Genomic DNA, 54905 nt, shown 5'->3' on the forward strand with positions numbered 1-54905 from the left:
TACGGGACGCCGAGCGGCGCGCCCTCGAACCGCGGCCCCGCCATCGTCCAGATGCTCTCGTGACAGATGCCGAACACCTTCACCACGTGCGCCCCGGGCGCCGCCGAGGCCAGCCGCCGGGCGAGCGAGTCGGCGCCCCCGGCCGTGGTCAACGCCGGACCGCCCCCGCCCGGGGCCATCGGCACGGTGCAGTCCAGCAGCGCCCGCCCCTCCAGCTCCCCGGCGAGCGCGGCCACCGCCTCCCCGGCCACCTCGGCCGGCAGCGCGACCAGCACGGCCTCCCCGAAGCCCGCCGCCTCCGCCAGGGTGCCGGAGCCCCGCGCCCCGATCGCCTCCGCGAGGCCGCGCGCCCTCTGCGCGCCGCGCCCGCCCACCAGCACCTCGTGCCCGGCCCGCACGAAGGCCCCGCCGAGGGCCGCCGCCATCGCCCCCGTCCCGAGCACGCCGATCCTCGACGACCGCTTGGTCCCCATGCCAACTCCCCGACTCGACAACCGCCGCCCGCACCTCGCGGACCCCGTGCCCCGGACGCTAGAGGGGCCGATGCGCACCACCGGGTGCGCAACGGATCGGGCAGACTGGGCCCATGGAACGCCCCGCCCCCACCGCCGCCGACCTGGGCGGCGACGTGTACGCGGCCGACTGCCGCGCCCGGCTGGCCGTCGAGGTGATCGCCAACCGCTGGGACTCCGTGGTGGTGTACGTCCTCGGCGAGCAGGGCCCGATGCGCCCCCGGGCGCTGCTGGCCAGGATCGGCGGGATCAGCCCGAAGGTGCTCAACGAGTCGCTGCGCCGCCTGGAGCACAACGGCCTGGTCCACCACCGCCGTTACGCCGAGGCGCCGCCCCGGGTCGACTACGGGCTCACCGCCGCGGGCACGGCGCTGCTCGTCCCGATCCGGGCGCTCGGCGCCTGGGCCGAGGAGTACGGGGACGCGGTGGTCGCCGCCCAGGAGCGCGACGCGCTTCGCGGCACGGCGAACTGACGTGTCGTCAGTCCCGTCGGCGCCCCGTGCGACCCTCGTCGGGACCACTCGCGCACCACCCGACACTCCGGAGGCACCGTGCCCACCGATCTGGACGAACTCGAGGTCCTCACGCTCTTCGTGGCGGACGTCCCCGCCGCGAAGGCCTTCTACCGGGAGGTCCTCGGCCTCCCGGTCGTGTACGAGGACGACGCCTCGGCGGCGCTGCGCCTGCGCAACCTGCTGCTGAACCTGCTGGCCGCCGGGCAGGCGCCCGAGCTGGTCGAGCCCGCCCCGGTGGCCCCCGAGGCGGCGGGCGTACGGGCGCTGCTGACCGTCCGGGTGCCGGACGTGGACGCCGTCTGCGCCCAACTCGCCGAGCGGGGCGTGGCGTTGCTCAACGGCCCGGTGGACCGCCCCTGGGGTCGCCGGACGGCGGCCTTCGCCGACCCGTCCGGGCACGTGTGGGAGGTCGCCCAGGACCTCGGGTAGCGGGGCCGGAACGCGGGCCGACACGCGCGCCCGGACTCAGGCCGGAACGCGAAACGGAACGCGGGCCGGAACGCGGAGAAGCCCCGTCGGACCGCACCCAGTGGTCCGACGGGGCCCCGCTACGGTCGTGCGCCGACCGGGGAACGCCCAACTCGTCCCTGGCCGGCCTCACGCCCGGCTCAGTTGACGTTCACGGCCGTCCAGGTGGCCGCGACCGCGTTGTACTCGGTGCTGTTCGCGCCGTACAGATCCGACGCCGCGCTGAGGGTGGCCGCCCGGGCGCCCGCGTAGTCGGTGGTGGAGGTGAAGTAGACGGTCAGCGCGCGGTACCAGATCTGCGCGGCCTTGTCCCGTCCGATGCCGGCGAGCGAGGAGCCGTCCGCCGTCGGGCTGTTGTAGTTGAACCCGTTGATCGTCTTCGCGCCGCTGCCCTCGGACAGCAGGTAGAAGAAGTGGTTCGCGACGCCGGACGAGTAGTGCACGTCCAGGTTGCCGACGTTCGCGTCCCAGTTGTCGGCGGAGGCGCCGTCCTTGCTCGGCTGGTCCATGTAGCGCAGCGGGCTGCCGTCGCCGCGCAGGTTGATCAGCTCGCCGATCCAGTAGTTCGGCGGGTTCGAGGGCAGGTTGGCGTACCACTCGACCATGGTGCCCATGATGTCGGAGGTGGCCTCGTTGAGGCCGCCGGACTCGCCCGCGTAGTTCAGGTTGGCGGTCGCGGCGGTGACGCCGTGCGTCATCTCGTGGCCGGCCACGTCGATCTCGGTGAGCGGGGCGGAGTTGTTGGCGCCGTCACCGTACGACATGCAGAAGCAGTCGTCGCTCCAGAACGCGTTCACGTAGTTGGAGCCGTAGTGGACGCGGCTCAGCGCGCCGACGCCGTCGTTGCGGATGCCGTTGCGGCTGAAGGTGTTCTTGTAGAAGTCCCAGGTGGTCGCGGCGCCGAACTGGGCGTCCACGGCGGCGGATTCGCGGTTGCTCGCGGTGCCGTCGCCGAAGGTGTTGGTGGTGTTGGCGAACAGGGAGCCGTTGCCGGACTCGCCGTTGTTCAGGTCGCTGGTGGACTGGCCGCCGCGGCTGGTGTCCTTCAGCTCGTACTGCGAGCCGTTCTGGTTGGTGTTCAGCGGGACCTGGCCGACGAAGACGCCGGTGCCGGTGCCGGCCGCCGTCTCGATCTTCTCGTGGGTCGAGAGGACCTGGCCGCCGGCCGCGTCGGTGACCAGGATCTGGGCGCTGGGGGTGCCGTCCTGGCGGACGCCCTCGACGGTGGTGCGGTACGCCAGGCGCGGGTTGTTGTCGTTCGCCCACACGACCAGCTCGGCCTTGCCGACCTGGTGCACGCCGACCAGCGGGGACTCGTCCGCGTCGATGGTCTGGCCCACGGTGGCCTTGACGGCGCCGGCGGCGCCCTCGGCCGCCCGGTCGGCCGGGATGGACGGGGTCAGGCTCGGCAGCTCGATCTTCGCGGAGACGGCCTTGTTCACGGCCTTCACGCCGCCGTCGGCCTTCTGGTGGACGACGAGGTCGCCGCCGAGCACCGGCAGGCCGGCGTAGGTGCGCTCGAAGCGCAGGTGCCGGGTGCCGTCCTGGTCGACCACGGCGTCCTTGGCGACGAGCTTCTCCTGCGCGCCGAGGCCGAGGGCCTTGGCCAGCGGGGCGGACTGGCCGTTGGCGAGCGCGACGACCGCCGCGTGCTGGTGGGCGGCCTGGGCCTTGGAGGAGGAGGTGGCGGGAGCGGCCTGGGCGGCGCTCACCTGGACGACACCGGTCAGGAGGGCGGTGGCCGAGACGACGGCGACAGCCGCGAGCTTTCGCTTCACGTACGAGTCCTTCCGGGAAACCGCGTGTGGGCGCGGTCGCGCCGCGTCCCGAGGGCCGGGGTCGGCACCAGTGGGGCGGAACGGGCGCTGACGTGCAGTGACCCCGTGCAGTCGGACGGCTCGCCACCAAGGGGTGGGGGTGGGGGCTGCCGCCGGGGGATGCCGAGAAGCATGGCAATCCGCCCGCCTGATTGACAGGTCTGCATCAGGAATTGGCCAGGTCCCGCCAGAAGGTAAAGAGGGTCAAGTCCCGGGCATAAGGGGACGATTCACCCCTCGCCCGGATTGGCCCCCGGCCAGGCCACGGCCGACCGCCTGGGGCGACGCTCGAACGCCCGTCACATCCGTGCGCGCCCCCGGCGCGGGCCGGGCGCCCGGCCGGGTTTTACATTCCTGTAGAACTTCCCATACGCGCCCTTGACACGCGGTTGGCGAGGTCCCGCCACAGGGGCCCCTTGTCCACCGCCCCGGCGGTCTGCTAACCGCCGGCTACCCGTCCGTACGGCGGCGCTCCCGCACCCCGGCGATCCTGCGCTCCAACTCCGCGCGGCGGGCGGGCCATTCCTCCCGGATGATCGAGAAGACCGCCGCGTCCCGCAGCCGGCCCTCCTCCCCCGGCGCCCAGGACTGCGCCGACCTGCGCAGCACCCCCTCGAACACCGCGCCCGCCCTGGCGATCGCCGCCCGCGAACGCGCGTTGCGCGCATCGGTCTTCAGGTCCACCCGCTCGACGCCCCAGTCCTCGAAGGCGTGGCGGAACAGCAGGTACTTGGCCTCCGCGTTCAGCCCCGTCCCCTGCGCGGAGGCGGCCAGCCAGGTGAAGCCGACCTCGATCGCGAACAGCGAGCCGTCGCCCGGCCGGCGGCGCGGCTCCCAGTACGCCGTCGCCCCGATCACCCGGCCCGAGGCCCGCTCCACCTGCGCGTACGGGGCCAGCAACCCGGCGTCCCTGCGGGCGTGCTGGGCCCGGACGTACGCGTGGGCCGACTCCTCCGAGGAGGGCACCCACGTGAAGCCGTACGAATCCCTGTCCTCCCCGGCGGCGCGGGCCAGCCCGTCCGCGTGCCGCTCCTCCAGCGGCTCCAGGCGGACGAACCCGCCCTCCAGCAGAGGACCTTCCAGCAGACGCGGCTGCTCACCCATGGTTTCCCCGTTCGATCGTCACGGCTCGGACGACCCGCAGCCTGCCAGGCGCCTCCCGCGCCCGCCACGGGGTTTCAGCCGCCCCCGGCCGCCCGCGCGTCGGCGTCGCTCTCCCGTACGGCGGCGAGGAGTTCGCCGAGCGAGGGGTTGACCATGGCGCGGCCGGCGACGGTCACCGTGGGGACGGTCTCGTTGCCGTCCGCCACCGAGCGGACGAAGGCGGCGGCCTCGGAGTCCTTCCAGATGTTCACCCGGGTGAAGCGGCGGCTGTGGCGCAGGCCGGTGAAGAGCAGGCCGAGGCGCAGCTTCATGCAGTACGTGCACAGGGGGCGCCAGTAGAGGACCACCTGGCTGGTGCCGCTCACGACTGGATCCTCCACTGCTGCGTCTTGAGGTCCTTGGTGCAGGCCTCCATGGTGAGCGGGCTCCCCACGCCGTGGGCGGTGAGGCAGCGCGCGCCGCCGTTCTCGGCCAGGGTGTAGGCGCCCGAGCCGGCCGGGGTCTTGACCCAGCGGTAGAGGAAGCTCATGTAGTCGGCGAGGGAGACGGTGCCGTCCATGTTCTGGGCGAGCTTGGCGCCGTTGTTGTTGCAGGCGTTGTACTCGGTGTACACGCCGTCGTTGGCGATCCAGCCGTACTGCGAGGCGCCGCCCAGCACGGCCACGTTGCCGGCCGTGTTCGGGTCGTTGTTGGTGAGCCCGATCGGCGCGCCCCACTGAACGTTGACGATCTTGACCCAGGTGGCGCCGCCGCACCCCGGAGGCGGGGAGTCTTGCGGCGGCGGGTTGCCGCCACCGCCGCCGGAGTTGGACCCGCCGCCCCCGGAGGAGGCGGGCTGTGCCGGGGGCGGCTGCGGGGCGGGGTTGTTGTTCGCCGGCGGACGGGCCTGGGTGCCGCTGTTCTGCCCGGTGCCCGTCCCTCCGCCGTTGTTGCCGCCGCCGCTGCCGCCCCCGTTCCCGCCCTGCGCGGCGGGCGGCGCGGGCTGCTGGGGCTGCGGCTGCGCCGCGTCCGGCGTCGCCCCCGGCGCGGTGGTGGCGGCGGTGGTCGCGGGCGCGGCGGGTTCGGTGGTGGACGCCGTGGTGGTGCCCGTGGCAGCGCCTCCCGCCACCTGCGGCGCGCTCGCCGCGGTGCTCGGCCCGGCGGGCGCCGCCTCCGAGCTGAACGGGTTGCGGTCGACGAGCACGGCGGTCGCGGTGCCCACCGATATGACGACGGGAATGATGACGGGCACCAGCAGGTGGCGCCGCGAGCGCCGCCCGCCCGGCTCGGTGGGCCCGGCCGGGGCGACCTTCACCACCGGCTCGACGGCGGCCGCGGGAGCGGAGTCGTCCTGCGTGCGGGCGCCCCGGGTGGGGGCGTCGGCGAGCGCCCTCGGACTCTTCCACAGCCTGACGGTCCGTCGGCCCGCCTCCCCCACCGGCAGCCCGACGGCCGTCCGGGCCGCCGCCGCCATCTCGGCGGCGCTGGCGTGCCGGTCCTGCGGCGCCTTGGACAGCGCCTTGGCGACGAACTCCCGCACCGGGGCGGGGAAGGTCACGGGCAGGTCGGGCGCGGGCTCGTGGACGTGCTTGACCGCCATCTGCACCGTGCCGCCGTCGAAGGGCAGCCGCCCGGTGAGCAGTTCGTAGCAGACGACCCCCATCGAGTAGAGGTCGGAGGCGGGGGTGACGGGGGCGTCGCTGCTGTAGGCGGCCTGCTCGGGCGACATGTAGGCGGCCGTGCCGATGAACCCGCCCGACCTGGTGATCTTGGTGTCGACGATCGCCAGCGCGATGCCGAAGTCCGCGACGAACACGGCGCCGTCGCCGCGCACCAGCAGGTTGGAGGGCTTGATGTCGCGGTGGACGATCGCCCGCTGGTGGACGGCGTGGAGGGCGTCCAGCGCGTCGGCCACCAGGGCGAGGGCGCGCTCGGGCGGCATCCGGCCCTCGTCCCTGAGCACCGCGCTGAGCGCCCGGCCCTCGATGAGGTCCATCACGATGAAGGCGCAGCGCTCCCCGCCCTCGGCCCCACTCCCGTCGTCCTCCCCGTAGTCGTGGACGCCGACGATGCCCGGGTGGCCGATCGCGGCGACGACCCGCGCCTCGCGGCGGAACCGCTCGACGGAGGTCGTCTCCTCCATCAGGCCCGCGTTGAGGATCTTGAGAGCGACGTCGCGCTCCAGCCTGGTGTCGCGGGCGCGCCAGACCGTCCCCATCCCCCCGCGGCCGAGCGACTCCGTCAACCGGTACCGGTCGTCGAGTACGGTGCCCGCACCGATCATGCCCCTACCCCCGTATGTCATGACCTGCTCGGGCAGGTCGTCGGCACACAGTGTGCCAGAGGGTTCCGCGGCCTCAGCGGCCGCTGCGGGGACGGGGATTGAGTGTTGCCGGGCTGTCACACAAGGCCCGGTGAAATGTCCGGTCAGGCGCCCCAGGCACGGGAGCAGAGCACCAGCCGGTAGCCGTCCGGGTCGGATATCGTCACGCCGAACTCGTCCCAGTACGGGTTGTGGGAGGCCACCCGCTCGCCGCCGGCCTCCTCCAGCCGGGCGACCAGGGCCTCGTCGACCGGCGCGCCGAGGTAGACGACGAAGAGGTCGTCGACCGTCGGGGTCGGCTCCAGCGGCCGTTCCGGATCGTGCGTCAGCTCGAAGTGCCAGGCGCCGCCGGGCGGACCGACCATCAGCAGGTCGTGGTGGCCGGGGACGTGCTCGGTGGTGCGCCACAGCACGTCGAGGCCCAGGCCGCCGACGTAGAAGCGCTCGGCGGCCACGAGGTCACGGGAGGGGCGGGCGATCCGGACCCGCGTCGTCGCATCGATGATCATGCGCGCGACGCTAGCGCATGCCACTGACAACCGAGAGGGGCGTCTACCCGACGAGGCACCGTTTGACGAGGTTAGGAAAGGCTGACCTAAGATGTCGCCTCGTGCTGAGAACCGACCCGCCGGGCCCCGCGGCCCCGGCGACCTCCCGTTCCCCGGCGCTGCGGCGGCCCCTGCTGCTCGCCGCCGGGCTGTGCGCCCTCATCGTGTGCGCGGCGCTGAGCCTCGCGCTCGGCTCCCGCTCCATCCCCCTGGCCACCGTCGTCGACGCCCTCACCGGCACCGCCCACGGCGGCGACGCCGACGTGGTGACGGGCCTTCGCGTCCCGCGCACCCTCATCGCCCTGGCCGTCGGCTCGGCGCTCGGCGTCGCCGGGGTGCTCGCCCAGGGCGTGACCCGCAATCCGCTGGCCTCCCCCGTCACCCTCGGGATCAACGCCGGCGCGAGCCTCGCCGTGGTCGCCGCCATCTACACCCTCGACCTCACCCGCCCCGTGCAGTACGTCTGGTTCGCCTTCGCCGGCGCGGCCCTGGCCGCCGTGGCCGCGTACGCGATCTCGCGGCGCGGCGGGCAGCTGGACCCGGTGCGGCTGGCGCTCGGCGGCACCGTGCTCACCGTGGTCCTCTCCTCCTGGACCTCCTCGCTGATGCTGGCCAGCAACCGCACCCTGGACGAGGCCCGGTTCTGGCTGGCCGGCTCCGTCGCCGGGCGCCACCTGGACACCCTCGCCCCCGTCCTGCCGTTCCTGGCCCTCGGCCTGCTGGGCGCGTTCGCCGTCGCGCCCTCGCTCAACGCGCTGGCCCTGGGCGACGAGACGGCGCTGTCGCTGGGCGTGCCGGTGACCCGCATCCGCCTGGTCGGCGCCCTCGCGGTGGTGCTGCTCGCCGGCGGCGCGGTGGCCGTCGCCGGGCCGGTGGCGTTCATCGGACTGGCCGCGCCGCACCTCGTCCGTCCGCTGCTCGGCAACGACCACCGCTGGCTCGTCCCCGGCTGCCTGATCGCGGGGCCCGTGCTGCTGCTCGCCGCCGACGTGCTCGGCCGGCTCGTCGTGCGGCCCTCCGAGATCGAGGTCGGCATCGTCACCGCCTTCCTCGGCGCTCCGCTGCTCGCGCTGCTGGCCCGGAAGGTGGCCCGATGAGCGGCCCCGTGAGGAGCACCCTCGCCCGCCGCCGGGCCCGCACCGCCGCCTGGTCCCTGGTGGCCGCCGCCCTCCTGGTGCTGCTGACCGGCCTCGCGCTCGGCACCGGCCAGGTCGACATCCCGTTCTGGGACGCGCTGCGCGCCCTGGTCGGCCAGGGCTCCGGCGGCGACGTCCTGGTGGTCCAGCAGTTCCGGGCGCCGCGCGTGGTGTCGGCGCTGATCGCGGGCGCCGCCCTGGCCGTGGCCGGCTCGATGCTGCAGCGCCTGTTCCGCAACCCGCTGGCCGCGCCGGACACCATCGGCATCACCGGCGGCGCCTCCTTCGGCGCGGTGCTGATGCTCGCCACCGGCGCCTCCCAGCAGCTGATCCCGCTGGCCGCCGTCGGCGGCGGACTGCTGGCGGCGCTGCTGCTCGGCGGCTTCGCCTGGCGCTCGAAGATGGCCGTCACCCGGCTGGTGCTGGTCGGCCTGGCGGTGCAGCAGGGCCTGGCCGCCGCCGTGAACCTGATGATCGTACGGTTCCCGGCCGAGCTGGCCTCCTCCGCGATGCAGTGGACCACCGGCTCCCTCTACGGCCGCACCTGGACGGAGGTGTGGATCGGCGGCGGCGCCATCGCGGCCTGCGCGGCCGTCGCCCTGCTGTGCCAGCGGCGCATCGCCGTCCTCGACCTCGGCGACGACTCCGCCGGCGGCCTCGGCCTGAACCCCGCACGGGACCGGCTGCGCCTGCTGCTGCTCACCATCGCCCTCGCATCGCTGGCCGCCGCGCTCACCGGGCCCGTCGCCTTCGTCGCGCTCGCCGTCCCGCACCTCGTCCGGCTGCTCGCCGGGCCGCCCACCCCGGGCACGCTCGGCCTCACCGCGCTCACCGGCGCCGTGCTGCTGCTGGGCGCCGACCTCCTCGTCCTGCACGTGATCCCCGTCCACGGGCTGCCGGTCGGTGCCGTCACCGCCACCCTCGGCGCGCCCTGGCTCCTGGTGCTGATGATCCGCCAGGGCCGACTCCCCCAGGAGGGCAGCCGATGACCGCTCCCGCACCCGGCAACCGGCTCGCCGCCCACGGCCTGAGCCTGCGCTACGGCGACCGGACGGTCGTCGACGCCCTGGACCTCGAACTGCCCGGCGGCGCCGTCACCGCGATCGTCGGCCCCAACGCCTGCGGCAAGTCCACCCTGCTGCGCGGCCTGGTGCGCCTGCTCGGCCCGGCGGCCGGCACCGTCACCCTGGACGGGGCGGACATCCACCGCCTGCCGGCGCGCGAACTCGCCAAGCGGATGGGCCTGTTGCCGCAGCAGCCCGTCACGCCCGAGGCGGTGACCGTCGAGGCGCTGGTGCGCCTGGGGCGCTACCCGCACCAGCGGATGCTCACCCCCTGGTCCAAGGCCGACCAGGCCGCCGTCGAGGAGGCGCTGGAGCGCACCGGCACCGCCGCGCTGCGCGACCGGCAGGTCGACCACCTCTCCGGCGGGCAGCGCCAGCGGGTGTGGATCGCGCTCGCCCTCGCCCAGCGGACCGACCTGCTGCTGCTCGACGAGCCGACCACCTTCCTCGACCTGCGCCACCAGCTGGACGTCCTCGACCTGGTCGCCGACCTGCACGCCGAGGCCGGGCGCACCGTGGTCATGGTGCTGCACGACCTCGGGCAGGCCGCCCGGTACGCCGACCACCTGGTGGTCCTCGACGAGGGGCGCCTCGCCGCCGCCGGACCGCCCTCCGAGGTGCTGACGGCCGAGCTGGTCGAGGCCGTGTTCGGCGTGCCCTGCCGGGTGGTGCCGGACCCGGAGACCGGGACGCCGCTGGTGGTGCCCCGGGCGCGGGTGCGCTCCCGTCAGGCCTGAACCCCCCTCGTACTCCTCCCTGTTCACCCCGACGCTAGGAACCCGATGAACCGCCGACTGCCCGTCGCCGTCCTCGCCCTCGCCCTCTCGACCACCCTGCTCACCGCCTGCGGAAGCGGCGGCGGCACCGCCTCCGGCGAGGGCTCCTCCGCCTCCGCCGGCTCCGCCTCCGCGGGCTTCCCGCGCAGCGTCACGCACGCCGCCGGGACGGCCTCGATCAAGGCGCAGCCCAAGCGGGTCGTGGTGCTGGACAGCGGGGAGCTGGACGACGTCACGCTGCTGGGCATCACGCCGGTGGGCGCGGTGTCCCCGCACATGAAGACCAACGGCGGGTTCCCGGCGTACCTCAAGGACAAGGTGGACGGGACGAAGGACGTCGGCCCGATGAACGAGCCGAACCTGGAGCTGATCGCCTCCCTCAAGCCCGACCTGATCCTGTCCTCCAAGGTCCGCCACGCCAAGGTGTACGACCAGCTGAACGCGATCGCGCCGACCGTCCTGGCGGAGACCACCGGGTTCCCGTGGAAGGAGAACCTCGCGCTGTACGCCCAGGCGCTCGGCAAGGAGGACGAGGCGAAGAAGGCGATGGCCGACTACGAGGCGCGGGCGAAGAAGCTGGGCGAGGAGATCAAGGCGAAGAACGGCGGGACGATGCCGACCGCCTCGGTGGTCCGCTTCGTGGCCGGGCCGACCCGGGTGTACGGCAAGGCCTCGTACAGCGGTGTGGTGCTCAAGGACGTCGGCCTGGCCCGCCCGGCCTCGCAGGACGTGGACAAGAACATCATCGAGATCTCCGCCGAGCAGATCGGCCAGGCCGACGCCGACCTGCTGTTCGTCACCTCCGCCGACGACCCGTCCAAGACCAAGGAGAGCGAGGTCCAGCAGACCCCGGTCTGGCAGGGCCTGAACGCCGTCAAGGGCGGCAAGGTGTTCACCGTGCCGGACGAGACCTGGATGTCGGGCATCGGCGTGCAGGCGGCGGACGCGATGCTCGTGGACATCGCCAAGGCGGCGGGCGTGGACGCGCCGAAGTAGCGGGTCGCGGGCGGCGGGCGGCCGGGCGGCCGGGCGCTGACAGGTGACAGGTGACGGAAAACAGATGACGACTGACGGATAACAGATGACAGCGAACAGATGATGAAATCTGTTCGCTGTCATCTGTTTCCCCTCCGCCCACTCCCCCTCCGCCCACTCGTGGGACAGTGGTACCCGGCGAAGGGAGCACGAGCGTGCTGATGGACAAGGTGGCGGAGATACTCGCCGAGGCGTCGGCCGAGGTCGTGGAGCCGCGTTTCCGCGCGCTGGCGGCGGGCGAGGTGATGGAGAAGGCGCCCGGCGAGCTGGTGACGGTCGCCGACCGCGAGGCCGAGGTGATCATCGCCCGGCGGCTGCGCGAGCTGCTGCCCGTCCCGGTCGTCGGCGAGGAGGCCGTGGCCGCCGACCCCTCCCTCAGCGAGGCCCTGCACTCCGAGCCCGCCGTCTGGCTGGTCGACCCGGTGGACGGCACCGCGAACTTCGTCGCCGGCCGCCCCGAGTACGCCGTGATGTGCTCGCTGGTGCGCACCGGGACGACCGTCGCCTCCTGGATCTGGCAGCCGGCCACCGCGACCTCGTACACCGCCGAACTCGGCTCCGGCGCCTGGCGCGACGGCGAGCGCCTCGTCCGCCCGCCCGCGCCCACCGACGCCCGCAAGCTCACCGGCATCGTCAAGAGCCGCTACGTCACCCCCGAGCACCGCAGCCGCCTGGAGGCCAACAGCGCCGCCTTCGGCGAGGTGGGCGTCGGCCGCCACGCCTGCGGCATCGAGTACCCCGACATCGCGGACGGCCACGGCGACTTCGCCCTCTACTGGCGCACCCTCCCCTGGGACCACGCCCCCGGCTCCCTGCTGATCACCGAGGCCGGCGGCGTCTCCGCCCGCCTGGACGGCGCCCCCTACCGGCCCGAGGCCCCCGGCTGCGAGGACGGCCTGCTGGTCGCCGCCGACCCGGCCGCCTGGGAGCTCGTCCGCTCCCACCTCATGGCGCGGTGAACCTCATGGCGCGGTGAACGTCACGGCGCGGTGAACGTCACCGCGCGGTGCCCCCCGCGGGCGGCGCGGGCCCTCACCCCGCCCGCTCCCCCGCGACCGTCCGCCCCGCCCCCACCACCTCCCGCAGCAGCGCCCCCACCTCGCCCGCCGTGGTGTGCGGGTTGAGCAGCGTCAGCTTGAGGCGCACCCGCCCCGGCCCCTCCCCCGGGAGCTCGGTGCGCCCGACCACCGCCCGCCCCGAGCGCAGCAGCAACCGCCGCAGCCGCCCGTTGAGTTCGTCGATCTCCTCCTCCCCGAGCCCCGGCGGCCGGTAGCGGAAGAGCAGGGCCGTGAGCACCGGCTCGGCGTGCAGTTCGAGCAGCGGCTCGGCGCGTACGGCCGCGGCGGCGGCGAGCGCGAGGTCGTGGCAGGCGTCGACCAGCCGCCCGAGCCCCTCGCGCCCCAACGTCCGCAGGGTGACGGCGAGTTTGAAGGCGTCGGCCCGACGGGTGGTGCGCAGCGAGCGTCCGAGCAGGCTGGGGTAGCCGGCCTGCTCGTCGTCGACGGGGTTGAGGTACTCGGCCCGCCGGGCGAGGGAGACGTACGTCTCGGTGCGCCGGACGAGGAAGACCCCGGCGGCGGCGGGCTGCCAGCCGAGCTTGTGCCAGTCGAGGGAGACGGAGTCGGCGCGGGCGATTCCGTCCAGCAGCGGGGCGAGCCGGTCGGAGAGCAGCGCCCCGCCCCCGTACGCGGCGTCGACGTGCAGCCAGGCGCCGTAGCGCCCGGCGAGGTCGGCGGCGGCGTGCAGCGGGTCGACGGCGCCGGTGTCGGTGGTGCCGGCGGTGGCGACGACGGCGATCGGGGTGCGCCCGGCCCAGCCGGCCTCGGCCAGGCAGCGCTCCAACTCGCCTTCGATCATGCGTAGTTGCGCGTCCACGGGGACGGGGACGACGGCGCGCTCGCCCAGTCCGAGCAGGGCCGCGGAGCGCTGGACGGAGAAGTGGGCGGCCTCGGAGGCGAGGATGCAGGGCCGCACGCCCGCCGGGACGCCGTCCAACTCGACGACGCCGTCCAGCTTCTGGTCCCTCGCCAGCATCAGCCCCATCAGGTTGGACTCGGTGCCGCCGGAGGTGAGGACCCCGGCGGCGCGCTGCGGGTCGTAGCCGACGAGTCCGGCGAGTTCGGCCAGGAGCGAGGTCTCCAGGGCGGTGGCGGCGGGCGCCTGGTCCCAGGAGTCCTGGGAGGGGTTGAGGGCGCTCACAGCGAGGTCGGCGGCGGTGGCGACGGCCAGCGGCGGGCAGTGCAGGTGGGCGGCGCAGGCCGGGTCGGCGGGGTCGGCGGCGCCGTAGGCGAGGAGTTCGACGAGCCGGGCGAGCGCGCCGCGTCCGCCCGCGCCGGCGAGGGCGTCGGCGACGAGCGCGGCGATCTCGGCGGGGCTGCCGGCGGGCAGCGGCCCGGCGCGCAGGGCGGTGCCGGCCTCCATCGCGTCGAGCACGGAGGCGAGCAGCGGGGCGAGCGCGCCGGGCCCGGCCGCGCCGCCGGCGAGGGCGTCCAACGGGGCGCCCTCGCCGGGCGGTCGGGGGAGGGAGCCGGTCACCGGGAGGCCGTGGCGGAGGAAGCGGCCGAGGCGGCTGCGAGGGCGTCGGCGAGCCGGTCGAGGACGGCCTGCGCCTGCTCGTCGGTGATGGTGAGCGGGGGCAGCAGCCGCAGCACCGCGTCGTGCCGCCCGCCGAGTTCGACGATCAGCCCGCGCTCCAGGCAGGCCTCGCGCACCCGTACGGCCAGCGCCGGGTCGGCGGGCCGGGCGCCGCAGGCGTCGGGTTCGGCCGCGGGGTCGACGAGTTCGACGCCGATCATCAGCCCGCGCCCGCGGACGTCCCCGATGACGGGCAACTCCCCGGCGAGGGAGCGCAGTTGGTCCATCATGCGCGCGCCGACGACGGCGGCCCGCCCGGCGAGCCCGTGCGCGGCGACATGGCGCAGGGTGGCAGCCCCGGCGGCCATGGCGAGGGTGTTGCCGCGGAAGGTGCCGGTGTGGGCACCGGGCCGCCAGACGTCGTAGTCCTCGCGGTAGACGACCACGGCGAGCGGCAGGCTGCCGCCGATGGCCTTGGAGAGCACCATCGCGTCGGGCATCACCCCGCTGTGCTCGACGGCCCACATCGCCCCGGTGCGCCCGACGCCGGTCTGGACCTCGTCGACGATCAGCGGGATGCCGCGCTCGGCGGTGATGCGCCGCATGGCGCGCAGCCAGTCGTCGGGCGCGGGCACGACGCCGCCCTCACCCTGGACGGCCTCCAGCACCATCGCGGCCGGGGTGACCACCCCGCCGGAGGGGTCGTCGAGCAGCCGCTCGACGTACGTCGCGGACAGCTCCGCCCCGGCCTCGCCGCCGACGCCGAACGGGCAGCGGTAGCCGTACGGGTAGGGCAGGCGCACGACGTCGCGGCCGCCGGGCAGCGGCTCCTTGACGGCGACGTTGCCGGTGAGCGCGAGGGCCCCGGCGGTCATGCCGTGGTAGGCGCCGGTGAAGGCGAGGGCGCCGGAGCGGCCGGTGGCGGTCTGCATGAGCTTGAGCGCGGCCTCGACGGCGTCCGTCCCGGCGGGGCCGCAGAAGTGGACCTTGGCGCGGGCGGCGAAGGCGGCGGGCAGGCTCTCGAACAGGGCGCCGGTGAAGTCGTCCTTCTCGGCGGTGGCGAGGTCGAGGAGGTGGAGCGGGGCGCCGCTGTCGAGGGTGCGGCGGATGGCCTCCAGCACCACGGGGTGGTTGTGGCCGAGCGCCAGGGTCCCGGCGCCGGAGAGGCAGTCGAGGTAGCGGCGCCCGTCCGCGCCCTCGACGGTCATGCCGTGGGCGCGGACGGGGACGATCGGGAAGGACCGCGCGTAGGTGCGGGCGGCGGACTCGCGCACGCGCTGGCGGCGCAGGACGGCCTCTCCGGGGCCGGAGCCCGAGGCTGCCCGGGCGGCGGGTACGGCGGCGAGCGACATGACGAACCCCCAGAAGAAGTTAGGTAAGCCTAACTTTACTGGCCCTGACCTGGCCGGATGCCCCGGGGTCCGGGAGAACCACCCGTGCGGGTGAACAGGGCCCGACGCCGCTCCCCGGATCTGCTAACGAGCCCCGGCCCGAAGGGACACGGCCGGGCCCGCCCCCGTCCCGCCCAGCGGTCAGGCCCGCCCAGTCCACCGGTAGCACAGCTCCGGCCGCCCGACGCTGCCGTACTGCGGCTCGCGCACCGCCCGCCCGGTGTCCACCAGGTGCTCCAGGTAGCGCCGCGCGGTGATCCGGGACACCCCGGCCGCCGCCCCCGCCGCCGCGGCCGACAGCCCGGCGGCCGCCTCGCGCAGCACCGCGGCCACGGTCTCCAGGGTCGGCGCGCTCAGCCCCTTCGGCAGGGTGCTGCGCTCGGGGGTGCGCAGCAGCGCGAGCGCCTGGTCGACCTCGTCCTGGCCGACGGCCTCCCCGGTGCGCCCGAGGCTGGCGCGGTAGCGGGCGTAGCGCTCCAGCCGGTCGTGCAGGGCGGCGGCGCTGAACGGCTTCAGCAGGTACTGCACCACCCCGGCGGAGACGGCCTGGCGGACCATGGCGAGGTCGCGCGCCGAGGTCACGGCGATGACGTCGCCGGTGTGCCCGGCGGTGCGCAGGGTGCGGCACAGCTGCAGCCCGTGGCCGTCCGGGAGGTAGAGATCGAGGAGGACCAGGTCGACGGGCCGGCCGTCGGCGCGGGCGCGCTCCAGGAAGCGCAGCGCGTCGGCGCAGCTGTGCACGGTGGCGGCGGCGTGGAAGCCGGGTTCGCGCTCCACGTAGAGGGTGTGGGCGGCGGCGGCCACCGGGTCGTCCTCGACGACCAGGACGGAGATGCCGGCCGCGCTCACGCCGGCGCCCCCGCCCGCTCGCGGGCCCGGCCGGCCAGCGGCAGCCGTACGGTGAGCACCGCGCCGCGCTCGCGGCCGACCTCGACGGTGCCGCCGTTGCGCCGGGCCGCCTGGGCGACGAGGGCGAGGCCGAGGCCGTGCCCGTGGCCGTCCTGCTTGGTGCTCCAGCCGCGGCGGAAGACGTCGCGCACGGCCTGCGGGTCGATGCCGGCACCGGTGTCGGCGACGCGCAGGAACAGGGAGCCCCCCGAGGCGTCCGGCTCGACGCGGGCGGTGACGGTGACCTCGGGCGGCTGCGGGCTGTGGGCGGTGCCGGCGACGGCGGCGTCCACGGCGTTGTCGATCAGGTTGCCGAGCACGGTGATGAGGTCGCGCGGGCTGAGCCCGGGCGGGAGGACCCCGTCGTCGATGCGGCTGTCCTCGGTGAGGGTCAACTCCACGCCGCGCTCCGCCGCTTGGGCCGCCTTGCCGAGCAGCAGGGCGGCGAGCACGGGTTCGGCGACGGCCGCGACGACGCGGTCGGTGAGCTGCTGGGCGAGTTCGAGTTCGGCGGTGGCGAACTCCACCGCCTGTTCGTGGCGGCCGAGTTCGATCAGGGAGACGACGGCGTGAAGCCGGTTGGCGGCCTCGTGGGCCTGGGCGCCGAGCGCCTCGGTGAAGCCGCGCACGGAGTCCAGTTCGCCGCTGAGGGACTGGAGTTCGGTGTGGTCGCGCAGGGTGACGACGCGGCCGAGGCCGGTGCCGATGGTGGAGGTGTTGAGCACGACGACCCGCTCGGCGGTCAGGTGCACCTCGTCGCGGACGGCCCCGGCGCCCAGGACGGCCGCCGTCAGGGCCTCGGGCAGGCCGAGGGAGCCGAGCGGGCGCCCGTTCAACTCACCTTCGAGGCCGAGCAGTTCGCGGGCGGCGTCGTTGCAGAGCACCACGGCGTGGTCACGGTCGAGCAGGACGAGGCCCTCGCGCACCGAGTGCAGGGTGGCCTGGTGGTACTCGTAGAGGTGGCTGAGCTCGTCCGGCCCCATGCCGTGGGTGTGGCGCCGCAGGCGGGAGTTGGCGAGGTAGGTGCCGAGGCCGCCGAGCGCGAGCGCGGCCACCGCGACGGCGACCAGGGCGAGCAGCGGGCCGCTGAGCTGCTCGGAGATGGAGTCGAGCGTGATGCCGACGCTGACGAGGGCGACCACCCGCCCCTGCCCGTCCAGCACCGGGGTGACCACCCGCACGGACGGGCCGAGCGTGCCGGTGTACGTCTCGCTGGCGGTCTGCCCGGCGAGCGCCCGGTCGATGTGGCCGAGGTAGCGGCGGCCGATCTCCTCGGGCCTCGGGTGGGTCCAGCGCAGCCCGGTGGTGTCCATGACGGTGATGAAGGAGACGCCGCTGCCGGCACGCACCCGCTCGGCGTACGGCTGGAGGACGGCCGTCGGGTCCGGCCCGGCGACGGCCTCGCGCACGGTCGGCGCGTCGGCGACGGCGTGCGCGACGGCCGTCACCTCGCGGCGGGCGGCGCCCTCGGTGCGGTCGGCGGTGAACAGGTACGCGAGCACGGCGCCGCCCGCGACCACGGCGGCGACGATCACCACCTGCACCACGAACAGCTGCCCGGCCAGGCTGCGGACCAGCCGGCGCGGCAGGCGCCGGCGGCGCGGGGGTGCTGGGGCGGGGCGCTCGGACATGCCTGCCAGTGTGCACCACGGTGCGCGCGCCCCGCCCCGGCCGGTCGCGCCCCTTCGCTCGCGATCCCGGCCCCGTCGGGCGGCGCCGGGCCGCACCGGGCTGAAGAACTTTATGAACGCAAACGTGACCTGCGTCACCCAGGCCCGCATAGTCGGAGCGGCCCTCCCCCACGGGCCGCCAGGACTGCACGGCAAGGGAGCCGCAGATGACGAACACCGCAGCCGCCCCGGCGGGCGCGCCGAGACGCAAGGACCGCACCCACTACCTCTACCTCGCGGTGATCGCCGCCGTGGTCGCGGGCGTGGTGGTCGGGCTCGCCGCCCCCGGCTTCGCGGTGGACCTGAAGCCGGTCGGCACGGGCTTCGTCAACCTGATCAAGATGATGATCAGCCCGGTCATCTTCTGCACCATCGTGCTGGGCATCGGCTCCGTCACCAAGGCCGCCAAGGTCGGCCGGGTCGGCGGCCTCGCCCTCGGCTACTTCCTGGTGATGTCCACGGTCGCCCTCGCCATCGGCCTGCTCGTCGGCAACCTGCTGGAGCCCGGCGGCGGACTGCACCTGACCGCCGCCCTCGCCAAGTCCGGCCACGCCCAGGCGGCGGCCGGCGGCGCGCAGTCCACCGCCGACTTCCTGCTCGGGATGATCCCCACCACCCTGCTGTCCTCCCTCACCGAGGGCAAGGTGCTCCAGACCCTGCTCGTCGCCCTGCTGGTCGGCTTCGGCCTCCAGGCGATGGGCCCGGCGGGCGCGCCCGTGCTGCGCGGCGTCGAGCACGTGCAGAAGCTGGTCTTCCGGGTCATGTCGATGATCATGTGGGTCGCCCCGGTCGGCGCCTTCGGCGCGATGGCCGCCGTGGTCGGGGCCACCGGCACCGCCGCGCTCAAGAGCCTCGCCGTGATCATGGTCGGCTTCTACCTGACCTGCGCGCTGTTCGTCGTGGTGGTGCTGGGCGCGCTGCTGCGCCTGGTCGCCGGGATCAACGTGTTCGCCCTGCTGAAGTACCTCGGCCGGGAGTTCCTGCTCATCCTGTCCACCTCCTCCTCCGAGAGCGCGCTGCCCCGGCTCATCGCCAAGATGGAGCACCTGGGCGTCAGCCGCCCGGTCGTCGGCATCACCGTGCCGACCGGCTACAGCTTCAACCTCGACGGCACCGCGATCTACCTGACGATGTCCTCGATCTTCATCTCCGAGGCGATGGACAAGCCGATGGGCCTCGGCGAGCAGCTGTCGCTGCTGGTCTTCATGGTGATCGCCAGCAAGGGCGCGGCCGGCGTCACCGGCGCCGGGCTCGCCACCCTCGCGGGCGGCCTCCAGTCGCACAAGCCGGCCCTGGTGGACGGCGTCGGGCTGATCGTCGGCATCGACCGCTTCATGTCCGAGGCCCGGGCGCTCACCAACTTCGCGGGCAACGCCGTCGCCACCGTGCTGATCGGGCGCTGGACGGGCGAACTGGACGCGGAGCGCGCCGCCCGGGTGCTGGCCGGCGAGCTCCCGTTCGACGAGCAGACGCTCGTCGACGCGGCGAGCGGTACGGGTACGGGCGAGGAGCAGCCGTCCGCCGCCCCGGTCGGCGCCGCCCCCGTGGCCGCCTGACCCTCCCCCCTGCTCCCCCGGTCCGGCCCGCCGCCGGACCGGGGGTTCCCGTGCTGCCTACAGTTCCTCGGACCCGCTGAGGCCCCAGGCCACCCCGCTCGCCGGATCCTCCAGTGCGACGTGCAGGTGGCGCAGCCCCTCCGCCGGCTCCAGCCAGGTGAAGCAGCGCATCCGGGCCACCAGCGCGGCCGCCTCCGGCCCGCCCGGCCGCGCCGCCCCCGCCATCGCGGCCAGCGCCCGCCACACCGCGAGGCGCCCGTGCGCCGAACCCCGCGCCCTGCCGCCCGCGGCGGCCTGCACCAGCGCCGGGTAGACCAGCGCGAACGGCAGGTAGCCGCCGGTGACCCTGCGGCACCCTGCCAGCCGCGCCGCCGCCAGCGGGGCCGGGCCCCGGACGCACACCGCCTCCGCCCACGGCGCGAGAGCGGCCAGCGCCGCCGTCGCAGCCGTCGCCCGGTGCGCCCGCTGCCCGCCCAGCCGCTCGACGGGCTCCGGCAGCTCGACGGCCACCAGGCCCTCCCGGTCGGCGGGCAGCGTCAGCAGCGCACTGCGCGCCCCGCCGCGCGGCAGGTACTCCCGCACCCGCGCCCCCTCCTCCCACCCGGCCGCCTCCCAGGGCTCCAGCCGCAGCGGGACGCCGTCGGCGGCGGGTGGTCGGTCTCCGGGCGATCGTTCGCCGGACGAACGGTCCTCGGGCGCGGAGCCGCCGGACGGACGGCCGGCGCAGGAGAGGCCGCCGTGGGAGAGGTCCTCGCCGAGCAGCACCCGGGTGTGCGCGACCAGGTGCCGCACCGGCGCCGGGCCCAGCAGCGGGGACAGCCGCAGCCAGGAGTGCCGCGTCGCCAGCACCTCCCACAGCGGCCCGGCGTCGTGGTCCCCGACGGTGGCGGCGGACCCCGGCCCGCCGTCCGCGTCGAACAGCCGCGCCGCCACCTCCGGCGGCGCCGAGTACGCGATCAGGTGCCCGAGCGGCGCCGCCAGCCCCGCCGCCGTCGCCTCCCCCGCCCGCTCCACGGCGGCCGCCCGCCCCTGCCGGTAGGCGGCCAGCAGCTCGGGCCAACGGCCGTCGTCGGCCAGGGCACGCAGGCGGTGGTCCTCGTCCGTGATCACGATTCGCAAATGTACGGGCCGTGACGACCCATCAGCCGACTCCCCGCCGAATCGGTGCGTCGAGGCCCCTGCCCCACCCGACGCCGGGCAACCCGGAAGTAAGGCGGCTCCCGGCCCCACCACCCGGGAGCCGCCCCGTGACCGCACCCCTCCCGCGCCGCACCCCTCCCGCACCGCCCCTCACCCCCCGCCGCGTTCGCGCTCGCGGGCGAGGAGCGCCCGGAGGCGGCCGTGGGCGCGGCGGCGGGTGACGGCGAGGGTGCTGCGGTGGAGGCCGAGGATGTCGGCGGCCTCGTCGACGCTGTAGCCGTCGAGGTCGACCAGGGCCACCGCCCGGGCCTGCTTGTCCGTCAGGCAGCCCAGCAGCCGCACCACCTCCCAGCGCGCCTGCAGTTCGGCCACCGGGCCGGGCGGCGCCTCGCGGCCCGCGGCCTCGCGCTCCGCCGTCTCCGGCAGCGGCGCCCGGCGGCGTTCGCGGCGCCACTGGTCGCGCAGGATGTTGGCCATGGTGGTGAACGCGTAGGCGTACGGCTGCGGGTGGTCGAGGAAGCGCTCGGGCCTGCGGGCGATCCTCAGGTACGCGTCGTGGACGACGTCGCCGGCGGCGAGCGGGCTGCCGGTGAGCGTGGCCGCGGCCCGGTGGAGCCTCGGCAGCAGTTCGACGAACACCCGGTCGAAGTCCTTCCCGTGTCCGCCGCCGCAATCGGCCATGCCGCCCTCCCTGGAATTCGGCGCCCCGAACGCCCGGTTGGGCCCGCGCACGGTGATGTGACGCAGCTCACATGATAGTTCGTCGTCTCACTTTCCGCAGTCATTCGTGTGCAATACGTCACCGGCCGCTCGGGGAGCGGGAGTTCGGGGGCCGGGGCGTCCGCTGAGTGAGAGTGAAGAGGAGAACCGCCATGCGAGGCTGCATCACCAGGAAGCTCGCCACCCTCGGGATGGCCGCCACGGCCGCGCTCGGTGTGCTGGGGACGACCACCCTGCCCGCCACCGCCGCGCCCGCCGTCGAGCGGACCACCGCCGACCAGACCGTCACCCCCGGCACGATCGGGGCCTCGCCCGAGGTCGCCGCCGCCTCCTACCACTGCGTCATCACGGCCGACTACGGCTGGCGCTGGGAGGGCTACTGCAACGTCTACTCGGGCGAGCTGCGCACCATCACCTACTGTGCCGACGGCACCAACACCGTGGGCCTGTGGATCGGCGCGCGGCCCGAGGCCTGGGACGTGTGGGGCAACTGCCCGGGCTCCAGCTGGACGAGGATCGTCTTCCAGACCCGCGGCTGACCGGCCCGGGTGCGGGGAACGGCCCCTACGCGTCGGCGAGCAGCCGGGCCGCGTGCACCCGCCCGGCGTGCTCGACCAGGTTGATCAGCACCTCCTTGCCCGAGGCGCGCCGCCGCGCGTCGCAGAGCAGGACGGGCGTGGCGGCGTCCAGGTCCAGGGCGCGGGCGACGTCCTCGGGGCCGTACTCGCGCGTCCCGGCGAAACGGTTCACCGCGACGACGAACGGGATGCCCCGGTGCTCGAAGAAGTCGACGGCGGGGAAGCAGTCCGTCAGCCGCCGGGTGTCGGCGAGCACGACGGCGCCGAGCGCGCCCTGCGCCAACTCGTCCCAGAGGAACCAGAAGCGGTCCTGGCCGGGAGTGCCGAAGAGGTAGACGGACAGGCCCTCGCGGATGGTGATCCGGCCGAAGTCCATGGCCACCGTGGTGGTGGTCTTGCGCTCCACGCCGTCCAGGTCGTCCACGTCGCGCCCGGCCTCGGTGAGCCGCTCCTCGGTGCGCAGCGGGCGGATCTCGCTGACGGCGCCGACCAGCGTCGTCTTGCCGACCCCGAAGCCGCCCGCGACGAGGATCTTGAGGGCGAGCACGGCGGTGTCCGGACCGTCCTCGCCGTCCTCGTCGGGGTCGAAGAGGTCGTCGGGGTCGAGGGGCCGGGGGTCAGAGTGCGCGGAGTCCATGGACGACCTCCTGGAGGATGCGCTCGTCGGGGAGCAGGGCGGGCGGGACGGGGCGGTTGACCCGGATCAGCCCGGCCGCCAGCAGGTCGCCGAGGAGCACCCGCACCACGCCGACCGGCAGGTCGAGGTCGGCGGCGAGTTCGGCCACGGACAGCGGCGCGCCCCGGCACAGGTCGAGGATGCGGGCCTGCTCCGGGCCGCTCGGCTGCTCGGCGCCGGCCGGGGCGAGCAGCGGGTCGGGCTGCTCGGTGACCACCAGGGCGATCAGGTCGAAGCGCCGCCCCTCGCCGGTGCGCCCTCCGGTGACGGCGTACGGGCGCACCAGGGGCCCGGCCTCCTCGTCGTACCAGCGGGCGCGGTGGGCGGCGGCGAGGGGGTTGCGCGGCTCGGCGCCCGGCGCGCCGGGGGGCGTGCCCGGGCCCCGCGCGCCGCCCGGGTCGGCGCGCGGGTCCTCGGGGCGGCGCTGGTACGGGCGGTGCACCGGGCTCACGCTCCGTGCACCGCGCGCGGTGCGGTGCCCAGGTGCTCGCCGACGCGGCGCACCATCCTGGCCATCTCGTAGGCGATCAGGCCGAGGTCGGCGCGGGCGGTGGTGAACACCGCCAGGCAGGTGCCCTCCCCGGCGGCGGCGACCAGCAGGTAGCCGCCCTCCAGCTCGACCATGGTCTGGCGCACCTCGCCCGCGCCGAAGTGGCGGCCGGCGCCCTTGGCGAGGCTGTGGAAGCCGGAGGCGACGGCGGCCAGGTGGTCGCCGTCCTCGCGCTGGAGGCCGGCGGAGGTGCCGATGGCCAGGCCGTCCGCGGAGAGCATCACGGCGAAGCGGACCTCCGGGGCGCGCTGGACCAGCTCGTCGAGGAGCCAGTTCAGCTCGCCCGCACGGTGGGTGGTACCGATCACGTTGTCTCTCCTTCGGGTCGGTGCGGTGGCAGGTGGCGCTCGCCGCCCGGCCGGTCGCCCGGGTGTCCGGCCGCCGTCCGGCGAGGCGGCCGGATGCCGCCGAGGGGTTGTGAGCCGCGCGCCCACCCGGCCTGGAAGGCGGCCATCGCGGCCCGCGCCTCCTCCGGGCTGCGCTCGCCCGCGCCGACCGGGGCGGCTTCGGCGGCGCCGCGCGCTCTCGGCGGCTGCGGCGGTTCGGGGGCGGCCCGCAGCTGCGGCGCGAGGCTGGCCTGGCGGACGCGGCGCGGCAGTTCCTCCCCGTCGGGGTCGGGACCGGGGCCGGCCCCGACCGGCGGACGCGCGGCGCTGCCCGGGCCGCCCTCCCCCGGGGAGCGGTGGGGCGCGGCCGTCCGCCCCTCGAAGGGCAGCAGTGCCGCCCGCGCCTCCTGGGGCGGAGGCCCGCCCGCCACCGGCGGGCCCGCGGGCGGCGGGTACGCCAGGACTGCCGGGGGCTCCGGGACTGCCGGGGCTTCCAGGACTGCCGGGGCTTCCGGGACCGCCGGGATCCGCGCGGCCCGTCCGGGCGCCACCGCCCCGATGCCCCACTCCTCGATCTCCAACTCCTCGACGGGATCCTCCCGTCGGGGCGCGGGCGCGCCCTCACCGGCCAGCAGGCCGACGGGCAGCAGGACGACGGCCGTGGTGCCGCCGTACGCGGAGGGCACCAGCGAGACCCTGACGTCGTGCCGCCGGGCGAGGCGGCTGACCACGAACAGGCCCAGCCGGTCGCTGTCGAACAGGTCGGACTGCTCGGCGGCGGCGATGCGGTGGTTGGCGTCGGCCAGGGCGGCGGCGCCCATGCCCAGGCCCCGGTCCTCGATCTCCAGCGCGTAGCCGTTGCCGACCCGCTCGCCGCGCACGTGGACGCGGGTGTGCGGCGGGGAGAACCCGGTGGCGTTCTCGACGAGTTCGGCGACCAGGTGGGTGAGGTCGGCGACGGCGTGGCCCGCGACGGCGGCGCGCGGCATCGGGTGCACCTCGACCCGCGCGTACTCCTCGACCTCGGAGACGGCCGCGCGCACCACGTCCACCAGCGGGACGGGCCGGCGCCAGGCCCGGCCGGGGGCGGCGCCGGAGAGGATGATCAGGCCCTCGGCGTGGCGGCGCATCCGGGTGGTGAGGTGGTCGAGCCGGAACAGGTCGGCGAGTTCGGACGGGTCCTCGGTGCGGCGCTCCATCGAGTCCAGCAGGGTGAGCTGGCGGTGCACCAGCACCTGGCTGCGGCGGGCGAGGTTGACGAACACCCCGGAGACGCCGGACAGCACCTCGGCCCGCTCGACGGCGGCGGTGACGGCGGCGCGCTGCACGGTGCCCAGCGCCCGGTGCACCTGGCCGATCTCGTCGCCTCCCCCGGCGGGGACGGCCGCCGGCCGGGGCGCCTCCGCCTCGACGTCCACCTCCTCCCCGGCCCTCAACCTCCGTATGGTGGCTGGGAGTTTGCGCCCGGCGAGGTCGAGGGCGGAGTTGCGCAGGCCGATCAGCTCGGTGACGAGGCCGCGCCCGATCCACACCGAGATCACCAGCGAGGCGACGACGGCGAGCAGGCCCAGCAGCACGGCGATCCCGGCCGGGGTGAACAGGCCCAGGGCGTACGGGTCGCGGCTCTCGGCGGCGAGGCGGCCGGCCCGGTCCTGGGCGGCGCGCAGCGTCCGGGCGGTGCTCCGGGCCGCCTGCGCCCAGCGGTCGGCGGGCACGGCGGCGAGCGCGGCGCGGGCGTCGGGCGCGGTGCGCACCCTGTCCTCGTAGGCGGCGAGGTCGCGGCGGTCCTGGTCCTGCGCGGCGGACTCCTGCGTGACGGACTCCTGCGTGACGGACTCCGGTGCGGCCAACTCGTGCGCGGCGGACTCCGGTGCGGCGTCGGGCACTTGGAGCTCCCGCCGGGCGAAGGCGGCGCCGGCGAACTCCCGCCACTGGTCGTCGCCGAGCGTGCCGGAGAGCTGGGCGGCGCGCAGCAGCGCGTCCTCGCGGGCGAGCAGTTCGCCGGAGCGGGCGAGGTCGAGCGGCGCCCTCAGGTCGAGGCCGCCGCCCCCGGCGCCGCCGCCGAGGCCCGTGGCGACGGCGGAGGAGGCGGCGAGCGCCCGGTCCACCGCCTGCCCGTACGCGGCGTACGCCTCGGGCCAGCCGACGCCCCGGGCCAGGACGCGGGCGCGCAGTTCGGGCAGGGCGGCCAGCGGGCCGGCGAGGGCGTCCAGCCGGGAGGCGGCTTCGGCGCCGAGGTCCTGGGCGTCGGCGCGGTTGTAGCCCCGGGCGGGGTGGCCGGGGTCGGGGAAGAGCGGGGCCCAGGCGCGGTCGGTGGCGGCTGCGGCGGTGCGCAGGTCTCCCTCGCGGGCGGCGGTGGGGGTGCCCGGGGCGGCGGCCAGGAGCTGCCCGGCGGCGGCGCGTTCGGCCTGGAGCCCGGCGACGGTGTCGGCGAGCGGCGTGAGGACGGCGCGCTGGGCGTCGCGCTGGCGCAGCAGGTCCCAGACGCCCTGGGCGGTGGTGACGGTGGCGAACCCCCACAGGCCGATCACGGAGACCACCGGCACCATCAGCAGGGCGATGATCCGGGCGCGCACCGACCGGGGGCGCAGGCGGCGAAGCCAGGGGCCCGGGCGGGGCGGGCGCGCCGGCGGCCCGGCGTGGGCACCCCGGCGCGCGCCGGGGGCGTGACCACGGTCTTCTCGCATGGGTGAGCAGCCTTTCGGGCGGATTCGGGCTGATTCAGGCGGGTTCGGGCCAGTTCTGAGCCGCACTCGGGCCGGCTTCGGGCGGGTTTTCGGGCGGGGCCGGGTCAGGCCGCGCGGTGCTGCCGTACGGGCTCGTGGTCCCCCTCCGCGCCGGGCGCGCGGACGGGCGCGTGCCCGGGTACGGGGCGCGCCCCGTGGCGTACGGGCCCCTCGGGGAACTCCTCGATGGCCAGTTCGCCGACCTCCCGGTAGCCGGCCCGCTCCTGGGCGGTCGGGGAGAGCGCGACGAAGGCGGAGGCGAGGAAGAGGAAGGAGCCGAGGCCGACGGCGAGCGGGAAGACGAACTCCATCGGGCTGGCCCCGCCGAGGCCGGTGCGCCGGGGGTCGAGCCGGACGTGGACGGCGGCCATGCCGGTGTAGTGCATGCAGGTGACGGCGATGCCCATGGCCAGCGAGGCGGCGGCCGCCGCGTACACGTTGCGGATGGTGACGGCGGCCCAGAGCGCGGCGGTGGCGGCGCCAACGGCGACGAGGACGGAGAGCGCGACGGTCCCGGCGTCGTAGTGCAGCCCGCCGTGCATCCGCACGGCCGCCATGCCGAGGTAGTGCATCGCGGCGACGCCCAGGCCCGTGGTGACGCCCCCGGCGAGCAGGGACAGCCCGCGGTGGCTCCCGTAGCAGACCACGGTCAGGCCCAGGCCGGTGACCAGTACGGCGACGACCAGGCTCAGGACGGTCAGCGGCACGTTGTAGCGCAGTTCGGTGCCGTCGACGCTGAAGCCGAACATCGCGACGAAGTGCATCGTCCAGATGCCGGAGCCGATCGCGGCGGCGGCCGTGAGCAGCCAGTTGCGGCGGGCGGCGCCGCCCGCGGCGAGGCCGCGCAGGGTGCAGCGCAGGCCCAGGGCGGCGCCGGCGCAGGCCATGACGTACGAGAGCGCGGGCGTCAGCCAGCCGAGGCTGACGTGGTTGAGGGTGCCCATCGGACCTCCGGTCGACCGGTCGGGCCCGGGGCGGTACGCGGTGCGCCCGGGCTCCCCGGGCCGGGCGGACGGCTGGCGGGCCGTCATATGCCAGGTGCATGTGCACGCCTGGCCCGGGGTGCGTGGGACGCTATCGAGGGGCCGGAATTGATCGCCCGAAGATCTGAAAAGCTACCCGCGGGTCGGGTCCGGTGTGTTCGAATGGACCGGTCCTGTGCCCGCCTCGGCGCCCGCGGCCCCGCGCGGCCTGACCCGCAGCCGCATCGGGCTCGTCACCTGCAGCGTGATGCCCTGGCCGAGCGCCACCCGCTCGTCCACCGCCTCCAGTTCGAAGTCCCGCAGCAGCACGGCGAGGGTGAGCACCGCCTCCAGCATCGAGAAGTGCTGGCCGATGCACGCCCGGGGGCCGCCGCCGAAGGGGAACCAGGCGTAGCGGTGCCGGGCCTTCTCCCGCTCGGGCAGGAAGCGGTCCGGGTCGAAGCGCTCGGGCTCCTCCCAGTGGTCCGGGTGCCGGTGGGTCACCAGCGGCGCGACGAGGACCTGGGCGCCCGCCGGGATCGCGTACCCGTCGATGACCGTCCCCGCCACGGCCCGGCGCCCGATCAGCGTCGCCGCCGGGTAGAGCCGCATCGCCTCCTTGAGCACCCGGGTCAGGTACGGCAGGCGGTCCAGGTCGGCCGCCGTCGGCACCCGTCCGGCGAGCACCGATTCCGCCTCCTCCCGGGCGAGCTTGCGGTGGTGCGGGTGCAGGGCCAGCAGGTGCAGGGCGAAGGCCAGCGAGGTCGCGGTGGTCTCGTGCCCGGCGAGCAGGAACACCAGCGCCTGCTCGCGCAGTTCGGCCCGGTCCAACTGCTCGCCGTCCTCGCCCCGGGCCAGCTCCAGCAGGGACAGCAGGTCGCCCGCGTCCTCGCCGGCGCCGCCGCGCGCGGCCCGCTGGGCGACCACCCGGTCGCAGACCTCGTACAGCGCCCGCTGCGCCGCGAGGCCCCGGCGGTTGGAGGGCGTCGGCCAGGAGCGCGGCACCCGGACGGGCGCGAAGCCGCGCTCCTGCATGTACCGCCCGAGCGCCGGGAAGTTGTCGCGCACCACGGGCACGGCCGCCTCCACGTCGGCGCCGAACAGGATGCGCGCCACCGCCCGCAGGGCGAAGCGCGACATCTCCTCCGCCGCGTCCACCACCCCGCCGGGCGCGGCCCGCCACCGCTCGCCGAGCGCCCCCGCCTCCTGCGCGACGGCCTCGGCGTAGCCGTCCACCCGGCGGCGGGTGAACAGCGGCTGGATCAGCCGGCGCTGGCGCTGGTAGTCCTCGTCCTGGCTGGTCAGCAGGCCGTTGCCGAGGGAGAGCCGCAGCTCCTCGTAGAAGGCGTTCTCCTTGCGGAAGTTGGCGGCCTCGGAGCCGAGCACCTGCTGCGCCCCCTCGGGGGAGAACACGGCGTAGAACTCCACGCCCAGGCCGGGCGGGCCGACGCGGAAGCGCACCACGTCCCCGTGGTCGCGACGGGCGGCGAGGTAGGTGCGCAGCGGTCGGTTGACGAGGTCGGTCAGCGAGCCGAGCAGCAGGTTTCCGGCCGGTCCGGGCACGGCGGCGGCGGTGGTCATCGGCACTCCTTGAACGCGGGCGGTCCGACCATCACCGTACTGACGGGTAGTCACGACCGGAAGGGGTGCGGGAACGCCCGCCGCACCCCTCCCGACGCCTCCCGACGCCTTCCGCCCGCTGCCGCCCTACTCGTACTCGGTGCCGCCCTTGCGCGTCAGGTACGCGTCGCTGACCACCTTGGCGATGGCCCGCGTGCCCAGCAGCGGGCTCCAGCGCTCCGTCACCGGGCGGACCACGACGCCCTCGCGCAGGTGGAGTTCGCGGCCGGAGTGGGCCTCCCTGCCGTCGGCCAGGGCCATCACCGCCTCCCGGTCGAACGGGCCGCGCCACAGCTCGGGCACCAACGGCACGTGCCCGTCCAGCAGTTCGGCGGCGTCCAGCCAGGTCAGCCGCCCGTCGACGACGACCGAGACGTCGAAGGCCGCGTACCCGGGCACGTCCCCGCGCCCGGTGGCGCCGTAGGTGAGGTCCTGCACGCCGTCGCCGAAGACCTCGCCGAAGATCCCGACCCGCTCGGCGCCCAGGCGCTCGGCCAGCCGGGCCGCGACCTCGGGTATGCCGTGGGCGCGGACGGCGCGCCAGTAGAGGTTGCGCTCCGACTCGACCAGCGCCAGCCCCTGCGCGCCGATCCCCTTGGAGGAGACCTGCACCTCACCGGTGGCGGCGGTGTACGTGACGAGGCAGCAGCTGCCGTGCAGCTTCTCGGTGACCACGACCGGCTCGCCCGGCTCGAAGACGTCCGGGTAGCGCTTGAGGTTCTCGATGTCGACCCAGGGCAGCAGGTCGGGGGCGCTGACGGCCTCCCCGCTCATCGACACCGGCACCGGCGGCTGCCACTTGACCACGCCGAGCCGCTCGGCGAAGTCCTCGCCGCTCTCGGCGGCGGCCTCCAGGTCCGCACCGGCCAGGGCGGCGGGCCGGCAGACGATGCCCTGGGAGAGCTCGCCGCGCAGCCGTACCGCCTTGACGCGGTTGGCCCCGGAGCCGGCCAGCCTGCCCGTTAGCCCCAGCTCCTCGATCAACCCGTCCGGGAGGACGGACTGTTCGGGGATGTAGACGGCGTAGTCGCCCGTGCGGTACGCGCCCTTGGCCACCACGGCCCGGTACAGCCCGACCTGCGCGAGCTCCAGGGCATCGGCGTTCGGGTGCTCCAGGACGATCAGCTTCTCGGCGGTGACGCGAAGCGTGGACATGGGACGGACTCCTCCCCTAGGGCTCGGCCGTGACGGATCGTCCGTGCACGGCACGACCGTTCGTGCGTACGGGCGCCGGTACGGATGTACGGGCTGCGCACACTCTCGCTGGCCGGGGCGCCCGGCGCGAGGCAATTTCCCGTGGAGGAGCGGTGGCGGGCGGGCCGGTTTGAGCCTTCCGACAGGCGGGAATGCGGCGGCCTCCACCCTCGCCTGTGCGATGTGACAGGGGACTATTCGCTCGCAGGTGCGGCACTATGATCGCCGACAAGGCCGCAGCCGCGGCGTCGCCGTCCGCGCCCCTTCCGGCGCGCGCCCTGGAGGGGAAGCCCCGATGAGCACCCGCACGCCCGCCCGTACGCCTGCCCGTACGCCCGCCCGTACGCCTGCCCGTACGCCCGCCCGCCGGCTCGTCGTGGCCTGCTCCGCCGTCCTCGCCCTCGGCCTCGGGGCGGCCGCCTGCGGCTCGTCGTCCTCGTCGTCGTCCTCCTCTTCGGCCTCCTCGTCGTCGACGCCGGCCGCGAGCGGGCCCGCGAAGGCCAGCGGCACGGTCACGGTGTTCGCCGCCGCCTCGCTCAAGGAGACCTTCACCGACCTCGGCAAGAAGTTCGAGGCGGCCAACCCCGGCAGCAAGGTCACCTTCAACTTCGGCGGCAGCTCCAGCCTCGCCACCAGCATCAACTCCGGCGCCCCGGCGGACGTGTTCGCCGCCGCCAGCCCCGCCACCATGAAGACCGTCACCGACGCGGGCGGCGCCGGCGGCCAGGCCACCACCTTCGTCAAGAACACGCTCACCATCGCCGTGCCCAAGGGCAACCCCAAGCACGTGGCCGGGCTCAAGGACCTCACCGCCCCCGGCGTGAAGGTCGCCCTCTGCGCGAAGGAGGTGCCCTGCGGCGCCGCCGCCCTCACCGCGCTCAAGGCCGCCGACCTCCAGCTCACCCCCGTCACCCTGGAGCAGGACGTCAAGGGCGCCCTCACCAAGGTCGAACTCGGCGAGGTCGACGCCTCGCTGGTGTACAAGACCGACGTGAAGGCCGATGCTGCGAAGATCGACGGCGTGGACTTCCCCGAGGCCGCCAAGGCCGTCAACGACTACCCGATCGCGGCGCTCGCCAAGGCCCCCAACAAGAACGGCGCCGCCGCCTTCGTCGCGTACATCACCTCGCCCGAGGCCCAGCAGGTGCTGACCGCGGCGGGCTTCCAGGCGCCGTGAAGCCCCGTACGGACGGCGGCCCCGGGAACGGCACCGGGAGCGGCACCGCGGACGACGTCGCGGGGCGCCCGCGGGGGCTGCCGGGGCGGCGTCCGCGCCGGTCCCGTGCCCCGGTGGCGCTGCTGCTCCCGGCGCTGCTCGGGCTCGCGTTCCTGATCCTGCCGCTGGCCGGACTGCTGGTCCGGGCGCCGTGGAGCGGATTGTCCGAGCAGCTCACCAGCGCCGCCGTCTGGGAGGCCCTGCGGCTGTCGCTGGTCAGCGCCACGGCCGCCACGGCGGTCTCGCTCGTCCTCGGCGTGCCGCTGGCCTGGCTGCTCGCCCGCACCGAACTGCCGGGCCGGCGGCTCGTACGGGCGCTCGTCACCCTGCCGCTGGTGCTGCCGCCGGTGGTCGGCGGCGTCGCGCTGCTGCTCGTCCTCGGGCGGCGCGGGATCGTCGGCTCCTGGCTGGACTCGGCGTTCGGCATCACCCTGCCCTTCACCACCGCCGGGGTCGTGATCGCCGAGGCGTTCGTGGCGATGCCGTTCCTGGTGATCAGCGTCGAGGGCGCGCTGCGGGCCGCCGACCCGCGCTACGAGGAGGCCGCCGCGACCCTGGGCGCCTCGCGGCTGACCGCCTTCCGGCGCGTCACCCTGCCGCTGATCGCCCCCGGGATCGCCGCCGGCGCCGTCCTCGCCTGGGCCCGGGCGCTCGGCGAGTTCGGGGCGACGATCACCTTCGCCGGGAACTTCCCCGGCCGCACCCAGACCATGCCGCTGGCGGTGTACCTCGCCATGGAGTCCGACCCGCAGGCCGCGATCGCGCTGTCGCTGGTGCTGCTGGTGGTCTCCGTCGCCGTGCTGGTCGGGCTGCGCGACCGCTGGCTGTCCACGCCGTGACGCCCCGGACACACACCAGACACACCAGACACGCCAGACACGCCAGACACGCCAGACGCCCCCGACGTCCCCGAGGAGCAACCGGATGAGCGCCTCGTCCCCCGCCGTGTCGGACCTGCCGGCCCCGGCCGCGCTGGACGCCCGGCTGGTGGTGGAGCGGCCCGCCTTCACCCTGGACCTCGCGCTCACCGCCTCGCCCGGGGAGGTGGTGGCGCTGCTCGGGCCCAACGGGGCGGGCAAGTCCACCGCGCTGCGCGCCCTCGCCGGGCTGCTCCCCCTCACCGGGGGGAACCTCAGCCTGGACGGGCGGCTGCTGGAGGCCCCCGCACGGCGACTGCGCGTGCCCGCGGAAGAACGGCCGGTCGGGGTCGTGTTCCAGGACTACCTGCTGTTCCCGCACCTCAGCGCCCTCGACAACGTCGCCTTCGGGCCGCGCTGCCAGGGGCGGCCCAAGCGCGAGGCCCGGGCGGAGGCGGCGGCCTGGCTGGAGCGCCTCGGCCTCTCCGGGCACGCCTCCGTCCGGCCCGGGCGGCTCTCCGGCGGGCAGGCGCAGCGGGTCGCGCTCGCCCGGGCGCTGGCGGTGCGGCCCCGACTGCTGCTGCTCGACGAGCCGCTGGCCGCCCTGGACGCCCGCACCCGCCTGGACGTACGGGCCGAACTGCGGCGCCACCTCGCCGAGTTCGAGGCGGTGGCGGTGCTGGTGACGCACGACCCGCTGGACGCGATGGTGCTGGCCGACCGGCTGGTGGTGATCGAGGGCGGGCGCGAGGTGCAGTCCGGCAGCCCGTCGGAGATCGCGCGGCGGCCGCGCACCGACTACATCGCCCGACTGGTGGGCCTCAACCTGTACCAGGGCGTCGCCGAGGGGGCGCAGGTCACGTTGCAGGACGGCACGGTGCTCGCCACCACGGAGGACCTGACCGGCCCCGCGTTCGTCGCCTTCCCGCCCTCCGCCGTCACCCTCTACCGGGAACGGCCGCAGACCAGCGCCCGCAACCTGTGGCGGGCCGAGGTCACCGGCCTCGACCTCCACGGCGACCAGGTGCGCGCCGACCTCACCGGCCCGCTGCCGATGGCCGCCGACCTCACGGCGGCGTCGGTCGCGGACCTGCGGCTGGCGCCGGGGGTGGAGGTCTGGGCCTCGGTGAAGGCGACGCAGACGCACGCGTACCCGGCGTGACGGGTGGCGCGGCGGCGAACAGATCACAGAAAACAGCGAACGGATCACAGCTGACGAAATCTGTCATCTGTTCGCTGTCGATTGAAATCTGTTCGCTGTTCGCTGACATCTGTTCCCTGTCAGCTGTTACCCGTCCGCCGTCCGCAGGCAGGCGGCAGGCGGCACCTCAGTCCACCGAGGGCCCGACGAAGCCCGACTCGTACGCGGCGATCACCGCCTGCGTGCGGTCCCGGGCGCCGAGCTTGCCCAGCACGCTGCTCACGTGCGTCTTCACCGTCTGCACGCCGAGGAACAGCCGCTCGGCGATCTCTCCGTTGCTCAGGCCGCCCGCGACCAGCCGCAGCACCTCCGCCTCGCGCTCGGTCAGGGCCGCCCGGGCCATCGCGGCCCGAGCCTGCGGATTGCCGTGCCCGGCCGACAGCCGCCGGATCGCGGCCGGGAACAGCAGCGACTCGCCCGACGCCACCAGCCGTACGGCGTGGGCGATTTCGGCGGGCCGGGAGCGCTTGAGCAGGAAGCCGTCCGCCCCGGCGCGCAGCGCCTCGTAGACGTAGTCGTCGTTCTCGAAGGTGGTGACGACGAGGATCTTGGGCGGCCGCTCCCCCGGCGGCCCCGGGCGCAGCAGTTCGCGGGTGGCCGCCAGGCCGTCCAGCACCGGCATCCGGACGTCCATGAGCACCACGTCCGGGCGCAGCGACCGGGCGAGCGCGAGGGCCTCGGCGCCGTCCGCTGCCTCGCCGACCACCGTCAGGTCGGGCTGCGCCTCCAGGACGGCCCTGATGCCGAGGCGGACCAGTTCCTCGTCGTCGGCGAGCAGGATCGTGGTCATGGCGGTGTGGTCTCCCCTCCGGTCGGTCCGGTCGTGGTCGGCGGTCATGAGCCCAGGCGCAGCGGCAGGCTCACGTCGAGCACCCACCGCCCGCCGTCCTCGGCGCGGGGCCCGGCCGCGGCGCGCCCGCCGAGCAGGGTGGCGCGCTCGCGGATGCCGCGCAGCCCCTTGCCGCCCTTGCCCGCACCGGAGTTGCCGTGCGCTCTCGCCGAACTTCCACCGCCCGGAAGCCGGTTGGAGCAGAGCAGCTCCAACCACCCTTCCCTGACGGCGATCCGGACCTCGACGGGCTCCCCCGGCGCGTACTTGAGCGCGTTGGTGACACCCTCCTGCACGATCCGGTAGGACTCGCGGGAGAGCAGCCCTGGCAGCGCGCCCTCGGCGACCTCGATCCGCGCGTCGACGGGGCTCCCGGCGGCGCGGGCAGTGTCGAAGAGCGCGGGCAGCTGCCCGAGGCCGGGCCGCTCGGTGGCCGCGCCGCCCGCGTCGGGCGGGGTCTCGCGCAGCAGGACGAGGGTGCGTTCGAGGTCCTCCATGGCCCGGCGCCCGGTCTCCTCGATGACTTCGAGCGCCCGGGCGGCGAACGCCGGATCGCCGACCTCGCGCGCCGCCCCGGCCTGGACGACCGTGACCGTCAGGGCGTGGCCGATGGAGTCGTGCAGCTCGCGGGCCAGCCGGTTGCGCTCCAGCAGCCGTTCGGCGCGCAGCTCCGCCTCCGCCAGCCGCTCGGCCGGGGACGGGCCCAACAGGGTGACGGCCATGGCGAGTTGGAGGTGCCCGGCCGCGATGACCAGCCAGCCGCAGCCGAGCAGCACCAGCGGGGCGAACGGCAGCCGCCACCACCCGCCGGCCCCGGTCAGCAGCTCGTACCCGGCGGGCAGGCCGAAGGCCAGCCCGAAGCCGACCGCCGAGCCGAGCACCACCCGCCCGATCAGCCAGCCCGCCGTGCGCCGCCGGTCCGCCCAACTCCGGGACGGCTCCGTCGCGATGTCCTCCTCGCGCTCGGGGACGAGCAGCAGCCGCGCCTGCACCCCCTCCGCCCGCCGCGCCGCCGGCACCAGCGCGACCAGGGCGAGCAGCAGGACGTCCACCGCGATGCTCGCCGTGAGGATCTCCCCGATCCCCTTGCGGTACGTGCCGGGGTAGACCATCAGCACCACGCCCGCGAAGATCCAGCCGACCAGCAGGTGCAGCAGTCGCGCGTACGTGGCGCCGGCCAGCAGCGGCGCGATGATCCTGGGCATGCGACCCATCCTGCCAGCTCAGCGGCCCCTCGCGGCTCCCTCCCGAGAGGGAGGCCGGTCCCCGCCCCGGCGGGATCCGCGTGCCCGGCCGGCTCCGGTGGACTGTCACCGACGGACGACGGGGCGAGTGCGAAGGAGTGCGAGTGTGATCGAGATCCGGGGTCTGACCAAGGCGTACGACGGGCGGCGCGTCGTCGACGACCTGTCCTTCGACGTCCGGCCGGGCCTGGTGACCGGCTTCCTCGGCCCGAACGGCGCCGGCAAGAGCACCACCCTGCGCCTGCTCCTCGGCCTCGACCGGCCCACCGCCGGGCACGCCCTGGTCGACGGCCGCCCGTACGCCGAACTCGACCACCCGCTACGGCGGGTGGGATCCCTGCTGGACGCCCACGCCCTGCACGGCGGGCGGACGGCGCGCGGCCACCTGCGCTGGCTGGCCGCGAGCAACGGCCTGCCGGAGCGCCGGGTCGGCGAGGTGCTCGACCAGGTCGGCCTGACGGACGCCGCCGGGCGTCGCGTACGCGGCTTCTCCCTCGGCATGCGCCAGCGCCTCGGGGTGGCCGCGGCCCTGCTCGGCGACCCGCCGGCGCTGCTGCTGGACGAGCCGGTCAACGGCCTGGACCCGGAGGGCATCCGCTGGATCCGCACCCTGCTGCGCCAACTCGCCGCCGAGGGAAGGTCGGTGCTCGTCTCCTCCCACCTGATGACCGAAATGGCGCTCACCGCCGACCACTTGGTGGTCATCGGACGCGGCCGGCTGCTCGCGGACGCGGGCACCTCGGAGTTCCTCGACCGTCACGGCCGCACCCGCGTGCGCGTACGCGCCGTCGACCGGGGCAAGTTGGCGGCTCTGTTCGGCAGCGCCGGCCGCGCCGGCCACGGCCTGGAGGCCGCCCCTGCCGAGGACGGCGCCTGGGAGGTGACGGGCGCGCCGCCCGAGCGGATCGCGGCGCTCGCCGCCGAGCACGGCGTGGTGCTGTACGAAATCGCCGTCCAGCAGGACTCGTTGGAGGAGGCCTTCATGCGGATGACCGCCGACAGCGTCGAGTACCGGGCCGCCGACGCGGCCGTCCGAGCCTAGAACCGGGAGCACCGACATGCGTCCGACCGCCGACGCCCTGCGCGCCGAACGGATCAAGTTCACCACCCTGCCCTCGCAGTGGGCGGCGCCGCTGGTCGCGCTGACCCTGACCGTGGGCATCACCACCGCCGTGAACGCCTCGTACAGGGGCGACGGCCGCTCCTTCGACGCGGACCCGGGGCTGGCGGTCTACTACGGCCTGCTGTTCGGCCACGTCGCGGTGGCCTGCCTCGGAATCCTGCTGATCGGCCAGGAGTTCAACACCCGGATGATCGGCACCTCGCTGACCGCCGTCCCCCGCCGCGCCCGGCTGTACGGCGCCAAGCTCGCCCTCGGCGCCGGCGTGGGCCTGCTGCTCGGCCTGGCCACCGCCACCGGCTGCTTCCTCGCCGTCGCCTCCACCGCCGGCCTGGACCTGTCCACTCCGGGCCTGGCGCGCAGCTTCGTCGCGGGCGCGCTCTACCACCCGCTGCTGGTCCTGCTCTGCCTCGGACTGACCGCCGTGCTGGGCAACTTCAGCGCCGCCCTCGGCATGATCGCCCCCATGGTCTTCCTCGGCACCACCTGGCTGGCCGCGATCCCCGGCGTGCGCGAAGTGGGACAGTTCCTCCCCGACCGCGCGGGCCTGTACGCGACCCACCTCCAGGCGGACCCGGACATCCACTACGGCCACTGGACCGGCCTGCTGATCATGGCCCTGTGGACGGCCGCAGCGGTGTACGGCGGCCTGCGCGCGATCCGCCGCCGCGAGATCGCCTGACGACGAACGGCGAACAACGAACGGCGATGTCCTGTCTCAGTGAAGGTGAATCACGGTAAGGCTGTGACCAGCGATGGTTCAGATTGAGTGAGACGCGGCATCGGTCGTCGTCTCACTCAACGTGATACCTGAGGGCCCTGGGCCTCACGTTCGGTGGTGCGATTCAATGCCCGGATGGCCAACTGGGCAGATGTGTACGACTGTCACTTCGACACCGATCGCGTTCCCGTGCTCCTGGAGCGCGTGGAGGGGGGTGAGGACGATGCCGATGCGTGGGAGGAACTGGGATACCGGCTGATCCTCGAACATGACTTGGTGTCGGCTGCCAGCTTCGTTGCGCTGCCGCGCCTTGTACGCCTCGCGTCGGGCAATGCGTCGGCGCGTCGGCTGGCCGGCGAGATCCTCGAACGTGCGGCGGGACAACACGGCTACGACGACCTGTTCGTGGACTGCGCGGACGCGGCCTCAGAGTTTCGGGAGCTGCTGGACAGGCACCTCCGATCGCGGCCGGCCGACTACCTCGCAACCTTCCGTGCGCTGCTCGCAACCGAGGAGCAGTTCCATTGGGCGGCTGTCTTGGGGGACTTCACCGACGACTTCTACCTTGTGGACTGCCCCCACTGTGCTGTGGAGGTGACGATCGCCATCGGTGGATACGGGCGTTACTCGGCGGTCCGGGACTGGAATCTGGGAGACGTGAACCGGCGTGACCTGCGACCGGGGTCCCCGGATGATCTTTCCGGCATTGGCCGGTGGATGCATGGGATCGCCGTCCGCGACGGGAAAGACCTGCTCTCTGATGGGATCGCCCATCTTTTCGGCGATGCGGAGTGCCCGACCTGCGCCTGCGTGTTCAACGTTGCGAACGAATACACCTTCGCCAACCGCCCGGTTCTGAGGTGAGGGGCGCTTCTGGCTCGACGTCGGCTGCTTCGGCGGTTCGCGAGAGGTGAGCGTCCATCCGTTTGACCAGGTTGACGAGGGCGTAACGCAGCCAGCGGCCGGCCACATCACCTCAAGCGGCCCGCGACGCATCTTCCCGCGCGGATCGGCGTACTCCAGGCAGAAGTCTCCCGCCTCCACCAGCCACCCTCTGCTCGGCGCTGACCTGGCAGAGGGACCGTGGAGGACAGGCTAGAGCTCCAGGTCAGGAAGACTGAGACAGATCAAAACTTGGCCGAGGTTGACTGAGACACGTGGCCACTTGGTGCAGATCGGCTGAGACTGGCCCAGCTTCACTGAGACGGGGCAGATGAACAGCAGACAGAAAACAGATAACAGATAACGGCGAACGGATGACAGATGATGAAATCTGTCATCCGTTCGCCGTCTCTCACTTCCAGTCGAACCGGTAGGCCCGGTAGCTGTTCACGCCGTCGGGGAAGCGGGCGTTGAACAGCAGGTCACCGGAGCGGCTGAACTCGGAGACGTAGGGCTGCGATCCCCAGCCGACGACGAGGTCGCCGTTGCGCAGCGTCTGCGCGTTGCCCTGCGAGGAGGCGCTGAGCTCGTCGGGCTGGTCGACGGAGTCCACCAGGGTCGCCTCGTGCGTCCTGAAGTCCAGGCGCACGGTGACCACCCGGCTGTACGGCAGCTGCGAGACCACTCCGGTCCCGGTGTTCGCCCTGCCCGCGGCCTCGTTGTCGAAGACGGTGTACAGGCCGTTCCCGAGCGGCTGCGGGTCGTGCTGCCAGGCGAAGATCTTCCCGGCGTCGTTCAGCACCTGGCCCGGCCCGGCGGTCAGCTTGAACGAGCTCGCCTTGCCGCCGAGTTGCCACAGGATCTCGCCGGTGCGCTGCGACACCTCGTACGTGGTCCACGTGTTGCGCGCGTCGACGAGCAGCCTCCCCCTGCCGTCCGGCTTGACGGCGTTGATGTGGAACCAGTCCCACGGCGTGCCCGCCGAGGCGGGCAGCGGCTGCTCGCTCTGCCCGTACGGCACGTGGTCGGCGCTGTTCCACTCGAACAGGACCCTGCCCGTACGGATGTCGATCTCCTGCACGATTCCGTTGATCACCTTCTGGTTCGCCGGACCGCCGATGGAGGTGAGGTCGGCGGTGGCCTCGGCATAGGCGAGGACGAGCGCGGTGTCGCGGGGCGTGATCAGGAACTCGTGGCCGTCGGCGGAGTAGCCGTTCCCGGCCTTGACCTCGGCGATCTTCCGGTACTGGTCGTCGTAGACGTAGTTGACGCCGCTGGCGAGCCCGCCGAGGCCGGTGCCCTCCCACCAGGTCAGCACCGGCTTTCCCCGGTAGGTCTGCTTCCGGAAGTCGGCGGCCTCCTGGCCCGCCGGAACGGCGTGCGACCAGACGACCTCCCCGCCGTCGGGGCTGAGGATCTCGACGCCGCTGGCGTACTGGCCGGTGGTGGAGTTCGGCGAGACGAAGATGTCCCCGTCGCCGGCCCCCGGCTCGTCGGCGAGGACGGTCAGCGGCGGTAGCGGCGGCAGTGCCGGGCCGCCCGGCTCCGCCGCCGCGGCGCCCGCCGGCAGCGTGCCGGCGAGGGCGGCGACGACCGTGACGGCCAGCATCCGAAGGGTCAGGAAGCTCTTTCGCATGGCGATCCTCACGTGGGATCCGAAGCGGATCAGGAGTGGTGGCGGACGGGCCGGGCGCAGGGAAGGGCGCAGCGAGAGGGACGTCAACCACGGCCGCACGAGGGCGGGTTGACGCCGCGCAGGAATGCCCCAGCCCGGCGGAGCGGGCGCGGTCGGACGGGGCGGGACTCGCGGAAGGCGGAGGCGCTCAGCGGGCGCGACAGGCAGCGGAACAGACCCGCAGGAGGTCGATGTGACCGCGGGTCGTCAGGGCGATGGGGCGCTGCTGCATGCCGTGGAAGCTAGCCGCGCGGGACCGCGACCGTCAACGCGCCCCCGCCCCGCGGACACGGCGGTGCACACGATTGAGATCCGGTGAGATCCGGCGAGACCCCGACGACACGACGGGCAACGTTCTCCGCCCTTCCGAACAGGCCGACACCCCATCTCTGCCACCTGCCACCTGCCACCTGCCACCGAAGAGCCGAGGTGCCGAAGTGCCGAAGTGCCGAAGTGCCGAAACGCCGAAGGGCGGCTCGCGGTACGCGAGGATGCCCCTGCGTACCGCGAACCGCCCTCGTCTCACGACGGGTAGTACACCTGCCAGGCGGAGCCCTCCTGGACCAGCTTCACCACGAAGGCCGGGTCGGGAGCGGAGTCCGCCTTGCGGGTCCTGCAGTGCGCGCTGTCAGGCGACGCGCCGGCGGTCCTGGACGGGCTCCGGTCGACGCAGAGCGTGCCGGAGAGGGTCACCGTCGCGCGCTTGCCGTTCGCCACGACCGCGGCGACCCGCAGGTCCCGGGCCTGGGTGGCCCCCGCCGACATCTCTGCCGCGATCACCCGGAAGGCGCCGAGCGCGGTCGGGTCGACCAGGGGCTCGGCCTCCTTGCTCCGGCCGTTGAACAGGCGGTCGGTGTACGCGACGGCCACCGAGCCGGCGTCGCCGTGGCGGACGGACGAGCCGGCGTCGGAGCCGGAGCAGCCGGTGAGCGCGCCGAGCAGGCTCAGTGCCACGGTGGGCCCCAGCAGGGCTCGGCGCAGGGCGGACCGTACGGCGTTAGTTGCTGTGGCCGTAGTCGTGCCAGTTGTGGAAGTGGACAAGGTTGCTGCAGCCTCCCTTGACACTGTTGTTGTGCCCCCAGGTGTAAGTGCCGTCGGCGTTGCCGGTGACGCGCGGGTTGAGGTAGAAGACGGCGGTGGAGGTGTCGAAGCCACAGGCCGCGACGGCCGCGACGCCGAAGATGCGGATCAGAATCTCCTCGAAGTCGTCATTGCGGAACGTCTCGTTGACGCTGTAGTTGACCCAGGTCGAGCTGACCCCGAGGTTGTTGTTCTGCAGCCCGCTCTTCGACCAGCCGTCGTACTTGAACGCGTAGTCGTAGGCGTAGCCGGAGTAGCCGGAACCGAGGATGAAGCCCTGCCCGCGGGCGTAGGTGAGGTTGACGGACAGTGAGGTGATCGTGATGAAGAGCGGGTCGATGTAGGCCGACTTGTCGTACGCCTGGATGTAGGCCGTGTTGGGCACGCCCCCCGCCGGCGAGGGGGCAGCCAGCGAGGGGGCAGCCGCCGCGGCAACTGCCGGGGCGGGCCCGGGCGGCAGCTGCTGGACGGTTGCCGGGACCGGGGTCGGGGTGGTGCCGCCGGTCACGGCCGGGGTCAGGGTGGCGATGGCGTCCGCCGACAGCGAGCCGTGGACGAGCGTGCGCTGGCAGGTCGTCGGGTTGTAGGTGGCGACCTCGTTGTAGACGTCGCCGGAGTTCTCCACGGCGGCCGAGGAGCTGGAGAAGAGGCAGGTGCCGTCGGACTGCATGGCGCCGGACTCCGCGACCGTGGTGAGGTCCGGCATGTTCAGCCCGTAGGCGAAGACGTTGTTGTAGCGGATCGTGCCGTCCGGATCGACCGAGATCGGCAGCCGGGTCCCGGTGTACCAGCCTTCGAGGTCCACCAGGAGGTTGATCGGCGAGGTGCCGTTGTTCTTGACGTTGATGCTGCCGTCACCGCTGATCGGCACGTTCGACAGCGTGGAGTAGGCCTGGTCCCCGCCGCTGAAGCTGGCGGCGGCGCCCAGCGGCAGCGGCCGGTCGGAGGCGCCGACGGCCAGGCTGCCGGAGGCCGCCGAGCTCACCCGGAAGTTCAGCGCCGCGGCCAGCAGGCTGTTGCCGACCGCCGGGGCGCCGCCGATGCCCGCGACCGGCACCTTGACGGTGGCCCCGGCCGCGATGGTGGCGCCCTTGCTGTCGTAGATCGAACCGGCGGCGGGCGTGAACGCGCCGAGGGTCGCCGTCGGGGTGAAGTAGCCCAGCACCTGGATCATCACGTTGATCTGGACGGCGCCCGTGCCGCCGCCGTAGTACAGGTCGAACTTCCCGGTCTGGTTGTTGACGCTGATGATCGTGCCCATGGAGACCGGGCGGGACTCGCTGAAGGCGATCTGGTTGTCGGGCTTGGTGCCACCGTCCGGGTAGGGCGTGAACCATCCGCTCCCGCCGGGGCGGGTCGGGTTGACGTAGATGTTCGCGAAGATCGCCGACACCGGGGTGGGGAGCTTCGGGACGTTCACCACACTGGTCTGGTTGGGATTGAGCGGGATCGGCGGCAGGCCGGTTCCGCCGGTCATGGTGTTGGCCGCGATGTACGGGGTGACCGGCACGTAGCCGCCCGGGGCCGTGGTGGTGCCGCTGGTGTAGTAGCCCTGGAGGTCGACGAAGACGACGACGTTCGGTGCCACGGTCTCCAGCGAGATGCTCCCGTTGGCCCCGACCGCGACCACCGCGCTGTTCGACGTGGTGCCGAAGCCCTGGTAGTGCACGGCCAGGAACGAGGGATGGGCCGGGTCGTCCGGTGCCGCGTAGATGTCGGTCTCCGGGCCGGCCGCCACGTTCAGGGTCACGCTGACCGCCGAGACACCCGAGGTCGGTATGCCGAGTTGGCCGAGCACGGGGAAGGAGCGCCAGGAGGCCGGCGGCAGGACGGTCGAGCCGAGGCGGCCGTTGGCGGGCACGAAGAGGCCCGCCGTGCCGGTCGCGCCGGTGCCGGTCCCCGTGTCGGCGAAGGACGGGGCCGTCATGCCGACCAGGCTGACGAAGGTGACGAGGGCCGCCAACAGGGCGAGTAGGCGGCTGCGCCGTCGGCGTGGCCGAGGCGGCAGAAGCTGGGACACGGAGGCTCCAGGGGTCGGTGGGTACGTGAAGTCCCCGCAGACCGCCGACGGAACCGTCCACGCCGATGGGCCCGTTCACCCCGGCGCACCCCTGCGCGCAGCGACACCGCGCAGAACTCGCCGGACGGGCTTCCAGAGCGCGCCGCAGTCCTCGACGGCTGTCTGCTGGGGGTGGGACACGAGCACAGGTGGTCCGACTCGTCCGCCTGGCGGCGGACCTACGGTTGCGGGTCAGTGCCGGAGTTCGACCGGCTTTCCCCGTGCTCGGGCGTGGAACTGGAGCATCAGACCACGAACCAACTTGGAGCGTCAACGGCAATTCCCGTTTGCTGGGAGCTCGTTGACGTGAGGTCAGTTGCTGTGGTCAGATCAAAGAAATAATGAGGACACCTTCCGCAGTCCAGGGGAAGCCGGTCAGACTCCGGCACTGACCCGCAACCGTAGGTCCGCCCACCGGCGGACGAGTCGGACCACCTGCGCCGAAGTCGCTTCACCACCGGCGCCGTCGAGGTCTGCGGCGCGGATCGGACGGGACGCCCGGCACCGCGCACGGGTGGGCCCGCCGTCCGAGCGGCCCTTCATCGGCCGACAGGGAGTCACCGATGAACCCACGCCCGGACCTCACCGGCCGATACGGCCGGTACGGCCGCAGAACGCGCGGCCTCGGGCGGCCCGGACCTGGTCAGGGGCACGGCCTACCTCCTCGCCCCGGCGAACCTGGTCGGCGGCCACTCCTACGAGCAGTTCCCCACCTACGCGGACTTCGGGATGACCGTCGACGGCGCCTTCGCGCTCGCGGCCACCGGGGGCGACGGCACGGCACCGCGCGGCATCGCCGACTTCTTCGACCGGCACCAGGCGGACGCCTCGGGCTCGACCGCCGACGACTGCACCGGGATCGGGACCGTCTACGCCGGCGGTGGCGCGATGGCCAATGAGGCCCTGCTCGCCCAGGTGGTCGGCCGCGACCCTCGCGCGTTCGGGGGCCACGACCTGATCGCCGGGCTCGACGGGACGGTCTGCACCGCGGTCAGCAAGGCGCCGGACACCAACTGCCCGGCCGTGGGCGCCTCCATGAACTCACCGTCGGTCTTCTCGCGGGCGCTCGGCATCATGGCCGAAATGCGGGCCGGGAACGCCAGGAGCGCGGCAGCGCCCGTCAGTTACCTGGAAAGCCAGGAGACCGCCGCCGCGGGTGGCCGAGCCTGATCCCCGCGAGCGGCGGCACGGACGTGGACAGCACCGCGATGGCCGTGATGGCACCGGCCCTCGTGCCGAACGACCCGACGGCCACCGCCGCGGTGCACCCCGGGGTGGCCTGGATCACCGCGCAGCAGAAGGCCGACGGGGGCTTCCCCGGCGGCGCCTGGTCCTACAGCGAACTCGGCGCCGCCGGCTACCACCCGGCCCCCGGCGACGTGGAGGGCTGGGCCTTCGGTGCGGGCGGCCGGCCGAGCGTCACCGCGCCGTAGCACCGCGCCGTAGCACCGACCCGGTGCGCGCGCCGCTGCGGACGACCCGCGGCGGCGCGCCCTCGGTGGGCAGCGCCGTCAGCGTCATCGGCATGATCAGGAGGGGGCCGATGCGACGGGTGGTCGGCGAACCGGCTTCCGGCCCAGCGGGCCGCACCGGTTGTCGCGGAGCCTTGACAGCGTGTCACAGTCCGAGAACCTGATGCCGCACTCCAGGGACGCGAGGGACACGGCCATGCCATGGGTTGACGAGAGTGGGCGCCACCGGGGTTTCCCGGCGGCGATGTTGGCGGACGGCAGCGAGCCGGCGCCGTTGCCGGACGGGCGCACCACGTGGTGGCTCTACAACGGTGCGGACGGTCCTCGGGCCGCTGCGGTACGCGGTGGTTGCCACTGCGGCTGGCGGGGTGAGCGGGTGCACCTGCTGGACTTCGGTGACGACCGGGCGACCGAGGCGGTGGGCGAGGCCACCGGGCCGTTCGCGGACTGGGAGTGGCACGTCGACCTGGCCGAGGGTGTGGTGCCGCGCGAGGTCGAGGACCTGGTCGCGGCCTTGGTTGACCGGATCTGCGACCTGACGGAGAGCAGGCCCTACGCCGCCGCCCGTGCGGCCGCCCGGTTCGAGCGCGCCGCCGGTTCGACCGCGCTGCTGGCCGGCCGCAAGGCCCGCAGCAGCATGATGACCTGGGAGTACATCGGCCGCGCCTTCGGCTGCGGGCCCCAGGCGGCGCTGGAGCGGTTCGGCGAGACGCTACCCGACGTCGACCTGGGCGGCGAGGCGTAGGTCGTCGGCCTTCCCCCGTCGCTCAGGCGGCCGGAGGCGGGCGCCGATCGGCCGTCCGCAGCCCCGGGCCGGCATCACGCGCGCCGCAGGCCCGGGGTGTCGCAGTAGCGCGTGCCGCCCTCGAAGGCGACGGTCGGGCCGGGGGCGATCTCGGTGAAGCCCGCGTCGTGGACGACGGGCAGGTCGCTCGCGAGCAGGTCCGCCCACTGGTCCGGGGCGGCCGTGCGCACCGCGAGGGGGAAGCCGGCCTCGGCCCAGTCCTTGCGACGGGCGTCGTCCAGACGCCACCAGGCGAGCTGGGCGGCGTGGCCGGTCTGGGCCATGGTCTTGCCGGCGCTCATCTCCAGGTCCGGGTTGAGCCACAGGACGGGCAGGCCCGGGTCGGGGGCGCCGGGGTCGGCTGTCTCCTCGAGGTCCGTGCCGGAGACCTGCAGCTTGGCGAGGTCCTTGGGCCAGCCGTCCAGCGGGATCGGCGGGAAGACGCGGACCTCCGCCTCCCGCCCGGTCACCGTGAGGCCGGGGAGCTCGCCCGCCCGGCGCCACTCGCCGCCCCGGGCGCGGCGGACCACCTTGCGGATCCGGGCGTCCTCCCAGGCCGCGACCCGCTGCGCCCACTCCCCGTCCGCCTCCGTCGCCCGGGGGTCGGAGAGCAGGGTCAGCACCGCCCGCGCCGAGGTCTCCAGCGCGTCCGTGCGCCCGGGCGGCGTCGCCTTCTCCAGGCGGACGACGAGCGGCAGCACGTACTGGGGCAGCTCGTCGCGGTCGTCGGAAGCTGAGTCGGAACCGGAGTCGGGGCGGGCGTCGGGGGCGGGGGTGTCGAACGCAGAGGTCACCCGACCAGCATGCCAGGGCCCGCGACCCGCGCCGCCCCCGCCCCGGCCCGCCCCGGCGCCCGGCCGTCAGCGCAGACGCCGGCGCAGCTCGTCGACGGCGGAGCGGATGCCCGCGCCGTAGGCGTCCCCGGGCAGGGCGTCGAGGCTGCGCACCGCCCGTTCCAGCTGCTCCCGGGCGAGGTCCGGCTCGCCGAGCTTGAGGTGGTCGGAGGCGAGGTTGAGGTGCAGCGACGGGTAGAAGGCCCGCACCTGGAGGGCGGACTCGTACGTCCGGGCCCGCTCGGCGGCGGCCAGGGCGCGCCGGTCCCACTCCAGTTCCTCGCGCGGGTCGTCCTGGAGGTCCGCCAGGTAGTGCGCGAGCACGCAGCGGTGGAGCACGTCGCCCTCGCCGAGAGCCTCCCACAGCGCCTCGAATCCGGCCCGCTCCTCGGCCGGGCGCCCGCCCTGCGCGGCCCGTACGGCGTCCAGCCCGAGCCCGATCCGGGCGAGCGCCGCGTCCTGCGCCGACTCCTCCACGGACCCCTGCGTTCCGGACTGTTCGGATGGTTCGGACGGTTCGGACATGCCGGCAGCCTAGCCGCCGCAGAGGCCGCCCGCCCGTGTGCCCGTCAGCGCCGGTAGCCGCGCTGCGGGTCCCGCTCCTCCGCGTCCTCGTACATCAGGAACCACCCCTCGGGGTGCGTCGCCGCGAGCAGCACCTCGGTGCGCTGCTCGGCGGCCAGCTCCGGGTCCCCGTCGTCCGGGCCGTAGACGCCGAAGAGCTCGTCGTGGCAGCCGTCCCAGTCGTAGTCGTAGAGGTCGGCCGGGAGGTCGCCCATCATGTCGGCCACGGACTCGGGCTGGGCGCCGAGCAGGGCTCGGGCGTCCAGCAGGGCCATCCGCAGGGCGATCTCCTCGGCGAGGCAGCGCGGGAGCGGCCACTCGCCGAGGGCGAGGTCGTCGGCGAGGTCGTCGAAGGCCCGGGACATGGCGCGGCGCCAGGAGCGGTGGAGGGTCCAGGTGCGCCGGGGCAGGCGGGGGAAGACCGTCCAGTCGGCGTCGTCCTCGTCGGCGACGGGGTCGTCGCCGTGCTCCTCCAGGTCGTCGTACGCGGCGTCGGCGAGGCCGAGGAGCTGGGCGTGGAGCAGGCAGGCGGTGCGCGGGGTGAGGGTCCAGTCGGCTCCGGCGCCGCCCTCCTCCTCGTCGCCCTCCAGCGGGAAGAGCTCGGCGAAGTCCGGCGTGAAGTCCTCGGTGACGCTGATCTCCAGCGTGCCGCCGGTGGCCTCGACGCCGGGGACGGCCGCCACCAGCCGGTCCGGGTGCAGCAGGGCGCCGAGCGCCGCGTTGGCGTCCTCGGAGACCTCGCGCAGCAGTTCGCGGCGCTGCCCGGCCGGGTCGACGCCGCCGAAGTCCATGTCCTCGACGGCCCGGATCGCGGCGGCCCGCAGCGCCGGCCAGTCGGTGATCCGCAGGCCCAGCACCACCGTCGCCTCGACCTCGGGCGCGCCCGAGTCGCCGGAGTCGCCCGGGTGCTCCGCCGCGCCCGGCCCCTGTGGATGATCGCTTCGCTCGCCCATGGGGCTACGGTACGGCCTTTCGGGCGTCCGATCACCGGTCGGGACGGGGTCGCGGGAGGCTTCTCGGCCACGGCCCGGCCGTGCCGGTGTCACCCGGACGCACGCCACAGGGCAGGATGGGGCCCATGGCAGACATCAACGAGTACGGCGGCGGGCAGCACCCGAACGCAGACGTCCTGGTCGTGACCACCAACGACGTCCCCGGCTACAAGGTCGACCACATCATCGGCGAGGTCTTCGGCCTGACGGTGCGCAGCCGCCACATCGGCAGCCAGATCGGTGCGGGCCTCAAGTCGCTGATCGGCGGTGAGCTGCGCGGTCTGACGAAGACCCTGGTCGAGAGCCGCAACGAGGCGATGCAGCGGCTGATCGAGCAGACCAAGGCGCGCGGTGGCAACGCCGTCCTGATGATGCGCTTCGACGTGACGGAGGCGGCGGACGTGGGCACCGAGGTCTGCGCCTACGGCACGGCCGCGGTGATCTCCCGCACCGCCTGACCCTCCCCGGGCCCGACGCGCACGGCACGCCCGGCACGCCCGACGCGCACGGCCCCGCGCGGCCCGGCGGGAACATCCGCCGGGCCGCTGCCGTTGGACCCGATATGACTGTTCAAGGTTCAACGACCTTGCCGGGCGGCGGCGGGGACACCGGCGCGACGGTGGACGTCGCCACGGTGGACGTCGTCGTGATCGGCGCCGGCCAGGCGGGCCTGTCCGCCGCGTACCACCTGCGCCGGCGCGGCTTCGCCCCGTACCGGCCGGGCGACGGCGGGGGCCCGGGCACCGGCGGCTTCGTGGTGCTGGACGCGGGCGCGGCGCCCGGCGGGGCCTGGGCGCACCGCTCGCCCTCGCTGCGGATGGCCACCGTGCACGGCTTCCACGACCTCCCGGACGCCGAACTGCCGCCGCCCGACCCCGGGGCGCCCGCGCGCGAGGTCGTGCCGGGGTACTTCGCGGCGTACGAGGCCCGGCACGCGCTCCCGGTCGTGCGCCCCGTCGTGGTGCACGCCGTGCGCGCCGAGTCCGAGCACCCCGACGCGCGGCTGCTGGTGGAGACCGACCGGGGCGTCTGGTCCACCCGCGCGCTGATCAACGCGACCGGCACCTGGACGCGCCCCTTCCTGCCCCACTACCCGGGCCGCTTCGCCGGGCGCCAGCTGCACTACGCCGACTACCGGGGGCCCGAGGAGTTCGCGGGCAGGCGCGTGCTGGTGGTGGGCGGCGGTGCCTCGGCGATCCAGGTGCTCTCCGAGGTGGCGGCGGTGGGCGGGACGGTCTGGGCCACCCGGTCCGAACCCGTGTACCACGAGGGGCCGTTCACCCCGGAGTACGGGCGCGCGGTGGTGGCCGAGGTGGAGGAGCGCGTCCGGCAGGGGCTGCCGGTGCGCAGCGTGGTGAGCGTGACGGGCCTGGGCCCCTCCGTCGCCTACCGGCAGGCCGAGGAGCTGGGCGCGCTGCACCGGCGCCCGATGTTCGACCGGCTCACCGAGCACGGCGCCGTCTGGGGCGAGGAGGAGGTGCCCGTGGACGCGATCGTGTGGGCGACGGGCTTCCGCCCCGAGGTCGGCCACCTCGCCCCGCTCGGCCTGCGCTCCCCCGGCGGCGGCATCGCCCTGACCGGCACCCGCGCCACCGCCGACCTCCGGGTGCACCTGGTCGGCTACGGCCCGTCCGCCAGCACCATCGGCGCCAACCGGGCGGGCCGGGCCGCCGTCAACGACCTGGTCAAGCTGCTCGGGGACCCGGAGCGGGCGCCCGTTCCGGCGTGAGCGCCTCCGCCGTCCCCACGGCGGCGGCGAGGTGCGCCACCGCCTCGTGCAGCGAGCGGCCGAGCGTGGTGAGCGCGTACTCGACGCGGTAGGGCGCCTCGCCACGGGCCGTACGGCTGACGTAGCCCTCCTCCTCCAGGGCGCGCAGGCAGCGGGTCAGCATCCGGCGGCTGAGGTCGGCCACCGCCCGGTCCAACTCGTTGTACCCGTACGGCCGTTCGGCGAGCAGGCTGAGCAGCAGGACGCTCCAGCGGTCCCCGAGGCGGTGGAGGACGGCCGTCGCCGGGCAGGCGCGGCGGTCCTCGGCGCGGACGGGCCCGTCGGGCGGCGGAAGCGGCGGGGGTTCGGCAGTGGACACGGATGTTCCTTCTTTCGGCAGGCCGTTCACCCGGCCCATGATCGACCCCGGGATGCACCAACCACCGCGCCGAGCCGAGGAGTTCACATGTTCGCCATCACCGGGGCCTCCGGCCGACTGGGCCGGCTCGCCCTCGCCGCCCTGCTGGAGCGCGTCGATCCGGCCGAGGTGGTGGCCCTTTCCCGCACCCCTCGGGCCGCCGCCGATCTGCCACACGTCCGTCGGCGTGCCGCCGACTTCGCCGACCCGTCCGCCCTGCCCGCCGCCTTCGACGGGGTCCGCCGGCTGCTGCTGGTCAGCACCGACCGCACACCCGGGCGGCTCGCGCTGCACCGGGCGGCCGTCGCGGCGGCAGCGGCGGCCGGGGTGGAGCACGTCGTCTACACCTCGGTCGTCCGGGCGGCCGAGGCCGGCAACCCCGTCCCCGAGGCGCGGGACCACGGCCTCACCGAGGCACTGCTCACCGACTCCGGCCTCGCGCACACCGTGCTGCGGGTGAACGTGTGGCCGGAGATGCTGCTGCTGTCCGGCCTCGCCCGACTGGCCGTCGCGGCGGGCGAGTTGCCGAGCGGCGCGGGCGCGGGGCGGGTCGGCTACGTGACCCGCCCGGACACCGCGCGGGCCGCCGCCGCGCTCCTGGCCGGAGACGGCGGCCTGGCCGGGGGGAGGGGCGAACCGCCCGGCCGCGTCCTGGACCTCACCGGCCCGGGCCTGACGGACGCCGAGGTGGCGGCCGCGCTCGCCGGGGCCACCGGGCGCCCGGTGCGGCACCGGCCGGTGGCCGACGAGGAGGTCGCCGGGGCGCTCACCGCCCTCGGTGTGCCGACGGCCCTGGCCGCCGCCTGGGGCGAGAACGACCCGTTCCGGCGGGCGGGCTGGTTCGACGTCCCCGACGGCGGCGCCGCGCGGGCCCTGCTCGGGCGGGAACCCGTGGGCCTGGCGGAGTTCTTCGCCGCGCACCGCCGTGAACTCCTGGGCGGCTGAGGCAGGTTCAGCGGTCGTAGTCGACCGTCACCTTGTCGGTGACCGGGCGGGCCTGGCAGGTGAGGACGTACCCGGCGGCGAGCTCCTTCTCCTCCAGCGCGAAGTTGCGCCGCATCTCCACCTCGCCCTCGACGACCAGGGCGCGGCAGGTGCCGCAGACGCCGCCCTTGCAGGCGAAGGGCAGGTCGGGGCGGGAGCGCTGGGCGCCGTCGAGGATCGAGCGGTCGCGCGGGAGCGTGAGGGTGGAGCCGCGCCCGTCGAGGACGAGGGTGACCTCGCTGCGCGCGCCCTCCCCGGCCTCCCCGTCGGCGTCGGCCCCGTCCCAGGCCCCGTCCCAGGCCTCGTCGCGTTCGGCGAGCGGCTCGTCCTCGGCGTGGAAGAGCTCCTGGTGCACCCGCGCGGCGGGCACCCCGAGGTCGGCGAGCAGGTCCTTCGCGGCGGCGACCATGCCGAAGGGCCCGCACAGCCACCAGTGCCCGACGGCGGGGACGTCCACCAGCGCGGCCAGCAGGGCGCGGACCCGCTCGGCGTCCAGGCGGCCGCTGAGCAGTTCGGCGTCCCTGGTCTCGCGGGAGAGGACGTGGACCAGCTGGAAGCGGCCCAGGTACCGGTCCTTGAGGTCGGCCAGCTCGTCGGCGAACATCACGGTGTCGCTGCGCCGGTTGCCGTACAGCAGGGTGACGGTGGAGCGGCGGTCGGCGTCCAGCACGGAGGCGGCGATCGACAGCATCGGGGTGATGCCGGAGCCGGCGGCGAGCAGGACGTGGTCGGCGGGGACGGCGAGGTCGGGGGTGAACAGGCCGCCGGGGGTGAGCACCTCCACCTCCTCTCCGGGCCTGGCCTCGTGCACCAGCCAGCGGGAGAACAGGCCGCCGGGCACCTCGCGCACGGCGATCCGCAGGGGGCCGCCCGCGGGGGCGCAGATCGAGTACGAGCGGCGCTCGTCGACGCCGTCCACCACCTTGCGCAGTGTCAGGGTCTGCCCGGGCCGGAAGGCGTACGCGGCCGCGAGCGCCTGCGGCACGGCGAAGGTCACGGCGACGGCGTCCTCGCACAGGCGCTCCACGGCCTCGATGCCCAGCCGGTGGAACACGGGGCGGCGGGCGGCGGCGGGCGCTTCGTCGGCTGCCCGGACGGCGGAGGAGGAGGCTGCGGCTGCGGAAGCGGCGGAGGCGGCGGGCATTCAGATCTCCTTGACGCGTTCGAAGGGCTCCCGGCAGGAGCGGCAGCGCCAGAGCGCCTTGCAGGCGGTGGAGCCGAAGCGGGACAGCTCCTCGGTGTCCTCGGCGCCGCAGAGCGGGCAGGGCACGGGGGGCGCCCCGGTCGAGGTGCGGACGGGGCCGAGGGTGAGCGGGACGGGGCCCCGCGCCGAAACTCCCGCAGCCCCCGCAGCCGCGCCCGGGCGCGGCGGGGCGATGCCCGCCTCGGCGAGCTTGCGGCGGCCCTCGGCGGTGATCATGTCCGTGGACCACGGCGGGTCCAGCCGCAGCCGCACCCGTACGTCCCGGTAGCCGGCGGCGCGCAGCCGGCGGTCCACGTCGGCGGCCATCTCGGCGACGGCCGGGCAGCCGGAGTAGGTCGGGGTCAGCCAGGCGGTGGCGCTGCCCGCCGCGCCGTCCTCCTCAACCTCGGCGAGGACGCCGAGGTCGGCCAGGGTGAGCATGGGCAGCTCCGGGTCCGGCACGGCGGCGGCGACGGCCCAGGCCCGGCCGGTCCCGGAAGGCGCGGCGGGCACGGTGCGTGCGGCGGTCACCACGTCGCCCCCGGGTGGGCGCGGGCCACCACCTGCAGCTCGGCGAGCAGCGGGCCGAGGGCCTCGGTGTGCACGCCGTCCCGGCCGGCGCGGCCGAGCACGGTGGCCAGTGGCGGCACGTCGGGCACGGTGAGCCCGGCCTCGGCGAGGACGGCGGCCAGCGAGCGCAGCACCGGCTCGCGCAGCGTCTCCGGGTCCGGGCCGGCGGCGCGCACCTCGGCGGGGTGCGCGGTGAACAGCTCCTCCAGCAGCGGCCAGACCGCCTCCAGGCCGGCCTGCATCCGCCGCGCCGAGTACTCGGTGCCGTCACCCAGGCGCAGCGTCCAGGCGGTGGCGTACTCGCGGTGGTAGGCCAGCTCCTTGACGCCCCGGGCGGCGACGGAGGCCAGCACCGGGTCGGGGTGGGCGGCCAGCGCCTCGTACAGCGCGCCCCGGGCGGTGGAGAACAGCAGCAGCCGGGCGACGGTGTGCGCGAAGTCCCCGTTGGGGGCCTCGGCCAGGCGGACGTTGCGGAACTCGTGCTCCTCGCGCCAGTAGGCGAGGTCGTCCTCGGTGCGGCCGGTGCCGTCGGCCTGGCCGGCGCGGGTGAGCAGCAGGCGGGCCTGGCCGAGGAGGTCGAGGCCGAGGTTGGCGAGGGCGACCTCCTCCTCCAGTTCGGGGGCCCGGGTGCACCACTCGATCAGCCGCTGGGCGAGGACGAGGGCGTCGTCGCCGAGCATCAGGCAGTAGGCGGCGAGGTCGGCACCGTCGACGCCGGCCGGCAGGGCGGTGTCCACGCCGAGCAGCGGGTCGGCGAAGCCCGTCCCGTAGGCCCAGCGGCCCTCGCCCTCGGGGCCGGGGGTGGCCTCGGCGAGGCTCAGGTAGACGTGGTCGTCCGCGTCGGTGGTGTGGTCGGGCACGGTGGCTCCCCCGTCAGATGTGCGGGACATCCTCGGGGATGTCGTAGAAGGTCGGGTGGCGGTAGACCTTGTCGCCGCTGGGCTCGAAGAACGGGTCGCGCTCGTCCGGGGTGGAGGCGGTGATCGCGTCCGAGCGGACGACCCACAGGCTCACGCCCTCGTTGCGGCGGGTGTAGAGGTCGCGGGCGGCGAGCAGGGCCATGCGGTCGTCGGAGGCGTGCAGCGAGCCGACGTGGACGTGGTTGAGGCCCCGGCGGGGGCGCACGAACACCTCGTACAGCGGCCAGCCGGCCTTGGGCGCGGTCACTTCTGGTCCTCCTCTTCGGCGGCGGTCTGTTCGGCGGCGCGCTTGGCCGCGTACGCGACGGCGGCCTCGCGCACCCAGGCGCCCTCCTCGTGGGCGGTGCGGCGGCGCTCGACGCGCTGGGCGTTGCAGGGGCCCTGGCCCTTGATCACCCTCATGAGCTCGGACCAGTCCGGCTCGCCGAAGTCCCAGCCGCCGCGCTCCTCGTTCCAGCGCAGTTCGGGGTCGGGGAGGGTGACGCCCAGGTGCTCCGCCTGCGGGACGGACATGTCGACGAAGCGCTGCCGCAGCTCGTCGTTGGTGTGGCGCTTGATCCGCCAGGCCATCGAGCGGGCGGTGTTCGGGGACTCGGCGTCGGAGGGGCCGAACATCATCAGGGAGGGCCACCACCAGCGGTCCACCGCGTCCTGGACCATCCGGCGCTGGGCCTCGGTGCCGCGCATGAGCGTCATCAGCAGCTCGTAGCCCTGGCGCTGGTGGAAGGACTCCTCCTTGCAGATCCGCACCATGGCGCGGGCGTAGGGGCCGTAGCTGCAGCGGCACAGCGGGACCTGGTTGCAGATCGCGGCGCCGTCCACCAGCCAGCCGATCACGCCGACGTCGGCGAAGGTGAGGGTGGGGTAGTTGAAGATCGAGGAGTACTTCTGGCGGCCGCTGATCAGCTTCTCGGTGAGCTCGGCGCGGTCGACGCCGAGGGTCTCGGCGGCGGCGTAGAGGTAGAGGCCGTGGCCGGCCTCGTCCTGGGCCTTGGCGAGCAGGATCGCCTTGCGGCGCAGGGAGGGGGCGCGGGTGAGCCAGTTGCCCTCGGGCTGCATGCCGATGATCTCGGAGTGGGCGTGCTGGGCGATCTGGCGCACCAGCGTGGCCCGGTAGGCGTCGGGCATCCAGTCCCGGGGCTCGATGCGCTGCCCGGCGGCGATCACCGCCTCGAACGCGTCCTCCGGCGTCCGCGCGGGGACGGCCTCGGCCACCTCTGCTGTCACCACGGTCCCCTCTCGTACCCGCTCGCGGCTCGGCCCGGCGTGCTCCGCCGGGGCGCCGACCGACTGACCGTTCGGTCGGTACCATTCTGCGCGGCGGGGCGGGGGGATGGCAAGGCGCTTCCGTGGGGTGGACGGGCGGGGGCCTGTCGCGGGGGTGGGCGGCGGGCCGCGGACGGCGGGTGGCAGCGGACGGATGACAGGAAACAGATAACAGCTGACGAATTTCGTCAGCTGTTATCTGTTCGCTGTCGGCTGTTATCTGTTCGCTGTTATCTGTTCGCTGTCGGCTGTTATCTGTCTGCTGTCATCCGTTCGCCGTCAGCCCTCCGCCCGGTCGCGCAGCCTGGGCAGTGGCACGGCGAGCAGGGCCGCGAGCAGGGCGATCCGGGGGGCGAGCTGGTCGAGGCGGATGTGCTCGTGCCGGGCGTGGGCGCCGGCGCCGACCGCGCCGAAGCCGTCCAGGGTCGGCAGCCCGCGCGAGCCGGGCAGGTTGGTGTCCCCGGCCCCGCCCGCCGGGG

55 protein-coding genes and 2 riboswitches (2 of these 57 only partly in view) are annotated in these 54905 nt (G+C 74.7%); of the genes, 21 read left to right on the forward strand and 34 right to left on the reverse strand.

The genetic code is table 11. The features are described from left to right. Positions 1–473, reverse strand: partial view of an NADPH-dependent F420 reductase gene (locus tag ACIRRS_RS02395; protein WP_402963709.1) — the 5' portion only. It extends 205 nt beyond the left edge of the window; only the first 473 of its 678 coding nucleotides appear in the window; the start codon lies at positions 471–473; its stop codon lies beyond the left edge, outside the window. Positions 474–586: 113 nt separating this feature from the next. Between ACIRRS_RS02395 and ACIRRS_RS02400 the strand changes: the two genes are divergently transcribed. Together ACIRRS_RS02400 and ACIRRS_RS02405 are read left to right on the forward strand one after the other, a co-directional pair. Further along, complete coding sequence (locus tag ACIRRS_RS02400; protein ID WP_402963712.1) at positions 587–985, forward strand: winged helix-turn-helix transcriptional regulator; 399 nt, start codon at positions 587–589, stop codon at positions 983–985. A gap of 78 nt (positions 986–1063) precedes the next feature. Further along, positions 1064–1456: a VOC family protein gene (locus ACIRRS_RS02405; protein WP_402963715.1), complete on the forward strand. Its 393-nt coding sequence runs from the start codon at positions 1064–1066 to the stop codon at positions 1454–1456. Positions 1457–1635: 179 nt separating this feature from the next. Here the strand turns inward: ACIRRS_RS02405 and ACIRRS_RS02410 are convergent, their stop codons facing one another. The 5 genes from ACIRRS_RS02410 to ACIRRS_RS02430 form a co-directional block, all read right to left on the reverse strand. Next, complete coding sequence (locus ACIRRS_RS02410; protein WP_402963718.1) at positions 1636–3273, reverse strand: M4 family metallopeptidase; 1638 nt, start codon at positions 3271–3273, stop codon at positions 1636–1638. 489 nt (positions 3274–3762) lie between these two features. Then, positions 3763–4416 carry a GNAT family N-acetyltransferase gene (locus ACIRRS_RS02415; protein WP_402963721.1) on the reverse strand — a complete coding sequence of 218 codons (654 nt, stop codon included), beginning with the start codon at positions 4414–4416 and terminating at the stop codon, positions 3763–3765. A 74-nt stretch (positions 4417–4490) separates the two neighbouring features. Then, positions 4491–4781: a glutaredoxin domain-containing protein gene (locus ACIRRS_RS02420; protein WP_402963724.1), complete on the reverse strand. Its 291-nt coding sequence runs from the start codon at positions 4779–4781 to the stop codon at positions 4491–4493. Continuing rightward, the gene (locus tag ACIRRS_RS02425; protein WP_402963727.1) at positions 4778–6679 is read right to left on the reverse strand and encodes a serine/threonine protein kinase; all 1902 of its coding nucleotides are present in this window, start codon (positions 6677–6679) and stop codon (positions 4778–4780) included. The genes ACIRRS_RS02420 and ACIRRS_RS02425 overlap by 4 nt, the downstream gene beginning before the upstream one ends. Before the next feature lie 143 nt (positions 6680–6822). Then, positions 6823–7227, reverse strand: coding sequence for a VOC family protein (locus tag ACIRRS_RS02430; RefSeq protein WP_402963730.1), 405 nt, complete (start codon positions 7225–7227; stop codon positions 6823–6825). Between the two features lie 158 nt (positions 7228–7385). Here ACIRRS_RS02430 and ACIRRS_RS02435 point away from each other — a divergent pair, with 158 nt between their 5' ends. The 5 genes from ACIRRS_RS02435 (at position 7386) to ACIRRS_RS02455 (ending at position 12236) form a co-directional block, all read left to right on the forward strand. Next, complete coding sequence (locus ACIRRS_RS02435) at positions 7386–8363, forward strand: FecCD family ABC transporter permease (RefSeq protein ID WP_402964653.1); 978 nt, start codon at positions 7386–7388, stop codon at positions 8361–8363. Next, on the forward strand, positions 8360–9391 hold the full coding sequence (locus ACIRRS_RS02440; RefSeq protein ID WP_402963733.1) for a FecCD family ABC transporter permease: 1032 nt from the start codon (positions 8360–8362) through the stop codon (positions 9389–9391). Before ACIRRS_RS02435 ends, ACIRRS_RS02440 begins: the two co-directional genes overlap by 4 nt. After that, positions 9388–10203 (forward strand): ABC transporter ATP-binding protein, encoded by an 816-nt coding sequence (locus ACIRRS_RS02445; RefSeq protein WP_402963736.1) that lies wholly within the window; start codon positions 9388–9390, stop codon positions 10201–10203. The genes ACIRRS_RS02440 and ACIRRS_RS02445 overlap by 4 nt, the downstream gene beginning before the upstream one ends. A 45-nt stretch (positions 10204–10248) precedes the next feature. Beyond that, complete coding sequence (locus ACIRRS_RS02450; RefSeq protein ID WP_402963739.1) at positions 10249–11238, forward strand: ABC transporter substrate-binding protein; 990 nt, start codon at positions 10249–10251, stop codon at positions 11236–11238. 200 nt (positions 11239–11438) lie between these two features. Further along, positions 11439–12236, forward strand: a complete 798-nt coding sequence (locus ACIRRS_RS02455) for an inositol monophosphatase family protein (RefSeq protein ID WP_402964656.1) — start codon at positions 11439–11441, stop codon at positions 12234–12236. Positions 12237–12309: 73 nt separating this feature from the next. Here ACIRRS_RS02455 and ACIRRS_RS02460 read toward each other — a convergent pair whose 3' ends face one another. From ACIRRS_RS02460 to ACIRRS_RS02475, 4 genes are all read right to left on the reverse strand, one after another. Beyond that, a complete protein-coding gene (locus tag ACIRRS_RS02460; protein ID WP_402963742.1) occupies positions 12310–13812 on the reverse strand; it encodes a pyridoxal phosphate-dependent decarboxylase family protein in 1503 nt (500 codons plus the stop codon). After that, entirely contained in the window at positions 13809–15203 is a 1395-nt protein-coding gene (locus ACIRRS_RS02465) for a diaminobutyrate--2-oxoglutarate transaminase (protein WP_402963745.1), read from the reverse strand. The genes ACIRRS_RS02460 and ACIRRS_RS02465 overlap by 4 nt, the downstream gene beginning before the upstream one ends. A 180-nt stretch (positions 15204–15383) precedes the next feature. Beyond that, entirely contained in the window at positions 15384–16091 is a 708-nt protein-coding gene (locus ACIRRS_RS02470) for a response regulator (RefSeq protein ID WP_402963748.1), read from the reverse strand. Further along, entirely contained in the window at positions 16088–17761 is a 1674-nt protein-coding gene (locus ACIRRS_RS02475) for an ATP-binding protein (protein WP_402963751.1), read from the reverse strand. The genes ACIRRS_RS02470 and ACIRRS_RS02475 overlap by 4 nt, the downstream gene beginning before the upstream one ends. A 206-nt stretch (positions 17762–17967) precedes the next feature. Here ACIRRS_RS02475 and ACIRRS_RS02480 point away from each other — a divergent pair, with 206 nt between their 5' ends. Beyond that, positions 17968–19356, forward strand: coding sequence for a cation:dicarboxylate symporter family transporter (locus ACIRRS_RS02480; RefSeq protein ID WP_402963754.1), 1389 nt, complete (start codon positions 17968–17970; stop codon positions 19354–19356). A gap of 57 nt (positions 19357–19413) precedes the next feature. Here the strand turns inward: ACIRRS_RS02480 and ACIRRS_RS02485 are convergent, their stop codons facing one another. Beyond that, positions 19414–20466, reverse strand: coding sequence for a hypothetical protein (locus ACIRRS_RS02485; protein WP_402963757.1), 1053 nt, complete (start codon positions 20464–20466; stop codon positions 19414–19416). Positions 20467–20646: 180 nt separating this feature from the next. After that, the gene (locus tag ACIRRS_RS02490; protein ID WP_402963760.1) at positions 20647–21177 is read right to left on the reverse strand and encodes an RNA polymerase sigma factor; all 531 of its coding nucleotides are present in this window, start codon (positions 21175–21177) and stop codon (positions 20647–20649) included. Positions 21178–21368: 191 nt separating this feature from the next. On the opposite strand from ACIRRS_RS02490, the gene ACIRRS_RS02495 reads away from it, so the two are divergent. Continuing rightward, the gene (locus ACIRRS_RS02495) at positions 21369–21755 is read left to right on the forward strand and encodes a hypothetical protein (protein ID WP_402963763.1); all 387 of its coding nucleotides are present in this window, start codon (positions 21369–21371) and stop codon (positions 21753–21755) included. Positions 21756–21780: 25 nt separating this feature from the next. On the opposite strand, the gene ACIRRS_RS02500 is transcribed toward ACIRRS_RS02495, so the two are convergent. From ACIRRS_RS02500 to ACIRRS_RS02530, 7 genes are all read right to left on the reverse strand, one after another. Then, complete coding sequence (locus tag ACIRRS_RS02500) at positions 21781–22431, reverse strand: GTP-binding protein (protein ID WP_402963766.1); 651 nt, start codon at positions 22429–22431, stop codon at positions 21781–21783. Then, the gene (locus tag ACIRRS_RS02505; protein ID WP_402963769.1) at positions 22412–22921 is read right to left on the reverse strand and encodes a DUF742 domain-containing protein; all 510 of its coding nucleotides are present in this window, start codon (positions 22919–22921) and stop codon (positions 22412–22414) included. Before ACIRRS_RS02505 ends, ACIRRS_RS02500 begins: the two co-directional genes overlap by 20 nt. Further along, on the reverse strand, positions 22918–23328 hold the full coding sequence (locus ACIRRS_RS02510; protein WP_402963772.1) for a roadblock/LC7 domain-containing protein: 411 nt from the start codon (positions 23326–23328) through the stop codon (positions 22918–22920). Before ACIRRS_RS02510 ends, ACIRRS_RS02505 begins: the two co-directional genes overlap by 4 nt. Continuing rightward, positions 23325–26033, reverse strand: coding sequence for a nitrate- and nitrite sensing domain-containing protein (locus ACIRRS_RS02515; RefSeq protein ID WP_402963775.1), 2709 nt, complete (start codon positions 26031–26033; stop codon positions 23325–23327). The genes ACIRRS_RS02510 and ACIRRS_RS02515 overlap by 4 nt, the downstream gene beginning before the upstream one ends. Positions 26034–26137: 104 nt before the next feature. Further along, complete coding sequence (locus tag ACIRRS_RS02520) at positions 26138–27016, reverse strand: MHYT domain-containing protein (protein ID WP_402963778.1); 879 nt, start codon at positions 27014–27016, stop codon at positions 26138–26140. Positions 27017–27187: 171 nt separating this feature from the next. Next, positions 27188–28615 (reverse strand): cytochrome P450, encoded by a 1428-nt coding sequence (locus tag ACIRRS_RS02525; protein ID WP_402963781.1) that lies wholly within the window; start codon positions 28613–28615, stop codon positions 27188–27190. A gap of 126 nt (positions 28616–28741) precedes the next feature. Beyond that, positions 28742–29809: an RNA ligase (ATP) gene (locus ACIRRS_RS02530; RefSeq protein ID WP_402963783.1), complete on the reverse strand. Its 1068-nt coding sequence runs from the start codon at positions 29807–29809 to the stop codon at positions 28742–28744. Positions 29810–30143: 334 nt separating this feature from the next. On the opposite strand from ACIRRS_RS02530, the gene modA reads away from it, so the two are divergent. The 3 genes from modA to ACIRRS_RS02545 all read left to right on the forward strand — a co-directional run bounded on the left by modA (position 30144) and on the right by ACIRRS_RS02545 (position 33083). Next, complete coding sequence (gene modA / locus ACIRRS_RS02535) at positions 30144–31025, forward strand: molybdate ABC transporter substrate-binding protein (protein WP_402963785.1); 882 nt, start codon at positions 30144–30146, stop codon at positions 31023–31025. After that, complete coding sequence (locus tag ACIRRS_RS02540) at positions 31022–31903, forward strand: ABC transporter permease (protein ID WP_402963788.1); 882 nt, start codon at positions 31022–31024, stop codon at positions 31901–31903. Before modA ends, ACIRRS_RS02540 begins: the two co-directional genes overlap by 4 nt. A gap of 85 nt (positions 31904–31988) precedes the next feature. Then, complete coding sequence (locus ACIRRS_RS02545) at positions 31989–33083, forward strand: ABC transporter ATP-binding protein (protein WP_402963791.1); 1095 nt, start codon at positions 31989–31991, stop codon at positions 33081–33083. 166 nt (positions 33084–33249) lie between these two features. On the opposite strand, the gene ACIRRS_RS02550 is transcribed toward ACIRRS_RS02545, so the two are convergent. Beyond that, positions 33250–33912 carry a response regulator gene (locus ACIRRS_RS02550; protein WP_402963794.1) on the reverse strand — a complete coding sequence of 221 codons (663 nt, stop codon included), beginning with the start codon at positions 33910–33912 and terminating at the stop codon, positions 33250–33252. Positions 33913–33956: 44 nt separating this feature from the next. Next, a complete protein-coding gene (locus ACIRRS_RS02555) occupies positions 33957–35156 on the reverse strand; it encodes a sensor histidine kinase (RefSeq protein WP_402963796.1) in 1200 nt (399 codons plus the stop codon). Between the two features lie 145 nt (positions 35157–35301). Between ACIRRS_RS02555 and ACIRRS_RS02560 the strand changes: the two genes are divergently transcribed. The 3 genes from ACIRRS_RS02560 (at position 35302) to ACIRRS_RS02570 (ending at position 37900) form a co-directional block, all read left to right on the forward strand. Then, positions 35302–36237: an ABC transporter ATP-binding protein gene (locus tag ACIRRS_RS02560; RefSeq protein WP_402963799.1), complete on the forward strand. Its 936-nt coding sequence runs from the start codon at positions 35302–35304 to the stop codon at positions 36235–36237. A 16-nt stretch (positions 36238–36253) separates the two neighbouring features. Continuing rightward, positions 36254–36997, forward strand: a complete 744-nt coding sequence (locus ACIRRS_RS02565) for a hypothetical protein (protein ID WP_402963802.1) — start codon at positions 36254–36256, stop codon at positions 36995–36997. A gap of 174 nt (positions 36998–37171) precedes the next feature. Further along, a complete protein-coding gene (locus tag ACIRRS_RS02570) occupies positions 37172–37900 on the forward strand; it encodes a hypothetical protein (protein WP_402963805.1) in 729 nt (242 codons plus the stop codon). Between the two features lie 430 nt (positions 37901–38330). Here ACIRRS_RS02570 and ACIRRS_RS02575 read toward each other — a convergent pair whose 3' ends face one another. The 3 genes from ACIRRS_RS02575 to ACIRRS_RS02585 all read right to left on the reverse strand — a co-directional run bounded on the left by ACIRRS_RS02575 (position 38331) and on the right by ACIRRS_RS02585 (position 42636). Next, positions 38331–39554 (reverse strand): arylsulfotransferase family protein, encoded by a 1224-nt coding sequence (locus tag ACIRRS_RS02575; protein WP_402963808.1) that lies wholly within the window; start codon positions 39552–39554, stop codon positions 38331–38333. A 561-nt stretch (positions 39555–40115) separates the two neighbouring features. Next, the gene (locus tag ACIRRS_RS02580; protein WP_402963811.1) at positions 40116–40547 is read right to left on the reverse strand and encodes a hypothetical protein; all 432 of its coding nucleotides are present in this window, start codon (positions 40545–40547) and stop codon (positions 40116–40118) included. A gap of 43 nt (positions 40548–40590) precedes the next feature. Beyond that, a complete protein-coding gene (locus ACIRRS_RS02585) occupies positions 40591–42636 on the reverse strand; it encodes a hypothetical protein (RefSeq protein WP_402963814.1) in 2046 nt (681 codons plus the stop codon). A 226-nt stretch (positions 42637–42862) separates the two neighbouring features. Further along, positions 42863–43009, reverse strand: a riboswitch (cobalamin riboswitch). Between the two features lie 47 nt (positions 43010–43056). Then, a riboswitch (cobalamin riboswitch) is annotated at positions 43057–43190 on the forward strand. A 271-nt stretch (positions 43191–43461) separates the two neighbouring features. On the opposite strand from ACIRRS_RS02585, the gene ACIRRS_RS02590 reads away from it, so the two are divergent. The 3 genes from ACIRRS_RS02590 to ACIRRS_RS02600 all read left to right on the forward strand — a co-directional run bounded on the left by ACIRRS_RS02590 (position 43462) and on the right by ACIRRS_RS02600 (position 44949). Continuing rightward, the gene (locus tag ACIRRS_RS02590) at positions 43462–43902 is read left to right on the forward strand and encodes a hypothetical protein (RefSeq protein WP_402963817.1); all 441 of its coding nucleotides are present in this window, start codon (positions 43462–43464) and stop codon (positions 43900–43902) included. Between the two features lie 23 nt (positions 43903–43925). After that, complete coding sequence (locus ACIRRS_RS02595; protein WP_402963820.1) at positions 43926–44165, forward strand: hypothetical protein; 240 nt, start codon at positions 43926–43928, stop codon at positions 44163–44165. 415 nt (positions 44166–44580) lie between these two features. Next, positions 44581–44949 (forward strand): hypothetical protein, encoded by a 369-nt coding sequence (locus ACIRRS_RS02600; protein ID WP_402963823.1) that lies wholly within the window; start codon positions 44581–44583, stop codon positions 44947–44949. A 74-nt stretch (positions 44950–45023) separates the two neighbouring features. Here ACIRRS_RS02600 and ACIRRS_RS02605 read toward each other — a convergent pair whose 3' ends face one another. The 3 genes from ACIRRS_RS02605 to ACIRRS_RS02615 form a co-directional block, all read right to left on the reverse strand. Next, positions 45024–45782 carry a peptidyl-tRNA hydrolase gene (locus ACIRRS_RS02605; protein ID WP_402963826.1) on the reverse strand — a complete coding sequence of 253 codons (759 nt, stop codon included), beginning with the start codon at positions 45780–45782 and terminating at the stop codon, positions 45024–45026. Between the two features lie 66 nt (positions 45783–45848). Further along, positions 45849–46346: a hypothetical protein gene (locus ACIRRS_RS02610; protein WP_402963829.1), complete on the reverse strand. Its 498-nt coding sequence runs from the start codon at positions 46344–46346 to the stop codon at positions 45849–45851. A gap of 44 nt (positions 46347–46390) precedes the next feature. Beyond that, entirely contained in the window at positions 46391–47338 is a 948-nt protein-coding gene (locus ACIRRS_RS02615) for a hypothetical protein (protein ID WP_402963832.1), read from the reverse strand. A 125-nt stretch (positions 47339–47463) separates the two neighbouring features. Here ACIRRS_RS02615 and ACIRRS_RS02620 point away from each other — a divergent pair, with 125 nt between their 5' ends. Beyond that, the gene (locus ACIRRS_RS02620; RefSeq protein WP_031065077.1) at positions 47464–47835 is read left to right on the forward strand and encodes a YbjQ family protein; all 372 of its coding nucleotides are present in this window, start codon (positions 47464–47466) and stop codon (positions 47833–47835) included. Positions 47836–47963: 128 nt separating this feature from the next. Beyond that, positions 47964–49106 carry an NAD(P)-binding domain-containing protein gene (locus ACIRRS_RS02625; protein WP_402963835.1) on the forward strand — a complete coding sequence of 381 codons (1143 nt, stop codon included), beginning with the start codon at positions 47964–47966 and terminating at the stop codon, positions 49104–49106. Here ACIRRS_RS02625 and ACIRRS_RS02630 read toward each other — a convergent pair. Continuing rightward, positions 49063–49464 carry a winged helix-turn-helix transcriptional regulator gene (locus tag ACIRRS_RS02630; RefSeq protein WP_402963838.1) on the reverse strand — a complete coding sequence of 134 codons (402 nt, stop codon included), beginning with the start codon at positions 49462–49464 and terminating at the stop codon, positions 49063–49065. The genes ACIRRS_RS02625 and ACIRRS_RS02630 overlap by 44 nt on opposite strands. Positions 49465–49551: 87 nt before the next feature. Between ACIRRS_RS02630 and ACIRRS_RS02635 the strand changes: the two genes are divergently transcribed. Continuing rightward, positions 49552–50448 (forward strand): NAD(P)H-binding protein, encoded by an 897-nt coding sequence (locus tag ACIRRS_RS02635; RefSeq protein WP_402963840.1) that lies wholly within the window; start codon positions 49552–49554, stop codon positions 50446–50448. Between the two features lie 7 nt (positions 50449–50455). Here the strand turns inward: ACIRRS_RS02635 and paaE are convergent, their stop codons facing one another. From paaE to ACIRRS_RS02665, 6 genes are all read right to left on the reverse strand, one after another. Further along, positions 50456–51631, reverse strand: a complete 1176-nt coding sequence (paaE, locus tag ACIRRS_RS02640) for a 1,2-phenylacetyl-CoA epoxidase subunit PaaE (RefSeq protein WP_402963843.1) — start codon at positions 51629–51631, stop codon at positions 50456–50458. Beyond that, the gene (paaD, locus tag ACIRRS_RS02645) at positions 51632–52204 is read right to left on the reverse strand and encodes a 1,2-phenylacetyl-CoA epoxidase subunit PaaD (RefSeq protein ID WP_402963846.1); all 573 of its coding nucleotides are present in this window, start codon (positions 52202–52204) and stop codon (positions 51632–51634) included. Further along, positions 52198–53130 carry a 1,2-phenylacetyl-CoA epoxidase subunit PaaC gene (paaC, locus tag ACIRRS_RS02650; protein ID WP_402963849.1) on the reverse strand — a complete coding sequence of 311 codons (933 nt, stop codon included), beginning with the start codon at positions 53128–53130 and terminating at the stop codon, positions 52198–52200. Before paaC ends, paaD begins: the two co-directional genes overlap by 7 nt. After that, a complete protein-coding gene (gene paaB / locus ACIRRS_RS02655) occupies positions 53114–53407 on the reverse strand; it encodes a 1,2-phenylacetyl-CoA epoxidase subunit PaaB (protein ID WP_402963852.1) in 294 nt (97 codons plus the stop codon). The genes paaC and paaB overlap by 17 nt, the downstream gene beginning before the upstream one ends. Further along, positions 53404–54387, reverse strand: a complete 984-nt coding sequence (gene paaA / locus ACIRRS_RS02660) for a 1,2-phenylacetyl-CoA epoxidase subunit PaaA (protein WP_402963855.1) — start codon at positions 54385–54387, stop codon at positions 53404–53406. Before paaA ends, paaB begins: the two co-directional genes overlap by 4 nt. A gap of 318 nt (positions 54388–54705) precedes the next feature. Further along, on the reverse strand, positions 54706–54905 hold the 3' portion of the coding sequence (locus ACIRRS_RS02665) for a M20 family metallopeptidase (RefSeq protein ID WP_402963858.1). 1120 nt of this gene lie beyond the right edge of the window; only the last 200 of its 1320 coding nucleotides appear in the window; the start codon falls outside the window, past its right edge; the stop codon is at positions 54706–54708.

The sequence above is a fragment of the Kitasatospora sp. NPDC101183 genome (assembly GCF_044767945.1).
Classification (GTDB): Bacteria; Actinomycetota; Actinomycetes; order Streptomycetales; family Streptomycetaceae; genus Kitasatospora.

What these genes read in the sequence shown, in the direction of transcription:
- ACIRRS_RS02620 (WP_031065077.1), top strand. Translation starts at nt 47,464, where the DNA reads ATGGCAGACATCAACGAGTACGGCGGCGGGCAGCACCCGAACGCAGAC.
- ACIRRS_RS02515 (WP_402963775.1), bottom strand. Translation starts at nt 26,033, where the DNA reads ATGCGAGAAGACCGTGGTCACGCCCCCGGCGCGCGCCGGGGTGCCCAC.
- ACIRRS_RS02445 (WP_402963736.1), top strand. Translation starts at nt 9,388, where the DNA reads ATGACCGCTCCCGCACCCGGCAACCGGCTCGCCGCCCACGGCCTGAGC.
- ACIRRS_RS02610 (WP_402963829.1), bottom strand. Translation starts at nt 46,346, where the DNA reads ATGTCCGAACCGTCCGAACCATCCGAACAGTCCGGAACGCAGGGGTCC.
- ACIRRS_RS02490 (WP_402963760.1), bottom strand. Translation starts at nt 21,177, where the DNA reads ATGGCCGATTGCGGCGGCGGACACGGGAAGGACTTCGACCGGGTGTTC.
- ACIRRS_RS02565 (WP_402963802.1), top strand. Translation starts at nt 36,254, where the DNA reads ATGCGTCCGACCGCCGACGCCCTGCGCGCCGAACGGATCAAGTTCACC.
- modA (WP_402963785.1), top strand. Translation starts at nt 30,144, where the DNA reads ATGAGCACCCGCACGCCCGCCCGTACGCCTGCCCGTACGCCCGCCCGT.
- ACIRRS_RS02570 (WP_402963805.1), top strand. Translation starts at nt 37,172, where the DNA reads ATGGCCAACTGGGCAGATGTGTACGACTGTCACTTCGACACCGATCGC.
- ACIRRS_RS02545 (WP_402963791.1), top strand. Translation starts at nt 31,989, where the DNA reads ATGAGCGCCTCGTCCCCCGCCGTGTCGGACCTGCCGGCCCCGGCCGCG.
- ACIRRS_RS02425 (WP_402963727.1), bottom strand. Translation starts at nt 6,679, where the DNA reads ATGATCGGTGCGGGCACCGTACTCGACGACCGGTACCGGTTGACGGAG.
- ACIRRS_RS02520 (WP_402963778.1), bottom strand. Translation starts at nt 27,016, where the DNA reads ATGGGCACCCTCAACCACGTCAGCCTCGGCTGGCTGACGCCCGCGCTC.
- ACIRRS_RS02475 (WP_402963751.1), bottom strand. Translation starts at nt 17,761, where the DNA reads ATGTCCGAGCGCCCCGCCCCAGCACCCCCGCGCCGCCGGCGCCTGCCG.
- ACIRRS_RS02615 (WP_402963832.1), bottom strand. Translation starts at nt 47,338, where the DNA reads ATGGGCGAGCGAAGCGATCATCCACAGGGGCCGGGCGCGGCGGAGCAC.
- ACIRRS_RS02440 (WP_402963733.1), top strand. Translation starts at nt 8,360, where the DNA reads ATGAGCGGCCCCGTGAGGAGCACCCTCGCCCGCCGCCGGGCCCGCACC.
- ACIRRS_RS02480 (WP_402963754.1), top strand. Translation starts at nt 17,968, where the DNA reads ATGACGAACACCGCAGCCGCCCCGGCGGGCGCGCCGAGACGCAAGGAC.
- ACIRRS_RS02430 (WP_402963730.1), bottom strand. Translation starts at nt 7,227, where the DNA reads ATGATCATCGATGCGACGACGCGGGTCCGGATCGCCCGCCCCTCCCGT.
- ACIRRS_RS02500 (WP_402963766.1), bottom strand. Translation starts at nt 22,431, where the DNA reads ATGGACTCCGCGCACTCTGACCCCCGGCCCCTCGACCCCGACGACCTC.
- ACIRRS_RS02400 (WP_402963712.1), top strand. Translation starts at nt 587, where the DNA reads ATGGAACGCCCCGCCCCCACCGCCGCCGACCTGGGCGGCGACGTGTAC.
- ACIRRS_RS02455 (WP_402964656.1), top strand. Translation starts at nt 11,439, where the DNA reads ATGGACAAGGTGGCGGAGATACTCGCCGAGGCGTCGGCCGAGGTCGTG.
- ACIRRS_RS02465 (WP_402963745.1), bottom strand. Translation starts at nt 15,203, where the DNA reads ATGTCGCTCGCCGCCGTACCCGCCGCCCGGGCAGCCTCGGGCTCCGGC.
- ACIRRS_RS02525 (WP_402963781.1), bottom strand. Translation starts at nt 28,615, where the DNA reads ATGACCACCGCCGCCGCCGTGCCCGGACCGGCCGGAAACCTGCTGCTC.
- ACIRRS_RS02590 (WP_402963817.1), top strand. Translation starts at nt 43,462, where the DNA reads ATGACCGTCGACGGCGCCTTCGCGCTCGCGGCCACCGGGGGCGACGGC.
- ACIRRS_RS02575 (WP_402963808.1), bottom strand. Translation starts at nt 39,554, where the DNA reads ATGCGAAAGAGCTTCCTGACCCTTCGGATGCTGGCCGTCACGGTCGTC.
- ACIRRS_RS02555 (WP_402963796.1), bottom strand. Translation starts at nt 35,156, where the DNA reads ATGCCCAGGATCATCGCGCCGCTGCTGGCCGGCGCCACGTACGCGCGA.
- ACIRRS_RS02530 (WP_402963783.1), bottom strand. Translation starts at nt 29,809, where the DNA reads ATGTCCACGCTTCGCGTCACCGCCGAGAAGCTGATCGTCCTGGAGCAC.
- ACIRRS_RS02495 (WP_402963763.1), top strand. Translation starts at nt 21,369, where the DNA reads ATGCGAGGCTGCATCACCAGGAAGCTCGCCACCCTCGGGATGGCCGCC.
- paaC (WP_402963849.1), bottom strand. Translation starts at nt 53,130, where the DNA reads ATGTCCCGCACATCTGACGGGGGAGCCACCGTGCCCGACCACACCACC.
- ACIRRS_RS02635 (WP_402963840.1), top strand. Translation starts at nt 49,552, where the DNA reads ATGTTCGCCATCACCGGGGCCTCCGGCCGACTGGGCCGGCTCGCCCTC.
- ACIRRS_RS02550 (WP_402963794.1), bottom strand. Translation starts at nt 33,912, where the DNA reads ATGACCACGATCCTGCTCGCCGACGACGAGGAACTGGTCCGCCTCGGC.
- paaE (WP_402963843.1), bottom strand. Translation starts at nt 51,631, where the DNA reads ATGCCCGCCGCCTCCGCCGCTTCCGCAGCCGCAGCCTCCTCCTCCGCC.
- ACIRRS_RS02415 (WP_402963721.1), bottom strand. Translation starts at nt 4,416, where the DNA reads ATGGGTGAGCAGCCGCGTCTGCTGGAAGGTCCTCTGCTGGAGGGCGGG.
- ACIRRS_RS02450 (WP_402963739.1), top strand. Translation starts at nt 10,249, where the DNA reads ATGAACCGCCGACTGCCCGTCGCCGTCCTCGCCCTCGCCCTCTCGACC.